General features: G+C 66.4%; 43 protein-coding genes. 11 read left to right on the top strand and 32 right to left on the bottom strand.

Features of this window, described 5'->3' with window-relative positions; genetic code table 11:
• Positions 1-43: 43 nt before the first annotated feature.
• The 10 genes from QP997_RS08230 to QP997_RS08275 form a co-directional block, all read right to left on the bottom strand.
• On the bottom strand, positions 44-1,267 hold the full coding sequence (locus QP997_RS08230; RefSeq protein ID WP_284846826.1) for a proline-rich domain-containing protein: 1,224 nt from the start codon (positions 1,265-1,267) through the stop codon (positions 44-46).
• A gap of 169 nt (positions 1,268-1,436) precedes the next feature.
• The gene (locus QP997_RS08235; RefSeq protein ID WP_284846855.1) at positions 1,437-2,180 is read right to left on the bottom strand and encodes an ATP-binding cassette domain-containing protein; all 744 of its coding nucleotides are present in this window, start codon (positions 2,178-2,180) and stop codon (positions 1,437-1,439) included.
• 155 nt (positions 2,181-2,335) lie between these two features.
• The gene (locus QP997_RS08240; protein ID WP_284846827.1) at positions 2,336-3,484 is read right to left on the bottom strand and encodes an ABC transporter permease; all 1,149 of its coding nucleotides are present in this window, start codon (positions 3,482-3,484) and stop codon (positions 2,336-2,338) included.
• Positions 3,485-4,459, bottom strand: coding sequence for a substrate-binding domain-containing protein (locus QP997_RS08245; RefSeq protein WP_210398553.1), 975 nt, complete (start codon positions 4,457-4,459; stop codon positions 3,485-3,487).
• Between the two features lie 206 nt (positions 4,460-4,665).
• A complete protein-coding gene (locus QP997_RS08250) occupies positions 4,666-6,039 on the bottom strand; it encodes an adenosine deaminase (protein WP_284846828.1) in 1,374 nt (457 codons plus the stop codon).
• Between the two features lie 92 nt (positions 6,040-6,131).
• Positions 6,132-7,217: an inner membrane protein YhjD gene (gene yhjD, locus QP997_RS08255; RefSeq protein ID WP_284846829.1), complete on the bottom strand. Its 1,086-nt coding sequence runs from the start codon at positions 7,215-7,217 to the stop codon at positions 6,132-6,134.
• Positions 7,218-7,364: 147 nt separating this feature from the next.
• Complete coding sequence (trpS, locus tag QP997_RS08260; protein WP_284846830.1) at positions 7,365-8,417, bottom strand: tryptophan--tRNA ligase; 1,053 nt, start codon at positions 8,415-8,417, stop codon at positions 7,365-7,367.
• A gap of 11 nt (positions 8,418-8,428) precedes the next feature.
• The gene (locus QP997_RS08265; protein WP_284846831.1) at positions 8,429-9,310 is read right to left on the bottom strand and encodes a trimeric intracellular cation channel family protein; all 882 of its coding nucleotides are present in this window, start codon (positions 9,308-9,310) and stop codon (positions 8,429-8,431) included.
• A gap of 17 nt (positions 9,311-9,327) precedes the next feature.
• Complete coding sequence (locus QP997_RS08270; RefSeq protein ID WP_284846832.1) at positions 9,328-10,362, bottom strand: exodeoxyribonuclease III; 1,035 nt, start codon at positions 10,360-10,362, stop codon at positions 9,328-9,330.
• Positions 10,363-10,416: 54 nt separating this feature from the next.
• A complete protein-coding gene (locus QP997_RS08275; RefSeq protein WP_070758389.1) occupies positions 10,417-11,625 on the bottom strand; it encodes an MFS transporter in 1,209 nt (402 codons plus the stop codon).
• Between the two features lie 232 nt (positions 11,626-11,857).
• On the opposite strand from QP997_RS08275, the gene QP997_RS08280 reads away from it, so the two are divergent.
• Entirely contained in the window at positions 11,858-14,095 is a 2,238-nt protein-coding gene (locus tag QP997_RS08280) for an NADP-dependent isocitrate dehydrogenase (protein WP_284846833.1), read from the top strand.
• Positions 14,096-14,273: 178 nt separating this feature from the next.
• Here QP997_RS08280 and QP997_RS08285 read toward each other — a convergent pair whose 3' ends face one another.
• Entirely contained in the window at positions 14,274-14,954 is a 681-nt protein-coding gene (locus tag QP997_RS08285; protein WP_284846834.1) for an MOSC domain-containing protein, read from the bottom strand.
• 505 nt (positions 14,955-15,459) lie between these two features.
• Between QP997_RS08285 and QP997_RS08290 the strand changes: the two genes are divergently transcribed.
• Together QP997_RS08290 and metX are read left to right on the top strand one after the other, a co-directional pair.
• The gene (locus QP997_RS08290; RefSeq protein ID WP_070758382.1) at positions 15,460-16,782 is read left to right on the top strand and encodes an O-acetylhomoserine/O-acetylserine sulfhydrylase; all 1,323 of its coding nucleotides are present in this window, start codon (positions 15,460-15,462) and stop codon (positions 16,780-16,782) included.
• A 15-nt stretch (positions 16,783-16,797) separates the two neighbouring features.
• Positions 16,798-17,964 carry a homoserine O-acetyltransferase MetX gene (gene metX / locus QP997_RS08295; RefSeq protein ID WP_284846835.1) on the top strand — a complete coding sequence of 389 codons (1,167 nt, stop codon included), beginning with the start codon at positions 16,798-16,800 and terminating at the stop codon, positions 17,962-17,964.
• Between the two features lie 110 nt (positions 17,965-18,074).
• On the opposite strand, the gene QP997_RS08300 is transcribed toward metX, so the two are convergent.
• The 3 genes from QP997_RS08300 to QP997_RS08310 form a co-directional block, all read right to left on the bottom strand.
• Positions 18,075-18,446 (bottom strand): DUF3017 domain-containing protein, encoded by a 372-nt coding sequence (locus QP997_RS08300; protein ID WP_284846836.1) that lies wholly within the window; start codon positions 18,444-18,446, stop codon positions 18,075-18,077.
• A gap of 28 nt (positions 18,447-18,474) precedes the next feature.
• Positions 18,475-19,338 carry a bifunctional methylenetetrahydrofolate dehydrogenase/methenyltetrahydrofolate cyclohydrolase gene (locus QP997_RS08305; RefSeq protein WP_141759423.1) on the bottom strand — a complete coding sequence of 288 codons (864 nt, stop codon included), beginning with the start codon at positions 19,336-19,338 and terminating at the stop codon, positions 18,475-18,477.
• A gap of 86 nt (positions 19,339-19,424) precedes the next feature.
• A complete protein-coding gene (locus QP997_RS08310) occupies positions 19,425-20,033 on the bottom strand; it encodes a tRNA (cytidine(34)-2'-O)-methyltransferase (RefSeq protein WP_284846837.1) in 609 nt (202 codons plus the stop codon).
• 120 nt (positions 20,034-20,153) lie between these two features.
• Between QP997_RS08310 and QP997_RS08315 the strand changes: the two genes are divergently transcribed.
• A complete protein-coding gene (locus tag QP997_RS08315; protein ID WP_284846838.1) occupies positions 20,154-21,494 on the top strand; it encodes a saccharopine dehydrogenase family protein in 1,341 nt (446 codons plus the stop codon).
• Positions 21,495-21,530: 36 nt separating this feature from the next.
• Here the strand turns inward: QP997_RS08315 and QP997_RS08320 are convergent, their stop codons facing one another.
• The 6 genes from QP997_RS08320 to QP997_RS08345 all read right to left on the bottom strand — a co-directional run bounded on the left by QP997_RS08320 (position 21,531) and on the right by QP997_RS08345 (position 30,513).
• A complete protein-coding gene (locus tag QP997_RS08320) occupies positions 21,531-22,214 on the bottom strand; it encodes a nucleoside/nucleotide kinase family protein (RefSeq protein ID WP_284846839.1) in 684 nt (227 codons plus the stop codon).
• A complete protein-coding gene (locus QP997_RS08325) occupies positions 22,207-22,992 on the bottom strand; it encodes an energy-coupling factor transporter transmembrane component T family protein (protein WP_070758374.1) in 786 nt (261 codons plus the stop codon). Before QP997_RS08325 ends, QP997_RS08320 begins: the two co-directional genes overlap by 8 nt.
• The gene (locus tag QP997_RS08330; RefSeq protein ID WP_284846840.1) at positions 22,989-24,689 is read right to left on the bottom strand and encodes an ABC transporter ATP-binding protein; all 1,701 of its coding nucleotides are present in this window, start codon (positions 24,687-24,689) and stop codon (positions 22,989-22,991) included. The genes QP997_RS08325 and QP997_RS08330 overlap by 4 nt, the downstream gene beginning before the upstream one ends.
• Positions 24,690-24,710: 21 nt before the next feature.
• Positions 24,711-25,370, bottom strand: a complete 660-nt coding sequence (locus tag QP997_RS08335; protein ID WP_070758370.1) for an ECF transporter S component — start codon at positions 25,368-25,370, stop codon at positions 24,711-24,713.
• A gap of 138 nt (positions 25,371-25,508) precedes the next feature.
• Positions 25,509-26,843, bottom strand: coding sequence for a CE1 family esterase (locus QP997_RS08340; protein WP_284846841.1), 1,335 nt, complete (start codon positions 26,841-26,843; stop codon positions 25,509-25,511).
• Positions 26,844-27,015: 172 nt separating this feature from the next.
• Positions 27,016-30,513 (bottom strand): error-prone DNA polymerase, encoded by a 3,498-nt coding sequence (locus QP997_RS08345; RefSeq protein WP_284846842.1) that lies wholly within the window; start codon positions 30,511-30,513, stop codon positions 27,016-27,018.
• A 256-nt stretch (positions 30,514-30,769) separates the two neighbouring features.
• Here QP997_RS08345 and QP997_RS08350 point away from each other — a divergent pair, with 256 nt between their 5' ends.
• The 3 genes from QP997_RS08350 (at position 30,770) to QP997_RS08360 (ending at position 33,573) form a co-directional block, all read left to right on the top strand.
• Entirely contained in the window at positions 30,770-31,639 is an 870-nt protein-coding gene (locus tag QP997_RS08350; protein WP_012359664.1) for a MetQ/NlpA family ABC transporter substrate-binding protein, read from the top strand.
• Positions 31,640-31,726: 87 nt separating this feature from the next.
• Complete coding sequence (locus tag QP997_RS08355; protein WP_284846843.1) at positions 31,727-32,818, top strand: methionine ABC transporter ATP-binding protein; 1,092 nt, start codon at positions 31,727-31,729, stop codon at positions 32,816-32,818.
• Positions 32,819-32,916: 98 nt separating this feature from the next.
• Positions 32,917-33,573 (top strand): methionine ABC transporter permease, encoded by a 657-nt coding sequence (locus QP997_RS08360; RefSeq protein ID WP_041628562.1) that lies wholly within the window; start codon positions 32,917-32,919, stop codon positions 33,571-33,573.
• A 234-nt stretch (positions 33,574-33,807) separates the two neighbouring features.
• On the opposite strand, the gene QP997_RS08365 is transcribed toward QP997_RS08360, so the two are convergent.
• The 6 genes from QP997_RS08365 to imuA' all read right to left on the bottom strand — a co-directional run bounded on the left by QP997_RS08365 (position 33,808) and on the right by imuA' (position 39,580).
• A complete protein-coding gene (locus QP997_RS08365) occupies positions 33,808-34,209 on the bottom strand; it encodes a branched-chain amino acid transporter permease (RefSeq protein ID WP_284846844.1) in 402 nt (133 codons plus the stop codon).
• Positions 34,206-34,889, bottom strand: a complete 684-nt coding sequence (locus QP997_RS08370; protein ID WP_284846856.1) for an AzlC family ABC transporter permease — start codon at positions 34,887-34,889, stop codon at positions 34,206-34,208. The genes QP997_RS08365 and QP997_RS08370 overlap by 4 nt, the downstream gene beginning before the upstream one ends.
• Before the next feature lie 64 nt (positions 34,890-34,953).
• Positions 34,954-36,117 carry a sucrase ferredoxin gene (locus QP997_RS08375; RefSeq protein ID WP_284846845.1) on the bottom strand — a complete coding sequence of 388 codons (1,164 nt, stop codon included), beginning with the start codon at positions 36,115-36,117 and terminating at the stop codon, positions 34,954-34,956.
• 122 nt (positions 36,118-36,239) lie between these two features.
• Positions 36,240-36,926, bottom strand: coding sequence for a hypothetical protein (locus QP997_RS08380; RefSeq protein WP_284846846.1), 687 nt, complete (start codon positions 36,924-36,926; stop codon positions 36,240-36,242).
• Positions 36,927-37,187: 261 nt separating this feature from the next.
• Positions 37,188-38,846, bottom strand: coding sequence for a Y-family DNA polymerase (locus tag QP997_RS08385; RefSeq protein WP_284846847.1), 1,659 nt, complete (start codon positions 38,844-38,846; stop codon positions 37,188-37,190).
• Positions 38,843-39,580: a DnaE2-dependent mutagenesis accessory factor ImuA' gene (gene imuA' / locus QP997_RS08390; RefSeq protein ID WP_350309549.1), complete on the bottom strand. Its 738-nt coding sequence runs from the start codon at positions 39,578-39,580 to the stop codon at positions 38,843-38,845. The genes QP997_RS08385 and imuA' overlap by 4 nt, the downstream gene beginning before the upstream one ends.
• A 371-nt stretch (positions 39,581-39,951) precedes the next feature.
• Between imuA' and QP997_RS08395 the strand changes: the two genes are divergently transcribed.
• The gene (locus QP997_RS08395) at positions 39,952-40,542 is read left to right on the top strand and encodes a hypothetical protein (RefSeq protein ID WP_284846849.1); all 591 of its coding nucleotides are present in this window, start codon (positions 39,952-39,954) and stop codon (positions 40,540-40,542) included.
• Between the two features lie 187 nt (positions 40,543-40,729).
• On the opposite strand, the gene guaA is transcribed toward QP997_RS08395, so the two are convergent.
• The 6 genes from guaA to guaB all read right to left on the bottom strand — a co-directional run bounded on the left by guaA (position 40,730) and on the right by guaB (position 48,452).
• Positions 40,730-42,301 (bottom strand): glutamine-hydrolyzing GMP synthase, encoded by a 1,572-nt coding sequence (gene guaA / locus QP997_RS08400; RefSeq protein WP_284846850.1) that lies wholly within the window; start codon positions 42,299-42,301, stop codon positions 40,730-40,732.
• 73 nt (positions 42,302-42,374) lie between these two features.
• Positions 42,375-43,199, bottom strand: coding sequence for an ABC transporter ATP-binding protein (locus QP997_RS08405; protein ID WP_012359653.1), 825 nt, complete (start codon positions 43,197-43,199; stop codon positions 42,375-42,377).
• Positions 43,196-44,302 (bottom strand): FecCD family ABC transporter permease, encoded by a 1,107-nt coding sequence (locus QP997_RS08410; RefSeq protein WP_148791933.1) that lies wholly within the window; start codon positions 44,300-44,302, stop codon positions 43,196-43,198. The genes QP997_RS08405 and QP997_RS08410 overlap by 4 nt, the downstream gene beginning before the upstream one ends.
• A 2-nt stretch (positions 44,303-44,304) precedes the next feature.
• The gene (locus QP997_RS08415) at positions 44,305-45,336 is read right to left on the bottom strand and encodes an ABC transporter substrate-binding protein (protein ID WP_284846851.1); all 1,032 of its coding nucleotides are present in this window, start codon (positions 45,334-45,336) and stop codon (positions 44,305-44,307) included.
• A gap of 228 nt (positions 45,337-45,564) precedes the next feature.
• A complete protein-coding gene (locus QP997_RS08420) occupies positions 45,565-46,743 on the bottom strand; it encodes a GuaB3 family IMP dehydrogenase-related protein (RefSeq protein ID WP_284846852.1) in 1,179 nt (392 codons plus the stop codon).
• A gap of 149 nt (positions 46,744-46,892) precedes the next feature.
• On the bottom strand, positions 46,893-48,452 hold the full coding sequence (guaB, locus tag QP997_RS08425) for an IMP dehydrogenase (RefSeq protein ID WP_284846853.1): 1,560 nt from the start codon (positions 48,450-48,452) through the stop codon (positions 46,893-46,895).
• A gap of 224 nt (positions 48,453-48,676) precedes the next feature.
• Here guaB and QP997_RS08430 point away from each other — a divergent pair, with 224 nt between their 5' ends.
• From QP997_RS08430 to QP997_RS08435, 3 genes are all read left to right on the top strand, one after another.
• The gene (locus tag QP997_RS08430; protein WP_502870446.1) at positions 48,677-49,081 is read left to right on the top strand and encodes a DUF5319 domain-containing protein; all 405 of its coding nucleotides are present in this window, start codon (positions 48,677-48,679) and stop codon (positions 49,079-49,081) included.
• A 1,001-nt stretch (positions 49,082-50,082) separates the two neighbouring features.
• Positions 50,083-50,442, top strand: a complete 360-nt coding sequence (locus QP997_RS09935) for a transposase (protein WP_502870447.1) — start codon at positions 50,083-50,085, stop codon at positions 50,440-50,442.
• 17 nt (positions 50,443-50,459) lie between these two features.
• The gene (locus QP997_RS08435; protein WP_502870448.1) at positions 50,460-51,302 is read left to right on the top strand and encodes an IS3 family transposase; all 843 of its coding nucleotides are present in this window, start codon (positions 50,460-50,462) and stop codon (positions 51,300-51,302) included.
• Positions 51,303-51,337 lie beyond the last annotated feature (35 nt).

Consider the following 51,337-nt stretch of genomic DNA (forward strand, 5'->3'; position numbering starts at 1 on the left):
CTTCGGTGACACCGTAGTCATTATCGATGAAACTCCTTCTAGATCAGAGCCTCACACACAAACTTCCTGACACCCTCCCACCGTACTGCTGACCCTGCCAGTTCCCCTGCGGCTGCGCAGGCTGCTGGGCAGCATTGGCCTGCTTGCTAGAGCGGTTCGCCACATCACCGAGGAACTTATTGCGCTGCGCGTCGATCTCCGCAGGCTTTTTCACGATCAACCACACACCCACGGCGAGCGTAAGAATGCTGAGAACAAAGGCGAGGTAGAAGCCGAAGCCAAAACCCCAATCTCCTAGATTCGTGTTTTCCATGATTGCCACGAATTCGTTGAATTCTTCACCAAACTCCCCCTTCAATTGCTTCTTGGCATAAAGCAAGAGGCCAACCCAAACAATCGCGTAAAGCACGCCCAAGGCGCCCGAAACAGTCGCCAGAATGCCGGCTACTTTAAGTTTGAAGTTACGGAACGCCAACACAGCCGCGGCAGCGACGAACGCAATGACAAATAGCTCCACGAAGAATGCCGACCAGCCGTTTTCACTCGAAGAACCCCCCGCCACGATGCCACTAAGTAGACCGGATCCTTCCGTCTTAACGAATCCAAAACCATTGATCCGCAATCTAAGTCGCTCAGAGTAGCCCAGGTCCAGGATGTCGGAATCGATGTCAAACTTAAGCCGGTACCAAGATAGAAGACCAGCGATCAGCTGCCCCACGGCAAGGATGCCCAGGATCCCGGCCATCAGTCGCGGCAGGGCCTTGCTCTGCAGGCTCGTGGCCGCTGCGTAGGCGCTCCGCCCCACAGCGGCACTGACCTTCTTTACCGCCCCCGTACCTGAATTACCTGGCTGCTGTGCCTGCCAGTTGCCCTGGGGCTGGCCCTGCCAGTTCTGTGGCGCCTGCTGCCCCTGCCAGTTCCCCTGCGCCTGGCCGTAACCCTGCTGCGGCTGGCCATAACCCTGCTGGGGCTGTGCTTGCCAGTTGCCCTGCTGGGGCTGTGCTTGCCAATTGCCCTGCTGGGGCTGTGCCTGCCAGTTGCCCTGTTGTGGCTGACCCTGCCACGCTCCCTGCTGTGGCTGAGCACCGTACTGCTGGCCCTGCCAATTCCCCTGCTGCGACTGCTGGGGCTGGCCATAGCCCTGCTGGGGCTGGCCCTGCCAGTTCTGCGGCGGCTGCTGTGGCTGCGCGGTACCGCCCTGGGATGCGGGCTGCCCGCCCTCCTCAGGTGTGTTGCTCTGGTGCCCGTTCGACTCCGGGTTCGTCATAGTGAATCCTCAACTCAATGAAAAATAGGTGAGACCTAGCTCATATTTTTTAATTCTCGGCTACACCTTAAAGCCCCGGTCGAGCGCATTCAATCGCCCCCCCTCAAGAATCGCCCCAGCCCCCGCTCTGGGATCCCCCGCATCCCCCCCTCGCAGCCAGCCCCCGCGGCTAACTACGCAGCTCGTGGCTCAGCGCGTCCAGCTCCCCACCGCCGGACATCTCCACCGTGAGCTCCTCCAGTGTGACGGCCTCCAAGTCAGCGTTCATCACCTGCTCGCCCATGTTCAGCATCATGAAGCGATCCCCCACCAGGTAGGCGTGGTGCGGGTTGTGGGTGATGAAGATGACCGCCACCCCGGACTCCCGGGCCTTCTTCACGAAGCGCAGCACCATGCCGGACTGCTTCACACCCAGCGCCGCGGTCGGCTCGTCCAGGATCAGCACGCGCGCGCCGAAGTAGATCGCCCGGGCGATCGCCACGACCTGCCGCTGGCCACCGGACAGCGTGCTGATCGGCACCTCCACGTCCGGCAGATCCACGCCCATCTTTCCCAGCTGCTCGGCGGTGATCTCGCGCATCTCGTCGGCCTTCAGCCGCCCCAGCGCGCCGGTGAGCTCCTGGCCCAGGAAGAAGTTCCGCCACACGGACATCTGCCCCACCACCGCGAGATCCTGATACACGGTGGCGATCCCCCGGTCGAGGGCGTCCTTCGGGTTGCGCAGCCGTGCGGGCTCCCCGTCGATCAGCATCTCGCCGCCGGTGGGCTGGTGCAGCCCGGAGAGCGCCTTAATCAGCGTGGACTTTCCAGCGCCGTTATCGCCCAGCACGCAGGTCACGGTGCCGGGGCGGATCTCCATGTCGATGCCCTTGAGAACCAGCCGCTCGCCGTAGGCCTTCTCGAGGCCGCGCATCTCGATGATCGGCGGGGTGGCGCCATCCTCGGCACCGGCACCGTCCTTATCAACGGCGCTGTCGGCAACAACGTCCTTATCGACGTCGACGTCGCCTGCCGCGCCCGTCCCGGTCGACGTCACCGTCGCCGCGTCCTTCCACTTGTTTTCGCGAGTCACTTGGCACCTCCCTGCACCCGAGAGAAGGAATTATTGGTCAGCACGGCCAGCAGCAGCATCGCGCCGAGGAAGAACTTGAACCAGTCGGGGTTCCATCCGGCGTAGACGATGCCCTGGTTGGTCATGCCGAAGATCAGCGCACCGATGGCCGTACCGATCGCCGTTCCCCGGCCACCCGTCAGCGAGCAGCCACCGATCACGGCGGCGATGATGTACAGGAACTCGTTACCCACGCCCTGCCCGGCCTGAATCGAGTCGAAGGCGAAGAGGTTGTGCATCCCCACGAACCACGCCGAGAAGGCCACGAACATGAACAGGGTGATTTTCACGCGCCGCACGGGAACACCCACGGCGCGGGCGGCGTCGGCGTCCCCACCGACGGCGAAAATCCAGTTACCGAAGCGGGTCTTGAACAGCAACCAGCTGGCCAGCGCCACGAACAGCAGCCACCAGATCACGGTGATCTGCACGTCCACGCCGAAGACCTCGAAGCTGGAGGCGAAGAACGCCTTGGCGGAGTTGTAGCCCTCCATATCCGAGATCGTTGGGGTGGCGACCTGCCCGGTGACCAGCTTCGTCACGGCGAGGTTGATGCCCTGCAGCATGAGGAACATCGCCAGGGTGATCAGGAAAGAGTGGATGCCGGTCTTGGTGACCAGGTAGCCATTGATCGCGCCGATGGACAGCGAAATGATCAGCGAGAGAAATACGCCCGTCCACGAGTTCAGCCACAGGTTGTAGTTCAGCATCGTGGCGGCGAGCGCGGCGGTGGTTACGGCCACGCCGGAAGAGAGGTCGAATTCGTCGCCGATCATCAGCAGCCCCACGCCAAGCGCGATGATGCCCAGCGTGGAGCTGGAGTACAGCACGGTGGCGAAGGCATCCGCGCTGCGGAAGGCCGGGGCGAGGATCATGAACAGCGCGAAGATGAGGATCGCACCGACCAGGGAGGTCAGCTCGGGGCGCTTGAGGGCCGCGAGGATCGCGTTCTCGCCGTCTTTGCCTGCGTTCGTGTCCGCGGCGCCGCCGGCTGCGGTGTCCGCTGTGTTCTCCTTGTCCGGGGACGACGTCAGGTTCGGCGCCGCCTCGTCGATCTTCTCCGCCGCTGCCGGGCCGGTGGCCTGCTCGGGTGTGGGGTCAGTCATTTAGCGCAGGCCCTCCTTCGCGGCGTCCTCGATCTTGTCCACGTTGCTGGCGTCCACGAAGGCCGGGCCGGTGAATACGGGCTGGCCACCACCTGGAATTGCACCGTTGCGCTTGGCGAGCCAGAGCGCATCGACCGCGAGGTAGCCCTGCAGGTAGGGCTGCTGGTCCACGGCCCACTGCACCGTGCCGTCCTTGATGGCGGTGACGAGCTCAGCGTCGGTGTCGAAGGTGACGATCTTGGCATCAGACCCGGCGGCACGGGCAGAGTTGACGGAGGCCAGGGCCACCGGGGCGACGAGGTTGAGAACCCAGTCAATGTTTCGGTCCTGGGCGAGCTTCGCCTGGACCGTGGAGGTCACGCTAGTCATATCCATGCCGTTGACATAGAGGGTCTCCAGCGTGCCGCCTCCCTTGGCCTGGAGGGCCTTCTTAGCTCCACCGCAGCGGGCTTCCTGGGAGGGATTGCCCTGCTCGTGGATCACGCAAAGCACCTTCTTCGCGCCATCCTTGGCCAGCCGCTCACCCGCGGCTTCACCCGCGACGTGCTCGTCCTGGCCGAAGAAGGCGGACACCCCGTAGCGCTCGTAGTGGCCCATGCCGGAGTTCAGCCCGACGGTGGGGATCCCCTGCTCGGTGGCGCGGCGGGCGATGGGCCCCAGCGCCTCGGCGGTGGGCATGGTCAGCGCGATGCCGTCGACCTGGGAGTCGATGGCGTTGCGCACGAGGTTGGCCTGGTCGGGCGCCTGCGGGGAGCTGGCGTAGCGCAGCTCGATGTTGTTCTTCTTCGCGGCGTCCTCCGCGCCGCGGCGGACCAGGTCCCAGAAGGTATCGCCGGGCGCGCCGTGGCTGATCATCGCGACGGTGTAGCGGGGCGTATCGACGCCGCCGGCCGCGCCACCCTCGCCGTTCGCGTTCTCGCGCGGGCGACCGCCGGTGGCGGAGCATGCCGCGACCGCGCCCATCGTCAGGGCCATGAGCGCCGCGAGGGCGCGTTTGAACGCGGTGTTGATTCGGGGATTATTTTTCTGCACGTTTCCCGATTTTTCGCAGGTCAGAGGCCTAAGTCAAACCGCAAGCCGGCCTTCTGAATCCTTCAAGACGTGCTGTACTGCAGCGATAGCGCGCCGATGCGCCCCGCCCCGCCCCGCGCGCGTGGGGCGCGGTCGGCGGGGTGTCGTGCTTACTCCTTCTCCGCGGAATCCTCGTCCACCGAGTCCCCGTCGCTACCGGGCTCGTCGTCGAGGCTCAGGCCGAGCTGTTCCAGCTCCGCCTTGAGGTTCTCCATGGACAGCTCCAGGTTGGCGTCCTCCCCAAGCGCCCCGGCCGCGCCATTGGGGCTGTGCAGCCCCTGCAGACCCGCGGAGATACCCTGCCCCGGCCCGCCAATGTGCTCGTGATCGTGGCCCGCGTGATCGTGCTCGTGATCATGAGCAGCACCCGCGCCAGCCACGGTGCTTAAGCCCAGCTCCTCCCCCAGCTTCGCGTAGGCCGGGTAGATCACGGTCTGCTCCAGCTCCGCGCGCAGCGGGGCATCACAGAAAGCGTGATCCAGCGCATTGGTGGTCAGCTCCAGCATCTGCCAGTACTCCAGATCGAAGACCTCCGCGAGGCGCTCGAACTCCTGAGTCATCGTCGTGCCGGAGACCAGGCGGTTATCGGTGTGCACCGTGCACACGAAACCCAGCTCGTAGAGCAGGTTGAAGGGGTGATCGGCGATTTCTTCGGCAACACCGGTCTGGGTGTTGGAGGTCGGGCAGATCTCCAGCGGGATGCCCCGGTCGCGCACGTGGCGGGCTACCGGCCCCATCTCGATACCGGAGAGGGTGGCGTTCAAGTCCTCGTAGATGCGCACGCCGTGACCCAGGCGGAGGGTGCCCTGAACCAGGGCGTCCTTGATGGACTCCACGCCCGCGGCCTCGCCGGCGTGGATGGTGAAGGGCACGAGGTTCTCGCGCAGCAGCTGGAAAGCCTCGGCGTGGTTGGCGGCCGGGAAGCCGTCCTCCGCGCCCGCGATGTCGAAGCCGACCACGTAGCCCTCGCCCGGGCTCGAGATCGGGTAGTTATCCACGGTCAGCTGCGCGATCTCGGTGGCGCGGTCGGCGTGCCGCATGGCGCACAGGATCAGGCGGGCGTGGATGCGCTTACCCTTCGCGGCGGCGGCGCGCTCGCCCTCCTTCGCGCCCTGCACGGTGGCCTCCACGACCTCCTGCAGGCTCAGCCCGTTGGCCTGGTGCTGCTCGGGGGCATAGCGCAGCTCGGCGTAGACCACGTTGTCCGCGGCCAGGTCCTCGACGGCCTCGCGGGTGACGCGCACCAGCGCTTCCTTCGTCTGCATGACGGCGGTGGTGTGGTCGAAGGTGGTCAGGTACGTCGGCAGGTCGCCCGAGTTCGCGGCGTCGTAGAACCACTTCTCGAGCTCCTCGGGATCCGTGGTGGGCAGCTCGTAGCCGATCTCGGCGGCCAGCTCCACGATCGTGGCTGGCCGGAGGCCGCCGTCCAGGTGGTCGTGGAGTTCGACCTTGGGCAGGGATGCAATGACGTCCGAATCAATCATGGGGCACAGCTTACTCGGCAGCTGTGCCCCATGGTGGTGGGCGGGAGGTCTAACCACCCCGCCATGTGAAGCTCGGTGAGGAAACCGGCGGCTTATTTGAAGATCGAGCGGATGGCCCCACCCAGGACCACACCCACGGCGGCTCCGACACCCACCAGCCCGGCGCGGCCGGCGTCGGTGGAGCCGGTGCGAACCTCCTGGCGTACGCGGATCACTGCGGCCGGCGGCACCGGCGGGGTCATCATGGCCAGGGACTCCGGCGTGGTGGCTGCCCACGCGGAGCAGTACAGGGTGATGCGCCAGATGAAGTAGAACAGCACCATCACACCGATGATCGGACCGAAGGCAGCGCCCGCCGGGTTGCTCAGCGCGTTGGAGAAGAACATTGTGGCGAACTGCTTGAAGACCTCGAACGCGACTGCGCCGATGATGGCCGCCTTGAAAGCGGACTTGCGCGGCACCTTCGCCCGCGGCAGGTAGACCATCAGCCAGAAGAAGACCAGCAGGTTGGCCAGCAGCGCAACGACCAGAGCCACGAGGAAGGTAATGAATCGGATGCCCGGGACCTCGTCGAGCCCCACCACACCAAGCAGCTTTTCGGTGAGCCCCGAGTTACCGATGGTGGTGACGGCGAAGGCCACGACCAGGGCGAGGAGCAGCCCCAGCAGGCCCAGCAGGTCGGAGAGCTTGCCCTTGATGAAATTCTCCGGGCTGTTATCGACCTTCCACATCTCGGAAGCACCAATGCGCAGGTGATTCATCCAGCTTAGGCCGGACCACAGGGCCAGCAGAAGACCGATGGAGAACACGGACTTACGCTGATCGATCGCGCCCTCGACGATGGTGCCCAGGGTGTCACCCATCTCGCCGCTGCCCATGGACGTCACCTGGTCCATGACCTTGTCCAACAGATCCTGGTTATTCGCCAGGATGATCGCGACTGTTGCCAGCACGAGCATGGTCAGCGGGAAGATGGACAGGACGGAGAAGTAGGTAATACCCGCGGCGAACTGGTTGCCGCCCTGCTCGCCGTAGCGCTCGTTCATCCGCATGATGTGGTCGAACCACGGCCACTTGTCGCGGAGCTTGACCAGCGCCCCTTCGTCGTCTTTGCGGCTGCGTTCCACGCCGTAGGCGTCGAGCTTGTCATAGTCGGGCGTCGTTGATGTTTTCGCCATCAGCGCGTCCATCCTTCCTTGGGCAGGCTTTCGGGGCTTCGGGTTTTCGATCCGGGGTTGGATCTTTTAATGGCACGCACCGGACGGCGGGTGGCCGGCCTGGGCACGTACCTCATTATGTCGTTTTAAGGTTCGCGGTGTGCCGGTTTAGGGCTTTGGCAGGAAACCGACGCGGTCGTAGACCTGCTCCACCGTCTTCGCAGCAATCTCGCGGGCGCGCTCCGCGCCCTTGGCCAGGACGCGCTCCAGCTCTGCGCGGTCGTCCATGTACTCGTTGTACTTCTCGCGCAGCGGGGAGCAGAAGGCCTCGAGCACCTCGGCGGTGTCCTTCTTCAGGTCGCCGTAGCCGGAGCCCGCTTCCTGGTACTGGGTGACGAGCTCGTCGATGCTCTTGTCACCGAGGGCGGACTGGATGACCAGGAGGTTAGACACACCCGGCTTGTTCTCGACGTCGTAGCGGATTTCGTTGTCGTTATCCGTCACCGCGCTGCGGATGCGCTTGGCGGAGACCTTCGGGTCGTCCAGCAGGTTCACGAGGCCACGCGGGTTGTCGGTGGACTTGCTCATCTTGGCGGTCGGATTCTGCAGGTCGTAAATCTTCGCCGCGCCCTGCGGGATCATGCCCTCCGGCACCACGAAGGTCTTCTTATAGCGGGAGTTGAAGCGCTCCGCGAGGTTGCGGGTCAGCTCCAGGTGCTGGCGCTGGTCCTCCCCCACTGGCACGAGGTGCGGGCGGTAGAGCAGGATGTCCGCGGCCATGAGCATTGGGTAGGCGTAGAGCCCGGAGGTGGTGTTCTCGTTGCCCTGCTTGCTGGCCTTGTCCTTGAACTGGGTCATGCGGCGAGCCTCGCCGTCACCAGTGATGCACATCAGCACCCACGCAAGCTGGCTGTGCTCCGGGACGTGCGACTGCACGAACAGGGTGGAGCGCTCCGGGTCGATGCCGAGCGCGAGCAGCTGCGCGGCACCGGCGAGGGTGCGGTTGCGCAGGTCCTTCGGGCTATATCCCGGCACGGTGATGGCGTGCTGATCCGGGATGAAGTAGAAGGCGTCGTAATCATCCTGCAGGGTAATGAACTGCTTGACCGCGCCGAGGTAATTGCCCAGGTGATAGGAGTCGCTGGTGGGCTGGAGGCCGGAGACGACGCGCTGCTTCTTCGCGCCGTTATCGCTGTGCTGTGGGTTTTCGCTGCTTGTCATGTCTTCTAATGCTACTCACCAGGTTTCGGCTGCGTGTCGCCGTCCCCCTGTCCGTGGCATTCGCAACCACATTCCTTGTTGACGTCGCTCTCGGTCGCCGCTTGTCCCCCGGCGCGTGGGTCCTCTCCCGTGGCGGTTGCCCCCGGGTTTTCGCCGTGGTGGCGGTGCCGCAGCCCGGCGATACCCTCGGTGATGCGCAGCTGGCGGGGGCCTGCGGGGCGCAGCTCCCGGGCCTTGTTCAGCAGGCGGTTGGACAGGCTGTGCTCCCGGTCCCGGGTGAACTCGCGCTCTTGGTACTCGAAGACGGGCAGGGACCAGTGGAAGAAGATGGCGCACAGCCGCAGTCCGAAGGTGAACGCGAGGACGATGATCGCGTTGACGTTGTCGTTCACCCCGGCGGCGTTGAGCGCCAGGTAGAGGATGGATCCGGAGACCGCGACGGAGGCGTAGAGGTCGCCCTGGAAGACCAGGGGGACGCGGTTGCTCATGATGTCGCGGAGCACGCCACCGAACACACCGGTGAGCACCGCCGCGACGATCGCGATGAGCGCCCCGTGCCCGGCCCCCAGGGCGATCTGGGTGCCGAGCACCGTGAACACAGAGAGCCCCACGGCGTCGAGGATGAGGAAGACCCAGTGGAAGTAAGTCATCATCACGGGGATGGCCACGGTGATGAACGCGGCGACGAGCACGAAGACCAGGTACATCGGGTTTTCCACCCATACCAGCGGGTAGTTCCCCAGCAGCACATCGCGGACGGAGCCGCCGCCGATGGCGGTCACGCACGCGATGATGGCCACGCCGAAGAGGTCCATGCGCTCGCGGCCGGCGGCCAGGGCGCCGGTCGCGCCTTCGGCGGTGATGCCGATGACGAAGAGGACGATCAGGAACATGCCGTCTCCCGGTGGGTTTAGCGGAACTCGAGGATCACGGGGCTGTGGTCGGACCAGCGCTGGTCGTAGGTGGGCGCCTTGTCCACCCGGGCAGCGGCGGCGTGCTCCAGCAGCCCACCGGTGACGGCGTGCAGGTCGATACGCCAGCCCGCGTTCGTGTCGAAGGCCTTGCCGCGGTAGCTCCACCAGGAGTACGGGCCGTCCTCCTCGGGGTGGAGGTGGCGCACGGCGTCGTGCCAGCCTGGCTGGGTGGCGGCGCCTGCCGCGATGCGGGCCTGCGCGAGCTCGCCGGGCTGGTAGTCCACGGCACCGAAGAAGTCCTCGGCCGCCCCGGCGGGGTTACCGACCCGGCCGGAGTCCTCCGCATCGCCCACCTGGGTTGCACCGTCCGGGTAGGTGCCGAGCACGTGGTCAAGGAAGGCGCGCTCGGCGGGCAGGAAGCCGGACTTGTTGCGGTTGGGCTTCCAGTTCTTCAGGTCCGCGCGGCGGTGGCAGATATTCCAGTCACCGCCGATGAGCATCTGCTGCCCGCCGGCCTCGGCGGCCGCGGCACGCTGGTGCATGAAGGGCGCGAAGGCATCCAGGAAGCGGAACTTCTCGTCCTGCTTCTCGGTGCCACTGGCACCACTGGGCAGGTAGAGGGAAGCCACGGTGATCGGCTGGGTTGTACCCCCGACCTCGGCGTCCACGGTGGCCTCGATGTAGCGGCCGGAATCATCGAATTCGCGGGCGGCGTCCTCGGCGCCGGGGTGCTCCGGGTTGGCCTCGTGACCGAAGCCGATCTGCACGTCCCGCAGCGGCAGGCGCGAAAGGATCGCCACCCCGGCCCGGCCCTTGGCTGCGGCGGGGGCCTGGGCGAGGTGCCAGCCGTCCTCCAGGGCGGGGGCGATCGCCTTGGCGGTCTGCGCCTCGTCGGCGCGGACCTCCTGCATCAGGACCACATCCGCCGGGTGGCTGGCCAACCACGGGAGGATGCCCTGGTTGTTCTCGTGGCGCACCTTCGCGGCGGCCCTGATTCCGTTGACGTTAACCGTAGCGACTGTAAAACCCATGCCCACCAATATAGGCCGTGCCCCGGACACACCAGCAGCCGCATAAGCCGCGGGCTAGGAGGCGGCGAGCTGGCGACGTCGTAGCAGGAAGGCGAGCAGCCAGACCACCGCACCGGTGGCAGCCAGGGCCGCACCCGCGAGGGCTGGGGCAGCATAGCCGAAGCCAGCGCCGATGACCGCGCCACCGATCGCGGCACCGGCGGCGTTGGCCATGTTTAGCGCGGAGTGGTTGAGGGCGGCGGCGAGGTTCTGGGCGTCCCGGGCGACGTCCATCAGGCGGGTCTGCAGGCTCGGGACCAGGCAGGAGCCCAGGAATCCGATGAGGCCGAAGTTGGCGATGCCTGTGATGGCGTTGGTGGAGGTGAAGTAGAACGCGCCCAGCACCACGATCAGAGCGATGAGGCTGCCGGCGATGGTGTACTCCAGGTTCCGGTCAGCCAGCACGCCGCCGAACCAGGTTCCGAAAACCATGCCGATGCCGTAGACCATCAAGGGAATCCAGATGAGGGTTTCGCTGAAGCCTGCACGCTCGGTCAGCGTCCAGGAAATATAGGTATAGACCGCAAACATGCCGCCGAAGCCGACCGTGCCGATCGCCAGGGTGAGCAGTACCTGGGGGTTGATCAGAGCGCCGAGCTCGGTGATCGGGTTGCTCTTCGGCATGAGGGTCATGTGCGGCAGCGAGATATACAGCGCCACGAAGGTCACCAGGCCGATCACTGCGACGAGCAGGAAGGCGAAGTTCCATCCGAAGTGGGTGCCCAGCCACTGCGCGGCGGGCACACCTGCGACGGTGGCCACCGAGAGTCCCAGCCCGGAGAAGGCCACCGCCTTGCCGCGCTGCCCCGGCGGGGCCATCGAGGCGGCGATGAGCGCGGTGACGGAAAAGTAGGCACCGTGTGGCAGGCCGGCGATGAAGCGGCTGATCAGCAGCATGTTATAGCTGCTGGCCAGCACGGTCAGCCCGTTACCGATCGTGAAGGCGATCATGAGCACCAGTGCCAGGCGACGGCGCGGCACGGTGCTGGTCAGCGTGGTGATGAGCGGGGCACCCACCACCACGCCGAGGGCGTAGGCGGAGATGACGTGCCCGGCCGTGGCCTCCGAGATCTGGAAATCCTCGGCGATGAGATTCAGCAGCCCCATCGCCACGAACTCGGTGGTACCGATGCCGAAGCCACCGAGCGCGATGGCCAGCATGGTGATGATTCTCCTGCGGCTGCCCATGGTGGTTTGTGTTGGCACGGGGCGGCGATTCGGCATGGTTGGCACGGGGCACGCTTCCTGAAATTCTTTGGCTGGGCCGGATGAATACGAAGTAACGAAAAAGAATCAATATTTTTAATAACTTTTTTCGCCTTTCGCAAGCGAAGTTGCGACAGTACCCGTATGATTCACGATTTTTCTACTTCACGTAAGCTGGGTAGCACGATAAAAATCGAGTGACTTTTAACGGTTCACCGAAAACGATGTGAAAGCAGGGAGATACCGCCTTATGGCCAAGATCATTTACACCCGTACCGACGAGGCCCCACTTCTGGCCACGTATTCGCTGAAGCCGATCGTGGAAGCTTTTGCATCGACTTGCGGCGTGGACGTGGAAACGCGTGACATCTCGCTGGCAGGTCGTATCCTGGCCGCTTTCAACGATAAGCTCCCGAAGGAGCAGCAGGTCAACGACGCTCTCAAGGAGCTCGGCGAGCTGACCCAGTCCCCTGAGGCCAATATCCTCAAGCTGCCGAACATCTCCGCATCCGTCCCGCAGATGCGCGCAGCCATCGGCGAGCTGCAGAAGGCCGGCTACGACCTGCCGGACTTCCCTCTCGAGGTCAACACCGAGGAGGAGAAGGACGCCTACGCCCGCTACAGCTCCGTCATGGGCTCCGCCGTGAACCCGGTGCTGCGCGAGGGCAACTCCGACCGCCGTGCGCCGAAGGCCGTGAAGAACTACGTGCGCACCCACCCGCACACCATGGGTGAGTGGACCGCCGAGTCCAAGACCAACGTGGCAACCATGGAGGCCAACGACTTCCGCCACAACGAGCAGTCCGTCATCATGCCGGCTGAGGATGACCTGCGCATCCAGCTGGTGAAGGCCAACGGCGAGACCACTGTGCTGCGCGAGTCCCTGCCGGTGCAGAAGAACGAGATCGTGGACTCCACCGTCCTGCGCGCCGCCGCGCTCGACGAGTTCCTGCGCGCCCAGGTCGCCCGCGCGAAGGCTGAGGGCGTGCTGTTCTCCGTGCACCTGAAGGCCACGATGATGAAGGTTTCCGACCCGGTCATCTTCGGCCACGCCGTGCGCGCTTACTTCTCCGACGTCTACGAGCAGTACGGCGAGGAGCTGCTGGCCGCCGGCCTCGACGGTGAGGACGGCCTGGCCGCCATCCTCGACGGCCTGTCCGAGCTGGACAACGGTGAGGAGATCCGCGCCGCATTCGACAAGGGCCTCGAGGACGGCCCGGATCTCGCGATGGTCAACTCCCACCGCGGAATCACCAACCTCCACGTCCCGTCCGACGTCATCGTCGACGCTTCCATGCCAGCCATGATCCGTGACTCCGGCAAGATGTGGAACAAGGACGACGCCCGTCAGGACACCCTGGCCGTACTGCCGGACTCCTCCTACGCAGGCGTGTACCAGGTCGTCATCGACGACTGCCGCAAGAACGGCGCATTCGACCCGACCACGATGGGCACCGTCCCGAACGTCGGCCTGATGGCGCAGAAGGCTGAGGAGTACGGCTCCCACGACAAGACCTTCAAGATCGAGGCGGACGGCAAGGTCCAGGTCCTCAACAAGGCCGGCGACGTGCTCATGGAGCACGAGGTCTCCGAGGGCGACCTGTGGCGCGCCTGCCAGGCCAAGGACATCCCGGTTCAGGACTGGGTGAAGCTGGCCGTCGAGCGTGCCCGCAAGACCGGCGACCCGGCTATCTTCTGGCTGGACCCGGAGCGCGCCCACGACCGCAACATGGCAACCCAGGTCGAGAAGTACCTGAAGGACCACGACACCGAGGGTCTGGATATCCGCATCCTCTCCCCGGTCGAGGCCTGCCAGCTCTCCGTGGACCGCATCCGCGAGGGCAAGAACACCATCTCCGTCACCGGTAACGTGCTGCGTGACTACCTGACCGACCTGTTCCCGATCTTGGAGCTGGGCACCTCCGCGAAGATGCTCTCCATCGTTCCGCTGATCGCGGGCGGTGGCCTCTTCGAGACCGGTGCTGGCGGTTCCGCGCCGAAGCACGTCGAGCAGCTGACCGAGGAGAACCACCTGCGTTGGGACTCCCTGGGCGAGTTCCTGGCGCTGGCCGAGTCCCTGCGCAAGCTGGCCGACACGGATAACAACCCGCGCACCCCGGTGCTGGGCGACGCGCTGGACGTTGCTACCGAGCGGATCCTGGAGGAGGGCAAGTCCCCGCAGCGCGAGGTCAACACCCTCGACAACCGCGGTTCCCACTTCTACCTGGCAATGTTCTGGGCTCGCGCCCTGGCCGACCAGAAGGACGACACCGACCTGGCTGAGCTCTTCGCCCCGGTCGCCGACGCGCTGGAGGCAGCCGAGGACGAGGTCATCAAGGAACTCAACGACATTCAGGGCAAGGCCGTGGAGCTGGGTGGCCACTACCACCTGGACGAGGAGAAGGCGAACGCCGTGATGCGTCCGGTCGCTGCATTCAACAAGATCATCGACGATCTTGCTGCAGCAGATAACTCCCTGGAGGGCTAGTACCCCTCCCCCGTTGGGCCTGCTGCAGGCCCGCCCCGGGGTCAGCGGAGGGATATAGCCGACTGGGCCTAGCGCGCTAGAGATAGCGCCGCTAGGCCCAGTTTTTCTTTTCTACCGGCCAGGAGCCCCTGCCCCGGCCTTGCGGCCTCCGTCCAGCGGAGACCAAGCTGCTCATATCTCAGTTCAGCAGGCGACCCAGCTGCTCATGATGGTGCCCGGGGAGCACCCCGGCGTCGAAAACCTTGCGGGCGGCTTCCTTATCACCCAGCTTGGCGGCGAAGGCCTCCCCCATCGTGACACCATGCTCCGGCACCGGTCCGAAGCGAATCTCGTCCAGCGGGCGGATGCGCCCGGCGGTAATCACGCGGAAGTAGGCGCCGCAGTCGCCATGCTGTGCGAAGCGCTTGACCCAGCCCTTCTCATCGAGCCAGGCGGCGAAGGTCGCGCACGGGGTGCGCGGCACGCTTACCTCGAGCTCAGCGCTACCCATGGACACGCGCTGGCCGATGTAGACCTCCGACCACTTCACCCCGGCGGTGGTGATGTTCTCCCCGAAGCTGCCGTAGACGAGCTCACGGCCGAGCTCCCCTTCCCAGAAGTCCAGCTCCTCGCGGGCGAAGGCGTAGACGGCCTTATCTGCTCCGCCGTGGTGCTTATCGTCTCCGATCGTATCCCCAACGACGCCGCTGCCGTCGCCGTAGTTCGGGCCCGGCGCGAGCACGTCGATGTGCGCCTGCGGCAGCTTTTCAATGCCGGTGTGCTCGTAGGTTCCGGCGGGGTTGGGTTGTGGGCGACCAACTGCCACCTGGAGCACGCTCGGCTCTGCGTCAATCAGGAATGCAGCGTCTGTATTCGCCATGGTGCAGGTCCTTTCTGGCGCCTTGTGGGCCCGTGTTGTGCTCGTTGCGCTGGGATTCTTTCTTTATCCCGTGCACCACCCCACCCTAGTGACTCAACTGCGGTTGCAGGTGCGACCCGCAATTTTTCCACCAAAAGTGTTGAAGCCCAGACCGCCTACCTCCCATCCGATGCGGTGCAAAACAGCGCTTCGTGCGCTGCTGCCACCCACCGCATGAACCCATACCGAGCGGTACTTAAACCTGACCCCGAGAGGCTAAAAACATGCACTCATCACCTCTCAAAACACCCAAAAATAGACCAAGTGGTATAATTTTTTAAACGCCTCTGACCTGCGCATTTAACGCTGATTACCACCGAAAATAGACAGAGCGGTTTACTTTTTTCAACGCGGACTATAAAGTGAGTCACCACACAGCGATCGAGCGGCACAATCCACCCGGATCCCACCCGGATCGCCACGATTCACAACACAGCCTCAACCACACGAAAGAGACAGGAAAACCATGCCAAAGTACGACAACTCCAACGCGGCAGAGTGGGGCTTTGCCACCCAGCAGATCCACGCCGGCCAGACCCTGGACCCGACCGGTTCCCGTAACCTGCCGATCCACATGACCACCAGCTACGTCTTCGACAACGCCGAGCACGCCAAGCAGCGCTTCGCCCTCGAAGATCCGGGCCCGATCTACTCCCGCCTGACCAACCCAACGGTCGAGGTCCTCGAGAACCGCCTCGCCACCCTCGAGGGTGGTGTCCACGCCGTCGCCTTCGCTTCCGGCATGGCTGCCATCACCGCCGCGCTGATCAACGTCGCGAACTCCGGTGACCACATCGTCGCCTCCCCGCGCCTCTACGGTGGCACCGAGACCCTCCTGCTCGTCACCCTGCCGCGCCTGGGCATCACCACCACCTTCGTCGAGAACCCGGATGACCCGCAGTCCTGGCAGGACGCCGTTCAGGACAACACCGTCGCCTTCTTCGGCGAGACCTTCGCCAACCCGCAGGCGGATGTCCTGGACATCCCGGAGATCAGCAAGGTTGCCCACGAGAACAAGGTCCCGCTGATCGTCGACAACACGCTGGCCACCGCAGCGCTGGTCAAGCCGCTGGAGCTCGGCGCCGACGTCTCCGTCTCCTCCCTGACGAAGTTCTACACCGGCAACGGCTCCGCCATCGGCGGCATCCTCGTCGACGGCGGCAAGTTCGACTGGACCCAGGAGCGCAACGGTAAGCCGGTCTTCCCGAGCTTCGTCACCCCGGACCCGGCCTACCACGGCCTGAAGTACGCCGACCTCGGCGAGCCAGCCTTCGGCCTGAAGGCTCGTGCGGGTCTGCTGCGCGACACCGGCGCCACCCTCTCCGCGTTCAACGCCTGGCTGGCCGTCCAGGGTCTCGACACCCTGAACCTGCGCGTCAAGCAGCACAACGAGAACGCCAAGCAGGTCGCCGAGTTCCTGGACAAGCACCCGAAGGTCGCCAGCGTCGCCTACGCCGGCCTGGAGTCCAGCCCGTGGAACAAGGTCAAGGAGAAGCTGGGCCTGGAGTACACTGGCTCCGTTCTGGCCTTCGACCTGGCCACCGGCGACGCCGACCCGCGCGAGGCCGCCTGGAAGTTCATCGACTCCCTGAAGCTGCACTCCGACCTCGCTAACGTCGGTGACGTACGCTCCCTGGTCGTCCACCCGGCCACCACCACGCACTCGCAGTCCACCGAGGAGAACCTGCGCAACGCGGGCATCTCCCAGGCAACGGTTCGCCTGTCCGTCGGTATCGAGGACGTCCGCGACATCATCGCCGACCTCGAGCAGGGCTTCGAGCAGATTTAACTCACGAGGTTTTCTATGCGCTCCGACTTGCTGCCCGCCTCCGGTTCCTACGCCGATATTCCCATCGGCGAGGTGCTCACTGAGGCGGGCGCAAGCATTCCCGAAGCCTCACTGCGGCTGTACGCCTTCTACGACGCAGCCGAGCAGGCGGCGGTATCCACGCCGCCGGAGGAGCGCCCCATCGTGCTGATCGAGCACGCCCTCACCGGCGACGGCAACGCCACCGACTGGTGGGCCGACATGGTCGGCGTGGGCAAGGCGATCGACACTTCCACGTACCTAGTGCTCTGCGCCAACGCGCTGGGTGGGTGCGCGGGCTCCACCGGCCCCGGTTCCCTGCACCCTGAGGGTGGCTTCTGGGGCTCCCGATTCCCGGGGCTATCCATCCGCGACCTCGTGCAGGCCGAAAAACAGCTGCTCGACGTGCTGGAGATCCCCCGGGTCCACGTGGTCGTCGGCGCCTCCATGGGCGGGGCGCGCACCCTCGAGTGGTCGCTGCTCTACCCGGAGATGATGGACGCCGTCCTCCTCATCGCCGTCTCCGCCCGCGCCTCCGCCTGGCAGATCGGCATCCAGTCCGCCCAGATCCGTGTGATCGAGGCCGACCCGCTGTGGCACGGCGGGGACTACTACGAGGCCGGCATGGGGCCAGTCTGGGGCCTGGGCGAGGCCCGCCGCATCGCGCACCTGACCTACCGCGGCGAGCTGGAGGTCGACGAGCGCTTCGGCGCCGAGCCGCAGCGGGGCGAAAACCCGCTGGGTAAGTACCGCTCCCCCAATCAGCGCTTCTCGGTCGAGGGCTACCTGGACCGGCAGGCGATGAAGCTGCGCAACCGCTTCGACGCCGGCTCCTACGTCACCCTGACGGATGCCCTGAACCGCCACGACGTCGGCCGGGATCGCGGCGGCATGAACGCCGCCCTGGGTAACTCCACGGTCCCCACGATGGTCTGCGGCATCGACACGGACATCCTCTACCCCTATCACCAGCAGGAGCACCTCTCCCGCAACCTGGGAGCCTTCCTGGGGCTGTCCCAGATCACCTCCCCCACCGGCCACGATGGTTTCCTCATCGAGGCCCGCCAGATGGGCAATGTTCTTGAGAAGTTCCTCACGGCCGCCGAGGAGCTGGCCGAGAATCCGGAGCAGCGCGCGGAGATCCTGCAGCACCACAACCGCTAGGAACCGCTAAGGGCGGCCACCGAACAACCGCCACCCAACCCCCCCACGCCCAGCGTCGCGGGATACCCAGCTCCGCGCGACCCTCGCGCAGGGACTTGGTCCGGATGCCCCTAGCTGCCCAGCGTGTCCACGCTGATCGCCAGGTACATCATCAACAACCCCACACCCCCGGCGAAGAGGCAATCGAATTTTCGGCTGCGGACCGCGAAAATCCCCAGCACGTCGGAGTCCACGACCCACCGGATCGTGGCCAAGAACACCAGGCTTGCCCCCATCGCCGTGGTGCCGCGGCGCCAACGATCCGCCGCGATGAAGAACACCCCCACCGCCAGAAGCAGCAAAAACACCCCGATGAGCGCCCGCTGCGCGATCACCGGCAGCGGGGAGGCGGGCACGTCCCGGTCGTGCGGGTTGGCCAGCAGCTGTCGGCGATAAGCGCCAATCTGCGCGGCCTCCGCCCGCTCGTTCGGGGTGTCCGGCATCGTGCCCAGCTCCTCCAGCTCTAATCCCCTAGTTCTCGCCCTGCTCCGCGAGGAGCTCGGCGCGCTCCACGACGTTGTGGACCAGGAAGGCGCGGGTCAGCGGGCCCACGCCACCCGGGTTCGGCGAGATCGCGCCCGCGACCTCCCAGACGTCCGGGTGCACGTCCCCGGCGAGCTTGCCGTCCAGGCGGGAGACACCGACGTCGAGGATCGCCGCCCCCGGCTTGACCATGTCCTTGGTCAGCATGTGCGGCTTACCTGCAGCGGCGACGATGATGTCCGCGTTGATGGTCTCCGCCTTCAGGTCCTTCGTGCCGGTGTGGCACAGGGTGACGGTGGCGTTCTCGCTGCGGCGGGTCAGCATCAGGCCGATCGGGCGGCCAACAGTCACGCCACGGCCGATGACGACGACCTTCGCGCCGTTCAGCTCGACGTCGTAGCGGCGCAGCAGGCTGATTGCACCATTCGGGGTGCACGGCAGCGGGGCGGGCTCGTTGAGCACCAGCTTGCCGAGGTTCACCGGGTGCAGGCCGTCAGCGTCCTTGGCCGGGTCGATGCGCTCCAGCACCGCGTTTTCGTCGAGGTGCTTCGGCAGCGGCAGCTGCACGATGTAGCCGGTGCACTCCGGGTCCGCGTTGAGCTCGTCGATGACGGCGTTGAGCTCCTCCTGGGTCACGTCCGCCGGCAGGTCCTTGCGGATGGACTTCACGCCGATCTGCTCGCAGTCCTTGTGCTTCATCCGCACGTAGGAGTGGCTCGCCGGGTCGTCACCGACCAGGACCGTTGCCAGGCCCGGGGTGATCCCCTTGTCCCGCAGAGCGTCGACTCGTTGCTTCAGGTCCGCGAAGATCTCGTCGCGGTATTTCTTTCCATCCAGGGTAATCGCAGCCATGCCCGCCATTATTCCACAGGCCTAGCGCTACCCCACCGGCGTGCGCCCCCATTCCCCCACTTCAGGGCGAAGACCCCGAACGCAGGTCACTGCCCGCCCGGGAAGCCCAGCTGCCGCCAGGCCTCGTACGCCGCCACCGCCGCCGCGTTCGAGAGGTTCATGCTGCGACGGGCCGGCAGCATCGGGATCCGCAGCTGCGCGGTGATCCGGGGGTCCGCCAGGGTCTCCTCGTCCAGGCCGGTGGGTTCGGGGCCGAAGAGGAGGACGTCACCGCGGCGGAAGTCCACGTCCGTAAACCAGGTCTCCGCGTGCGTCGTGAAAGCGAAGACCCTCGCCCGGGGCGAGGCGCCATCCGCTGCCTGCTTCCGGCTCAGCTCTGCCTGCTTCCGACTCAACCCAGTCAAGTGCGCGGCCGCGGCCTCGAAATCCTCGTGGAGCTGCACCTCCGCCAAGTCGTGATAATCCAGACCGGCGCGGCGGACGTGCTTCTCCTCGAAGTTGAAACCCAGCGGGCCCGCCAGGTGCAGTGCCGCCCCGGTGCCCGCGCACATGCGGATCGCATTGCCCGTGTTCGGCGGGATCTGCGGCTGGTCGAACAGGATATGGAAGGGCGGATCGGCGGCCGGCCGGGGTGGCGTCGTTAAAGAAGAAGACCGACCTGCGGCGGAAGCGGGAGTGGAAGGCTGCGAAGACACGCCACTCACCTTAACCGCGCCCGCGGGCGCTGACGGCACCGGAACACGGTAAGAATGGAGGGGAAGAACCCCGACGATCGGGCACGAAGCCCATCAGACGATGAAAGAGGTCGATCAGACATGGCTGATGCACCGAAGGACGCCACACCGCAAGGCAAGAAGACCCCGACCGGCGGAAAGCAGCGCCCGGTGGACATCACCCTGTTCGGCGCGACCGGATTCGTCGGCAAGATCCTCGCGGGCTGGCTGGCGGAGCACGCGCCGAAGGACGTCACCATCGCGCTGGCCGGCCGCAACCGCGAGAAGCTGGTCTTCCTCAAGCAGCAGCTGCTGACCATCCACCAGGGCGTGATGGACTGGCAGATCGTGGAGGCCGATGCCTTCGACGAGGACGCCATGACCGAGCTGGCGAAAAACACCCGCGTGGTGATCTCCACGGTGGGCCCGTTCGTGCGTTACGGCGAGGACCTCGTGCGCGCCTGCGCGGAGGCCGGCACACACTACGTGGACTCCACCGGCGAGGTGCTGTTCATGCGGAAGATGATCGACAAGTACGACGACGTGGCGAAGGCCAACGGGGCGCGCATCATCCACGCCTGTGGCTTCGATTCCGTGCCCTCCGATATCGGCATGCTGCTGATCAACGAGGCCGCGGCCAAGGATGGCAAGAAGCTGGCCGAGGTGACGAACCTGGTCAGCATGCGCGGGGCCATGTCCGGCGGCACCGTAGAGTCCGCACGCGAGCAGTTCCAGGCCGCACAGCGCGACCCGGAGCAGAGGCGTGTGCTGGCCGACCCGTACTCCCTGAGTCCGGATCGCGAGGCGGAGCCGGAGCTGGGCGAGCAGCCGGATTATGGCGTGCTGCAGACCGAGACCGTCGGCGCCCCGGAGGGCTGGGCCGGGCCTTTCCTCATGGCCTCGGTGAACACCCGCGTGGTGCGCCGCTCCAATGCGCTGAGCGGCTTCAAGTACGGCAAGTCCCTGCGCTACCGCGAGTTCCAGTCCACCGGGCCGGGCCTGAAGGGCCGCGCGCAGGCCTACGCGATGGGTGGGGTGCAGCAGACGATGCTGACCGCGATGAAGGCGCCGAAGCTGCGGGACTTCATCTCCCAGTGGGCACCCGAGCCGGGCGAGGGTCCGACGAGCAAGGCGCAGGAGAATGGCTACTTCCGGTGCGTGTTCCACGGCTTCGTGAAGCCGAATCCGGCGCCGAACGTGGAGCCGGATTACATCGCCACCCTGTACTCCCAGGGGGATCCGGGCTACCGCTCGACCTCCCGGATGCTGGGCACCGCGGCGCTCACGCTGCTCAAGGATGAGGCGGAGCTGCCGGGCACTGAAGGTGGCGTGCTGACCCCGGCGACGGGCCTGGGCATGGTGTACGTCCGTCGCCTCCGCGAGTCCGGGATGCGCCTGGACGTGGCGCGGGGTGGGCTCTACCGCACCTCCACGCCGCAGTAACCGGCGAGTACGGCGCTGTGTCGGGCGGGCGGTGTTTTAGGCCTCCGACCGGGTGGAGCCGTTGGCGACGACGAGGTCCGGGGCGGGGCGCCGGGCGATGTGGGCGTGCTCTTGGGCGGCCCACATGTCCCACCAGGGGGCGTAGTAGGGGTCGCGGTGCAGCGCGCGCTGCTTGCGCAGCTGGGTGGGGGCCTCCAGCACCAGGGTCCGGTGCGGGATGCCGCGGCGGCGCAGCACGGCCAAGGCCTCGGGGCTGAGGGCACCGACGCCCTCGACAATTAGTGGGCGGCCGGGGTCCAGGGGCTGCCACTGCGCGGGGGTGTTCTTCTCCCAGTCCCAGCGGCGAAAGCCCGGGCAATTGGGCTGCAGCACCTCGGCGGCGAGCATGCGGGCTGCGGCGAAGAGCCCACCCCAGCCGGGGTAGAAATCCTCCAGGTGCACCAGCTGGGGCGTGGTGTTGGGATCCGGGGGTGTGCTCGGGGATGCGCCGGGCTGGTGGCTGGACGCACCGAGTGTGGTCATGAGGTGTTCTGCGAAGTGGGTCTTGCCGGAGCCGCTGCGACCGTCGATGAGGATCACCCACCGCGGGTCGCGCCTCACACGGCGGTGGGGTGTTTTAGCGGGCTCGATCTGTTTATGTCCGCAGCCTCGCTGGCCGGCGACCCAGGCGGTGAGCTCGCGGGTGGCTTCTGCGGTCGATAGCCACGGCGCGCTAGCCATTCTGCACGCCCAGCAGCACGAAGTGGCCGGTCCACACGGCGATCCCCAAGGAAAGCAGGCTCAGTGCCAAGGAGCCCACAACCACGGCCCAGTCCCAGCCGCCGAAATGAGCCTGCCGAGCCCAGGTGCGCTCGATGGGCTGGCCCTCGGCGTTATGGGTGGCTCCAAACCCACGGGCCTCCATCGCGGTGGCCAGCTTGGCGCCACGACGCAGTGCCAGCACCAGCAGGCTGAAGGACTGCTGCAGCGCACGCTTCAGCTTGCCCTCGTCCCCCAGGCCGCGGGCGCGGCGGGCACGCTCCACGGCCGTCCAGTCCTCTCGGAATAGCGTGACCAGGCGCACGCCCGCCACCGCACCGATGACGAAGCGGGTGGGCAGTTTCCACAGCTGTGCCAGCCCGTCGCCGAGGCGGGTGGGGTCCATGTCCGCGGTGAGCACCACGGCGGGCACGCCCACCGCCAGCACGCGAATCATCACCGCGATGGCCAGCTGCACCGAGTTCTCGGTGATGTGGATGAAGCCCCATTCGAAGTAGCTCTGCCCGCTGGCCCGCCCGTAGAAGAGCATGCTCACACCCGTCAGCGGGGCGAGGAGCAGCAGCGGCCAAGCCCGGCGGAACAGCCGGGCAGGCCCGACCCCGCACAGGGGTGCGACGACCAGCAGGGTCAGCGCGAAGGACACGCTGGCGCTGACAATATCGATGCTGATCAGCAACGGGGTGGTCAGTAGGGCGAGCGCGAGCAGCCGGGTGGATGGGTCGATGCGTTCCAGGATCATGCCCGCACCTCCAGGCCGGGGCCCTGGGGAAGGTGCCAGTGGTGTTGGCCGAGCGCGGCGAAGTAGTCCGCGTCGTGGGTGATGGACAGCAGCCCCATGCCGCTGTCCGCCAGCTGTTGCAGCAACCCGACCAGGGCGGTGAACGTGTTGAGGTCCTGGCCGAAGGTCGGTTCGTCCAGGATCAGCAGGCGCGGCTCAGTGGCCAGCACCGCGGCCACGGAGAGCCGGCGTTTCTCCCCACCCGAGAGGGTGAAGGGGTTGGCGGCCGCGAGGTGACTCAGCCCGAGGGTGCCCAGCAGCTCGTCTGCGCGGCGCTCGGCTGCGGCGGCGTCCATCCCGGCGGCCTTGGGGCCGAGCAGCAACTCGTCGCGGACGGTGCGGGCGGCCAGCTGGTGCTCGGGGCTTTGAAAGACGTATCCGATGCGGCGGACCAGGTCCTTCGAGCGCCAGCTGCGGGGGTCCGGGGTTTCCCGGCGCCTGTGCTTAGCGGGCTGGAGCCCACTGGCGTCCAGCTCCCCGCCCGCCGCGGGAACCAGGCCCGCGAGGGTGAGCGCCAAGGTGGATTTTCCGGTGCCGTTGCCGCCGGTCAGGCAGGTGGACCCCGGCTCCAGGGCAGCGGTGATGCCGGTGCGGATGGTGTGCTGGCCCCAGCCGATGGCCAGGTCGCGGGTGCGCAACAGTGGCTTCCCGCTCGCGTGGGCGTCCCCGTCTGCGTGCAGGGACGCAGCGTCGATGGTTGTTTCAGCGTCGATCGGGTGGGCAACGGTGCCTCGGTTGCCAGCATGGTTCTGGTGATCAGCATGGCCCTGGTTGCCAGTTGAACCGGGCGCGGCCTTCAACGCGCCCAGCTCGGGCGGCGGGGTGCCCATGCGGCGCAGCGCGGGCGAGATGCCCGGCACCCAGATACCAGCCTCGGCGAGCCGCTCGGCATGGGTCTCCAAAATCTGCTCGGCCGGGCCGTCGGCGAGCACTCCCCCGGCCTGCCGACCACCGCTGGCCTGCTCCGCCTCGCCGCTGGGGTTGGTCTCCCCGAGCACGAGGATGCGGTCGACGTGCCCGGCCCAGGTGGCTGCGCGGTGCTCGACGACGATCAGTGTGGCGCCGGTGTCCTCACAGGCCCGGATGACGGCGTCGCGCACCTCGGCCACGCCCTCCGGGTCGAGGTTGGCGGTGGGCTCGTCCAGCACAATCACCCTGGGGCGCATGGCCAGCACCCCGGCCAGCGCGAGCCGTTGCTTCTGCCCGCCGGAGAGCCGGTGGGTGGACCGGTCGAGGTCCAGCTCCCCCAACCCGACGGTGCGCAGAGCCTCCGTGGCGCGCTGCCACATCTCTTCCCGCGGGATGCCGAGGTTCTCGCAGCCGAAGACCACGTCGTCGCCCACCCGGGCGGCGATGACCTGCGAGTCCGGGTCCTGCAGCACCATGCCGACCAGTCCGCGCGCCTGGGCGGGGTCCTTGCCGTCCACGCGGATGGCACCGCGCTGCTCGCCGTCCTCGGCATCCCCCAGCACCCCGGCGATGCCCGCGAGCAGGGTGGATTTGCCCGCGCCAGAGGCCCCGAGCAACAGGACGCGCTCCCCGGGTTCCAGGCGTGCGGTGATGTTCGCGATGGCCGGGTTCTTCCGGCCGGCGTGGCGCCAGCCGAAGTCGGTGATCTCCACGACCGCCCCGCCCGGCGGCCGCCCGTGGCTCGTCATGGCTTTCTCCCCTTGAGCGACCTAAACCAGTTGTTGGCGTTGCCTGCCCGCCGGGAAGCGGTCGAGCGCCCCGGTGGCAGCCAAACCGCGGACGAGCAGCCAGCCCACCAGGCCCGCCAGCACGATGCCGGAGAGAATCATGGTGGACAGGTAGGTGGCGTTGAAGGCCAGGGACTTCGCGTAGTTTCCGCTGGTCGCCAGCTCCAGGATGAATTCGAAGATGGCGGCCACAGCACCGGCGGCCATGGCCACGCCCAGCCCGGCGCGGCGGTAGGCGAAGATCGCGAAGACCAGTTCCGCGCCCAGCCCCTGGGCCAGGCCGGAGTACACGGTCTCGATGCCCCAGTGGTTACCCAGCAGCGCGGAAACGACGGCGGCGAGCACCTCGACGAAGAGTGCCGCGCCCGGCTTGCGGATGATCAGCCCGCCCAGCACGCCGCCGAGCAGCCAGATGCCGACCGCGAGCCCGCCAAGCCCCGGGGTGGCGGCGTCGAACACGCCGTAGGCCGCGCCCCCGATGCCGTTCCAGACCCAGAAGATCAGGCCGCAGGCCACGCCGAGCACGGCGGCGACGATGATGTCCACGACGCGCCAGGACTTGCTGTGCTGGGGTGCCTGCTGCTCGCCTGAGAAGCCGTGGGTTTCGCTGGTCTGTGATGGTTTTTCGGGCGTGATGCTCACGCTTATCCTCCCTATCGCCGGCATGATCCGGATCAGGTTCATCGGTCGGCACCACGGTGCTGGCGCCCTCTCAGCCCGGACGTTCTCCCGGACTCCCGCGTTGGTCGGGTCTAACCCTAGCAGCCGCCCCGGAGGGCCCTATTTCCGGTGGCGGGTGAAGAAACTCAAGATCTCCGCCCCGGCATTGACCGCACGGGTGGGGTTCGCTTCCTGCTGGCCCCCGTCGTTACGCACCCCGGCAATCCCGGACTCACCGGGCCGGGCGGCTTCGCCCTCGCCGGGCCAGGTGTGCCCCATCCCCTTCACCGCGATGTGCATGACGTTCTTATCCGCCGCGCAGTTGCGCCACTGGTAGCGGCGGACAATGGGGGTGACGTTGCGGACCGCGGGAGCCCCGAAGCAGGAGGCACGGTGTGCATAGGCGGAGGTGAAGCTCATCGCCCCGAGGTACGGGGTGCCGTAGCGGGAGCCGCCCTCGTAGTGGATGCGGCTGTCGTCCTCCCCGTGAATTTCGAGGAAGGACGTCGCCCTGCTGCCGTGGAACTGTGGGTGTTCTTTGCCACGCTGTGCCCGTGTTGCACAGCCCTGCCAGGTGCCCTTGTAATAGGCCCCTGCGACCGAGGCGAAGGCGGTGAATTCCTGGGGCATCTCGCAGGCAAGCTTTGCGACGAAGCCGCCGCCGTTGCTCATTCCCGCGGCGTAGATGCGCAGGTCGTCGACCTGGTAGGTGGCGGCAATGCGGTTGATAAGGTCCCGGACCAGGGCCAGGTCTTGCTTCCCGGTGGCCGTGGCATAAGGTGCGCCCGCCCAGGCCTTGTCGACGCCGTCGGGGTAGGCGACGATGGCGCCGTCCCGGGCGAGGTCGCCGAAGCGGGCCATGGCTGCGCCGGACTGCCCATAGCCGTGGAAGGCGAGGATCAGTGGCTTGGGCCGGGTGGTCTGGGACTGGCGGGGCAGGGCGTCAGCGGGCACATGCAACACTGCCTGGCGGTTCAGTCCGCCCGATGTCAGCTGGACTTGGCCATTGTGCCCGGGGCGTGGGGCACCCCGCAGCGGGGCGGAGTGTTGGGTATTGCGCAGCACGGGCGCGGGGCTGGTGCTCGTGGCTGGGTCCGTGGCAGCACCCTGGCTGGCTTCTCCCCCGCGGTGATCGCGAGCGCTGGGTTCGCCCGCGCCGGACTGATTTTCTTTGGTGTTACCAGCCCCCGGGGTGCGGTCGTTGCTGGTCCCCGCCGTCCGGCTCGAGCGTTCCGGGATGGCCACGGCGGATTCGTGTTCGGTGCGTTCGCTGACCAGGCTGTGTCGGCTTTTTCGGGTGAGGTAGTCGACGCTCCAGCCGGTGTTTTTCTGCAGCCACACCCCGGCCCCGGCCGCGAGCCCAATGGCCACGGCTGCCAGCGCGAGGGCGATGATTCGCCGCAGCATATAGCGCCGCTGGCTGGTGGGGCGCCCGGAAGGGCTAGGGGTGGTCATTCCCCCGATCTTGAAGGGTGGGCGCGCTGATTGTCAATCGGTGAATCGCATAAGTGTTATTCCCCACGTTGTGATCGCCCCCGCCTCCCCCGGCCACAGGCACTTCCTCACCGTCGCAGCCACCCACCTGGGTCGTGACCACGGCCGACCCGGTAGCCGGCTCCGGGGCACTTCAGCGGAAATCCCGCGACGGGCTACCCAGCGCCGCGGCACCACCCAGCTCCGGTTCCACGGCCTCCAGCAGGTCGGCGGTAACACTGGCCGCACCCTCCGCGTTATGCACGATCCCCCGGACCACCACGATGCGCGCTGTCATCGCCACCTGCCGCTGTTTCTTCCATAAGCCCTGGGTGAGCATCACGTTCGCGATGCCGGTCTCATCCTCCACCCCAAGGAAGACGACCCCACCCGCAGTGGCCGGGCGCTGCCGGTGCGTGATCACCCCGGCCACCCGGATCCGCGAACCATCCGGCACGTGCAGCAGATCCACGGCGGGCACCACCGCCGCCCCACCCCGGCGTTGCCCGCGACGCACCCCGGCGCGCACCGGCAGGTCGTGCCACTGGGAAAGCTGGCCCCGCAGCAGCTCAACGGGGTGCCCGTCCGGGGTCACCGACGTGGCCGCGAGATCCGCGGCAGCCAGCTCGAAGGCGCTCATGCCAGGCAGCGCGGGAACTGAGGGCGCGGACGTCCCCGGCAGCATGCCCTCCCGCTCCGTGGCCGCCAGCCCCGCGGCCCACACCGCCTGCCGTCGATCCAGCCCGAGGCTCTCCAGGGCACCGGCCCGCGCCAGGGCCGCCACCTGCGCCACGCTGAGCCCGGCTTCCCGGGAGAGGTCACTGACCTGCCGGTACTCTCCTTTCTCTTCCCGCGTGGCGACGATCCGCTCGGCCGTGTCCTCGCTGATCCCCGCGATGGATGCCAGCCCCAGCCGGATCGCGCCGAGGGGCTCCGCGGTGCCCCGCCCCAGCCCGTGCACCCCGCGGGCGCGGTTGACGTCGTCAAAAGAAGAGGAAGAAGACGCGGATGAAGACGCAGCAGAACCTGCCGAGAGATCCATATCCGCCTGCACCCCGGAAGCGTTGACGCACACCGGGAGGATGCGCACCCCGTGGCGGCGGGCGTCCGCGATCAGCGACTGCGGCGAGTAGAATCCCATCGGCTGGGCGCGCAGCAGCGCCACGCAGAACTCCGCCGGATAGTGGTATTTAAACCACGCGGAGTAGTAGACGAGCGCAGCGAAGGACTGCGAGTGGGACTCCGGGAAGCCATAGGCCGCAAACGCCGTGATCTTCTCCCACAACCGGTCCGCGACCTCCCCGGCGATCCCGTTGGTGCGCTCCAGCCCCTCATAGAAGCGCTCCTTGAGCCGCGCCATCCGCTCCGGGGAGCGCTTGGAGCCCATCGCGCGGCGCAGCGTATCGGCCTCCGCGGCAGTGAACCCGGCGGCATCCACCACGACCTGCATCAGCTGTTCCTGGAACAGCGGGATGCCGAGGGTCTTGCCGAGCGCGGGCTCCAGGCACGGGTGGTCGAAGGTCACCGGTTCCAGGCCGTTGCGCCGCCGGATGAACGGGTGGACCGATCCGCCCTGGATGGGGCCGGGGCGGATCAGCGCGACCTGCACCACCAGGTCGTAGAAGCGCCGGGGGCGCAGGCGGGGCAGGGTGTTCATCTGGGCGCGGGACTCCACCTGGAATACGCCCACCGCGTCGGCGCGGCTGAGCATCTCGTAGACAGCTTCCTCGGTCGGGGCCAGGCGCCACAGCTCGATGTGGCGTCCGCGGTGGGTGGCCACCTGGTCAATGGCGTGATGCAGGGCTTCGAGCATGCCCAGGCCTAGTAGGTCGAATTTCACCAGTCCGACGGCCGCGCAGTCGTCCTTATCCCACTGCACCACGGAGCGGTTCTCCATGCGCGCCCACTCGGTGGGTACGACGTCCGCGATGGGGCGGTCGCAGATGACCATGCCGCCGGAGTGGATACCCAGGTGGCGGGGCTGGCCGATCAGCTGTTCAGCAAGCTGCCGCACCCGCTCGGGCGCCTCGGCGGTACCTCGGGTCCAGGCATCCACCTGGCCTGCCGGGTAGCCGTGCGCGCGGGCGGCATCCCGCAGCGCCCCCTTGCGCCGGTAGGTGATGACGTTCGCGACCTGGGCGGCGTTATCCCGCCCGTAGCGGCGGTAGACGTACTGGATGACCTCCTCGCGACGTCCGGATTCGATGTCGAGGTCGATGTCCGGCGGCCCTTCGCGTTCCGGGGAGAGGAAGCGTTCGAAGAGCAGGCCGGCGGCGACGGCGTCGACGGAGGTGATGCCGAGTGCGAAGCAGACGGCGGAGTTCGCCGCCGAGCCGCGCCCCTGGCAGAGGATGTTGTTGCTGTGGCAGTGGTCGACGATGTCGTGGACGATGAGGAAGTAGCCGGGGAAGCCCAGTTTTTCGATGACGTCGAGCTCCCGGTCGATGACCTCCCAGGCCTTCTGCGCCGCTGCGGTGGAGCCGCGCCACCCGTAGCGGTGGGTGCCGTTTCTTTCCACGAGCTCGCGGAGCCAGGACATCTCGCTGTGGCCTTCCGGCACGGGGAAGTGCGGTAGTTCCGGGGCGACGAGGTTGAGGGTGAAGGCGCATTCTTCGGCGACGTCCACGCTGGTTGCGGTGGCTTCCGCGAGCCAGGCGCAGTCCCCGGCGAGCTGTCGCAGTTCCGCCCCGGAGCGCAGCCAGGATCCGCCCACGGGGTGGGTAACGGGTTCGGCGCGGGCGACGTCCCAGCGCCGCCGTAGGGCGGCTTTGGCCCCAGCCAGGCGGGCCTGGCTGGGGGTCGCGCAGGTGGGCTGCGAGGAGAGGATCTCGCGCAGCCCGTGGGTGGTGGCGAAGGTGTGCAGGGCCTCGTTGTGGTCCACGTCGGCCGGGTCCATGCTCAGCTGCAGCTGCACGAGGCAGTGTTGCGCACCGAAGGCGTCGAGCAGTTCAGCAGCCCGGCCGGGGGTGGCGAGTTGGGCGGCGTCGATGAGGACGCGCCAGTGCCCGCCGGCTGCTTCGGCGAGCTCGTCGAGGCTGGGGTATTCGACCGCGTCCTTATCCCGGTGGGTCATCCGGGCGGTGGTGATGCTGCGGCTAAGCCGCCGGTAGCCCTCCTGGCCGCGGCAGAGCACCGCCAGGCCGGGGGCCTGAGCCCCGTCGAGGCTGAGCTCCGCCCCGAAGACGGTCTTGAGCTCGCCCTCTGCCTCTGCGGCGGCGGTGGCGAAGCGCGCAGCACCGTACATGCCGTCCCGGTCGAGGCAGGCCAGCGCGGTGATGCCGAGTGCGATGGCCTGCTCCACCAGTTCCTCGGGTTCGCTGGCGCCGTGGAGGAAGTGATAGCTGCTGGCGGCGCGCAGCTCCGCGAACTCCACGTGCGCTGCGGCTGCGCGCGCCCTACCCCCAGGTTCCCCCGCCGCGGTTCGCGCCCCGCGGATCCCATCAGGCTGCTTCCCGCGCCTGAGGTCAAGCCGCTCCGCGGACTGGGCCTCGCCGGGGTAATCGCCACGTCGGCCACCGCCCTGCTCGCCACGCCCCACCTCGTTCCGAGATCGGGCTTCAACGCTCTCACCTGTGGTTTTCCCCGAAAGAATACGCTCGATCCGCGACCAACTGAGGGCCTTGGGGTTGTTGAATCCGCGCGTATACGTCACGGAAAGAACCCTACCCTAAGTCGAACACCCATTCGATATAGCGCAGCGTTCACCCCTGCCTACCGCCCCAGTACCGCCATTCCCTCAAGGCAGAAATCGACGACACCACGTGCATAAATGACAAGAAAATAGACCAAGTTGTCCATGCTGCCCTACGGTGCTAAATTTGCCTTCAACAAACAGTGACCCGCCAAACAAAAAACACCCGTGCCAACGACGGCGCACGGCGGACACCCCCAGATCTAGGAGGATCACCATGACTCTTCGACGCAAGGCCCTGGCCGCGACGATCGCCCTGACCACCAGCTTCAGCCTCGTGGCCTGCTCCGGCGGCAACGACGACGACACCATCGTCATCGGCACCACCGACTCCGAGCAGAAGCAGTGGCAGGTCTTCAAGCAGGAGCTGGATAACGCCGGCCTGAAGACCGAGATCAAGTCCTTCAACGACTACTCCATCCCGAACCGTGCGCTGACCGACGGCGAGATCGACGTCAACAACTTCCAGCACATGATGTTCCTGGCCGAGTACAACAACGGCAACAACACCGACCTCGCACCGGTCGGCGCCACCGAGATCCTGCCGCTGGGCCTGTACTACAAGGACCACTCCGACCTGAAGGACGTCGAGAAGGCTGGCGAAGTCGCCATCCCGAACGACTCCACCAACCAGGGCCGCGCCATCAACGTCCTCGTCCAGGCTGGCCTGGTCACCCTGAAGAAGGAAGGTCTGCTGACCCCGACCCCGGCTGACATCGACACCGACAAGTCCAAGATCAAGGTCACCCCGGTCGACGCAGCCCAGACCGCTACCTCCTGGCTCGACGGCACCCCGGCCATCGTCAACAACTCCTTCCTGGACCGCGCGGACATCGACCCGAAGACCGCCATCTTCCAGGACGACCCGGAGAAGGAGGAGGCACAGCCGTACATCAACGGCTTCGTGACCACCAAGGACCGCAAGGACGAAGAGGACCTGAAGAAGCTCGTCGAGATCTGGCACTCCAAGCCGGTCCAGGACGCCATCGACGAGCAGACCAAGGGCACCTCCGTCGCCGTGACCATGTCCGGCGATGAGCTGCAGAAGGTGCTGGACACCACCCAGCAGAAGCTCAAGGAGCAGTAAAACCCAACCCCCAAAAAGGCGTGTCTCGCATGGCCGGCCCACCAGCCCGCCAGCCGAGGCACGCCTTTTAAACCGGAAGGCACCCCAATGGCCCAAGGCACATCCGCCGCCCCCGACACGGCCGGCCCCGCAACCCCGCGGGGCGACCGCACGGGAACGGGAATCGAATTTCGCAACGTCCACAAGGTCTTCAAGCAGGGACGCAAGTCCATCACCGCTCTGGAGGACGTGAACATCACCATCCAGCCGGGCTCCATCGTGGGCATCATCGGCTACTCCGGCGCGGGCAAGTCCACGCTGGTGCGCCAGATCAACGGGCTGGACAAGCCGACCAGCGGCGAGATCCTGCTCGATGGGCAGGACATCGTCCCACTGAAGGAATCGGAGATGCGCAAGCTGCGCTCCGATATCGGCATGATCTTCCAGCAGTTCAACCTGTTCTCCTCCCGCACCGTGGCGGGCAACATCGCCTACCCTCTGAAGCTGCAGGGCATGCCGAAGGCCGAGCGCGAGGCGCGCGTCGCCGAGCTGCTGGAGTTCGTGGGGCTGGCTGATAAGGGCCGCAGCTACCCGGAGCAGCTCTCCGGCGGCCAGAAGCAACGCGTGGGCATCGCCCGCGCCCTGGCGACGAACCCGAGCCTGCTGCTCGCCGACGAGGCAACCAGCGCGCTGGACCCCTCCACCACCCGCGACGTGCTCGCGCTGCTGCGCCGCGTCAACGAGGAGCTGGGCATCACCATCGTGGTGATCACCCACGAGATGGAAGTCGTCCGCTCCATCGCCGACCAGGTGGTCGTCATGTCCAACGCCCGCGTGGTGGAGCAGGGCTCGGTCTACGAGGTCTTCTCCAACCCGCAGACGGAGGTCGCGAAGAACTTCGTGGCCACCTCCCTGCGCAACACCCCGGACAACGTGGAGGCGGACGCCCTGCAGGCCGGCGATGGCCGCCTGTTCACCATCACGATGAACCAGGGTGTGGGCTTCTTCGACGCCGTCTCCGAGCTCTCGGCTACGGATGTGAGCGTGAACATCGTCCACGGCGGGGTCACCACCCTGCAGAACCACTCCTTCGGCCGCCTGACCGTGCGCGTGACCGCTCAGGACGCCGCCGGTGAGGCAGCGATCGAGAAGTTCTACGCCGACCTGTCCCAGCGAACCGATATTGAGGAGATCCGATGAGCGCGCTGACTACTTTCCCGACCGCCGCGGGCTCCACCGCCACCGCAGCCGCTACCGCCCCTGCCACCGCGTCCCCGGACACCCTCGTGCTCGCCGCGATGGACTGGGACCGGTTGGGCGGCACCTTCACCCAGGCGATCTACGACACCCTCACGATGGTGCTGGCCACCCTCGTCATCGGTGGCCTGCTGGGCCTGGTGTTCGGCATGCTGCTGTACACCACCCGCCCGGGTGGGGTGCTGTCGAATAAGCCCATCTACTGGGTGATCAACTTCCTGGTGAACTTCGTTCGTCCGATCCCGTTCATCATTTTGCTCACCGCCATCGGCCCGTTGAGCGATGCCCTGGTGGGTAGCCGTATCGGCCTGAAGGCCGCGGTGTTGGGCATGGTGATCGCCGCGACCTTCGGCGCGGCCCGCATCGTGGAGCAGAACCTGGTCACCATCGACCCGGGCGTGATCGAAGCGGCGAAATCCATGGGTGCCTCGCCGCTGCGGATCATCTTCACGGTGATCATCCCGGAGGCCCTGGGGCCGTTGATCCTGGGCTTTACGTTCATGTTCATCGCGATCGTGGATATGTCCGCGATGGCTGGCTACATCGGCGCTGGCGGTTTGGGTGACTTCGCGATTGTCTACGGTTACCGCGCCTTCAACGACGAGGTCACGTGGATCACCGTGCTGGTCATCATCGTTATCGTCCAGGCTGCTCAGCTGTTCGGTAACTGGCTGGCCAAGAAGGTTATGCGCCGCTAGAAGCTCACCCTTCTCCGGGGTTTTGTGCCCCTCTTTTGAGGACGTCGCCCCCTTGCACTTCGGTGCGGGGGCGGCGTTCTTTTTTCTGTCTAAAGCGGGGCTGGGCCTGGACCGAGTGAGCCTGGAGCGAATGGGCTTTGGCCGAGCGGGGGGTGAGCGCGAGGACCGGTGTGCGCTGCCGCGGGGGCGGGCGACGGTGACGAACAGGTTCGGCGGTGGGCGCGGCGTCGTCGTCTAGAAGACGAGGTTGACGAGCAGCACGTAGAACACCGTCCCCAGCAGGATGGACTGGGTGGCGGAGCGGCGCCACAGATGCCAGGCCGTGGTGAAAGCCACCGCGATGAGCAGGGAGGCCAGGCCGCCGGGGGCGTCCATCCGGTCGGCGGCGGTGTAGATCACGAGGATGCTCATTACGCCCACGGGCATGCCCATGCCGAGCCATGCGACGAGCTTGGATTCCCGGAAGGAGCGCAGGGCCGCGAAGGGCAGGCCGCGCAGGGCGACGGTGACGATGCAGAGCGGGAGCAGCACGCCGATGGTGGTGCCGAGGCTCACGCCCGCGGGCAGGCCATAGCTGCTGGTGGCCTCGGCGGCGTGGACAGCCTCGGCGGCCAGAACTGTGGGCTGGGGGCTCATACTTCCTGCCTTTCGTCCCCGGTGCGCCAGCGCAGCTGGAGGGCGCGGTCCAGACCTGGGAGGTAGAAACGGGCGAGCAGCACGGCGAAGTAGAGCAGCATCGCGATCATCAGCATGTTGCCCGGGGAGACCAGCAGCGCCACCGCGGCGGTCACCACGGCCGTGAGGACCAGGGAGACGTCCCTGGTGGCGAGGAAGGACTCGATCAGCAGCACGACGAACAGCGCGGTGAGCGCGAATTCCATGCCCTCGAGTTTCCAGGGGATGGCGTCGCCGAAGAGGGCGCCGAGGACTCCCCCACCGACCCACGCGCACTGCAGGACGATCTGGATGGCGATGACCTGGCGGCCGGTGAAACGCTGATTGGGGTTGGCGCTGACGATCGCATAGGTCTCGTCCGTCAGCGCGTAGATGCCGTAAGCGCGGGCGAGCCTGCTGCGGATGACGTGCAGCGGGTAGTTCAGGGCGTAGAAGACGTGCCGGAAGTTCACCAGCAGCCCGTAGAGCGCGGCCGAGAGCGGCCCCACTCCCCCGGTGACGAGGCTGAGCGCCAGGAATTCCATGGAGCCGGCGTAGATCACCAGGGAGAAGATCGGCGCCCAGAACCACGCGAAGCCCATCTGGGTCAGCAGGATGCCGAAGGCCAGGCCGAGCGGAACCATGCCGAGGCCCACCGGCATGGCCAGCCCAATGGCGTGGCGGATGCTCCCCTGGTCGGGCCCCCTCTGCTCGGGACGCCGCGAGCTACCCAAGGATCTCCTCGCAGCCGACCGCGATCCAGGACTTCGCGCGCTTGGGTTTATCCCCGCAGGAGGACACGACCATGACGCTGTCCCGGCGCTCCATGCGGACCCGGAAGCGCAGCCCGGAGGCGGTGTCTTCCACGACGCGGACGGCGACGTCGGCGGCGGACTGCGTGGTCTCCACGTCGCTGTTCTGCGGGGTTTCTTCCCAGGACGTCAGCGCTGCGAGGCCGACGGACAGACCGCGGTCGTCGAGCTCATGGGCCACGCGGAGTTCGGCGGCCTGGCTGGCGGGATCCAGGCAGCCGCGGCCACGGTTGCCCTGCAGCCAGAGCTCCCCGCGCTGGGCGTGCTCCACCATGCTGCGCGCCCCACCCTCGGCCATGCGGCCGAAGGAGTAGTTGGCGGGCAGCAGGAGCATGGAGGGCGCGAAGCGGTGCCCCTTGGTGTGGGAGGATTCCCAGATGATCGGGTCGATGGGGTCCATCGAGGAATGATCGTCGAATTCGGTGTGCTTCGGGTCGACTGGCCCGGCTCCCACTCCGGCGGCATCGGCGTGATTCTGGGTGAGCGCGGGGTTCGCGGCGGGCTGGCTCCCCGGCATGCCTTCGTCCCCGGCTGCGCCGGGCTCGTCGAAGCGCTTGCTTAGCGCGGCGGCTAGCGGGCGGCCGCGGACGGCGCAGCAGCGGTCACGGCGCCCGTGGGTGCAGACCAGAAGGATGGGGTGGTCGACGCGGCGAGCACCCGGGGTGTTGCCCGGGGTGCTCAGATCGAGGTCCAGGAGGGTCTCCACGCTGGGCAGGTCCATCCTCTCGAGGACGGGTTCGGTGCCGGTGGCCCAGGCGATGTAGAGCACCCGGGTGTTGTTCTGGCGGCGGTCCTGGCCTTCCCGGCCGGGGCGGCGGATGAACTGGAGTTCGGCCCCGTTGTCCTTGAGGAAGGTTTTGATCTTCGCGTTCAGTTCGGCGCCGAAGGCGGTGCCGTCGAGGATGTCGTGCCCCCAGCCGGTGTAGAACTCCAGGCAGAGGACGATTTTTCCGGGTTTTGCGGTGCCAGCGAGCTGCTCTCCGGTGAAGGTGGAGCAAATGGTGGGGGCGTCGTCGAGCTGTTCGGTGGTGAACTCGTGTGGCGAGACTCCCGCGAGTGGATTTCTGCTGGTAGCCATAACTGACAAGGTACCAAACGGAAGGCCTTAGGCAGACCTAAGCGGCCGGATCGGTTGATCGCGGCCGCTTCGGGGTTTACGGGCTCACGCCCGTGGGGCGGGCGGAAGGCCCGCGGGTGCTCTTAGGAGCTGAGGGAGACGCTGCCGGATGGCTTGGAAGCGCCCTTCTTCACGGTGATCTTCGGGCCGTTGTCGAAGACCTTGTGGTTGTTGATGGCTGCGCCGACCTTTGCGCCACCGCCGGTGGCGAAGGTGCCCTCCTCCGAGCCGGCCTTCCAGGTGAAATCGACGACGAGGGACTTGTGGGTGCTGACGGTGCTGTCCCCCTTGAAGAGCAGGCCTTCCTTCAGGCCGACGTTGACCTGCTTGACGCCGTCGTTGGTGGTCACGCCGTACTGGCTCTGGTCGAGCTGCTTGACACTGCCGCCGAGGATGCCGTTCTCGAAGGTCTCGACCTTAACCAGCTGGAAGCTCTCCGGCATGCGCTCGATGAGGTCGCTGACCTTGGTCTCGCCCTTCACACCCTGGATCTTGATGCGGGTCTTGACGGTCGCGCCTGGACGCACGGTCTCAGCACCGGTGACGAGCTGCTTGTAGACGTCCACGTTCCAGGCCGGACCGCCGACGTTACCGAGCTTGTACTCCTTGCCCTGAGCTTGCTCCAGGTCCTTCGGGGCGGAGGAGCCGAGGCTGCTCAGGCTGCCCAGCGGGCTTGCGCCTGCGGCGGTGACGCCGCCCATGGCGACGGCCGTCGCTGCGGTGAGGGCAATGGTGGCCTTGCCGATTGCGTTGATCTTCTTGGTCGCCATTTCTTTGGACCCTTTCATTCTGACCCGCGCCGGCGCGCTGGCCTTTGTGTCTTTGAGGACTGGGAACTGGGTGCGCTAGGCGGTCCCGCCTGTCGCTTGCCGGGGTATCTCGTTCTCTGGAATGACCCCGGTTCGCCCCAGTGTCTGGCAGCTTACTATTTTCTTAGCTCCAGTACATTCCTTTGAAAAACTATTTCCGTTTTATTTTCCGCCGCCACCCCCTCGCCCCACTTTCCAGCGTTAACGCAACTCAGTCGACTCTCAGTAAGTCGCCTCGATTCGCCACTTCTGCCCCTTGCATACCAGCAGGTAGGCACCCTCATCAGTGGCGATCTGTAGGCGCGCGTAGCGCTTTCCTTCGGCCCACCACTGCTCGTCCACGGGCCAGGGGCCAGCCCACCCCCGGATGGATAGTGTTCGGTTACCCCACCGCAGCCGTTGGGGCGAGTCGCTCATCAAACCCCGGCCGGTCACGTGCACGGGCTGTGCGCGTTCGCCGAGCACTGCGATCGCCGCGGCCGGGTGCCCCGCGCTGGGGTTAGCGATTTCCCCCACGGTCGCGGGCAGCGGCGCGGGCAGCTCACCCCGCCATTGGGTCGTGGGCAGCGCGGCAATCTCCTCGGGCGCTTCCTCGCCGTAGGGCAGCGTGAGCACGCGTCCGCCGATAGCGCGCCCACCCCGGTGGACGACCTGCTGCACGGCGGCCATGCCGATAAGGGCCTGTGCGCGCCCAGCGGCGGCGCGGGCTGCGCGCAGCCCCTCGTCCGCCCCGCCCCAGAGTGGTTCGGCGATAGTACCCGCGGGCACCGTCTCGACCGGGAGCAGCTCGATGGCAACCACGCCGGCGGCGGAATCCTCAAAGCCCTCCTGCTCCGGCTCGCCAACCTTGGCGCGCAGCCGGGTGATCCAGCCGTCGAGTTGCCAGCGGACGCGCTGGGCGGTGTCCTCTTCCGTCAGGGGCTCGCGGCAGCGCCAGGCGCGCTCCACCACGGTGGGGCCGGTGTACTCCGCAGGTGGGTTGAGGTGAACCCTTACGGTCAGCCGGAGGCAGGCCTCCCCGCGCCGGAAGAGCTCCCCGTGCAACCGGGCGGCTGCCTGGCGGGCAACGAAGGCCGCGGTTTCGGTACTCCGAATGGGTTCCTCCACCTGATGCAGCACCTCGACGGGCTGGGTGGGGCGCTGCGGGGAGACCTCCCGACCAGGTTCACCGCACGCCACGCGGTGCCAGTACACAGCTTCGGCACCGAAGCGCCCCGCTACGTGCTTCCGGCCCAACGCCGCGAAGTCCCGCAGGCTGCGCACCCCCAGCTCCTGCAGGGTGCTGACCAGCTCAGCGGGGGCGCTCAGCACAGCTTCCACCGCCAAAAACCCGATGGGCAGGGTGGGCACGAAACTGGAGTTCCTGCCGGGCGGGACATGCACCCCGCGACGAGCCGCCCACACGGCGGGCATCAGGTCGTCGGCGGTACCGGCCAGGCACTCCACCCCCAGCCGGGCCGCGGAGTCCAGTAAGAGCTCGACGGCCGCAGCCTCCCCGCCGTAGTAATTCGCCAGCGGGCGGGTGGGCAGCGCGACGAGGCCGGGACGTAGTGTTTCCACTCCGGCAGCCACGTCCATCAGGGCGGCCACGATGTCCTCGTGGATCGTGGCCTCCTGCACCGGGTCGGCGGGCGCGTGCCGAAGCTCCGGGCAGGTCGCGAGCGCGTGACGCTGTTTCATCCCCTGGCGCACCCCCTGCGCCCGGGCAGCGGCATTGCAGGCCTGGACGCGATAGTCCGCGATCGTGGCAGCAGGCCGCAGCATATCCCAGCCGCGGGCAAGCCCCACGGCGTAGACCGGGAAATCCGGGAACCACAGGACAGTCACGCGCTCGGCCGCGGCAGCGCCCGCCTCGGCACTGTTCTTCCCCTGGCCAGTCACAGCGCCACCTCGATCCGACCCCGATCGACCTGGCCACCAGCACCATCGCGGCGGCCCGTCAGTTCCGCCGTGATGCGCTGCGGCGGCTGCCCCTTGCCCCAGACGCGCCCGGCCACGCTGATAGAGCGGATACGCCCGCTCCCCCGCCCCAGTCCGTGGACGCCAGCCACCTGCACGTCGAGGTTCAGCCGCGCACCCGGCCAGGGCGCACCACAGCTGAGCAGCGCGCAGCTGCTCTTGCGCAGCCGCGCCTCTACGGGGCGAGCGAAGGTGGGCGTGACCCGCTGGACGGGTACGTAGACCACCAGATCCACCCCCTCCGCCAGGGTCGAGAGCACCGCCCCGACGTGCGGCGCGGGATCCGGCACGATGATCAGCCGGGAGAGTTCCCCGCCCGCCGCAGCGACGGCCGCCAGGGCAAGGTTCGGATACCCCACCACCGCAGCACACCCGCCGTTCGCGGTGACATGCGCAAGAATATCGACGACCGCGGCGGGGCAATCCGCCATCGCGGTCACCGCCCCACGCGCCAGTCCACCGCCAGCAAGCTGGCCCGCGAGCCACTCGGGCATGCCGAGCGCCCGCGCCCGCCCCACCGCCGCAGGCTCGGGCGCAACCGCGCGCAGCGGCGCCACTGCCCGGGCAGGCTCTACCTCCCGCTCCGCACGTTGCGGCTGCGCCACCACCTGAACCTCAGCCACACTCTGCACCTCAGCCACGCTCCGAGGTTCCACCGTGCTCTGAGAATCCGCCGCCCGCCGAGTCGTGGCCGCAGCTCGCGCCGCCGCGCGCTCGCTTTTGAGCTTTTCGATCGCATGAACAACATTGCTCTCATCGATCAGCATGGGCACGGTGCTCCCTCCTCTACATCGACACCATCAGCTCGAGAAACATGCAGGCCAGCCGGCTCCCGCCGGGATTTAAGGTTGAGTCCACAGCTCCGGCCAGGCCGACCGGATTGACGTCCTAAAAAATAGAAAACACACCAGACAAGTCGAACAGGTGTTCTAATTCAGGGATTCTAGACCCACCTGGCGCGGTTCACCAACGCCCTGCTCACCGCCGAAAAAGACCGCACGCCCGCGAGGAACTAGACTCGTCACATATGAGCAAAAAGAACCAGCCCCGCAAGAACGTCCAGCGCCCCACCCCGCAGCGCTCCTCGCGCGCTCAGCAGGACAGCCCAGCGCAGAACCGCGCAGCGCGGCAGAATAGCGCACCACGGGACAGCGCATCCCAGGACCGCGCAGCGCGGAACAAGCAGGGCAGCGCCCCCAGCGAGGCGACCATCCTCGTCCGCGCCCCCGAGGGCGTGCGTGCCGCCGCGTCTCTCCTGCTCGGGCTCGGTGTGGCGGCGATGGTCATGCCGCTGGCGACGACCTGGCAGGTCATGGTGCTGGTCATCGCCATCGGGGCGGGCTTTCTCGTAACCTTCAGCCACCCCTACCGCAAGAAGGTGCGCGCGGCCGTGGAGTCGACGGGACGGAAGTACAAGACCTCCGTCGCGCAGATCATGCCGCTATTCCCCCTCTGGCTCGCGCTGATGATCCTGCCCGCCTTCCAGATCCACTCCTGGATCGCGGCACTGATCGTGCTCGCGCTGGCCGGGGCCTATGCGTGGGTCTCGTTCCCCAGCATCGACGGCACCCGCTATCTCGCCGAACCTGGGACCGGGCAGGTTCGGGACGACGCTTAAGCCCCACGTTCTGAGCCAGGTACACGGCCCCGCTCAACGCCAGTGCCCCTGCCCCACAGTGCGGACTACCCGCTGATCCTGGCTAGCCCACGCCCCACCCCCACGAACGCGAAAGCGCGCCGCACCTCATCGTGCGACGCGCTTTCTACTTGGGGTACACCCCGCTGGGCGCCTCAAGCTGCTGGGATTACTCCCATTCGATGGTTCCCGGCGGCTTGCTGGTGATGTCCAGCACCACGCGGTTAACCTCCGCCACCTCGTTGGTGATGCGGGTGGAGACCTTCTCCAGCACGTCATAAGGGATGCGAGACCAATCGGCGGTCATGGCGTCCTCACTGGAGACCGGGCGCAGCACGATCGGGTGACCGTAAGTACGGCCGTCGCCCTGCACACCCACGGAGCGCACGTCCGCGAGCAGGACGACCGGGCACTGCCAGATCTCGCCGTCCAGGCCAGCGGCGCTGAGCTCCTCGCGGGCGATCTTGTCCGCCGCGCGCAGCGTCTCCAGTCGCTCCTCGTTGACCGCGCCGATGATGCGGATGCCCAGGCCCGGGCCCGGGAACGGCTGACGGGCGACGATAATCTCCGGCAGGCCGAGCTCGCGGCCCACCGCGCGGACCTCGTCCTTAAACAGCTGGCGCAACGGCTCGACCAGCTTGAACTCGACGTCATCCGGCAGGCCACCGACGTTGTGGTGGCTCTTGATGTTCGCGGTGCCGGAGCCGCCGCCGGACTCGACGACGTCCGGGTACAGGGTGCCCTGGACCAGGAAGTCCACGGTGGAGCCCTCCGGGGAGTCGGCCAGCACGCCAGCGACGGCGCGCTCGAAGGAGCGGATGAACTCCGCACCGATGGCCTTGCGCTTGGCCTCCGGGTCGGTCACGCCGTCCAGGCGCTTGAGGAAGGCCTCGCGCTCATCCACGGTGACCAGCTTCGCGCCGGTCGCGGCGACGAAGTCGTTCTCCACCTGCTCGCGCTCCCCTGCGCGCAGCAGACCGTGGTCCACGAACACACAGGTCAGGCGGTCGCCGATGGCGCGCTGCACGATCGCAGCGGCCACGGCGGAGTCCACGCCACCGGACAGGCCACAGATGGCGCGGCCGTCCTCACCGATCTGCTCCCGAACCTGCTCGATGAGCTCCTCGGCGATGTTGGAGGCGGTCCAGTTCTGCTCCAGGCCCGCGACCTCCGTGAGGAAGCGCTCCAGCACCTCCTGGCCGTGCGGGCTGTGCATGACCTCCGGGTGGTACTGCACACCGGCCATGCGGCGATCCAGGCACTCGAAGGCGGCAACCGGCGCGCCGGCGGACTTCGCGGTGACCGTGAAGCCCTCCGGAGCCTGCGAGACCGCGTCGCCGTGGCTCATCCAAGCCTTGTGCGAGCCCAGGCCCGCGTGCATCACGCCGCCGTCATCGAGGAGCTCAACCTCGGTGCGGCCGTACTCGCGCTGCCCCGTCTCGGAGACGGTGCCGCCGAGCGCGTGCGTCATGGCCTGGAAGCCGTAGCAAATGCCAAACACCGGCACGCCCAGCTCCAGCAGCTCCGGCTGTAGAGCCGGTGCGCCATCGGCGTAGACCGAGCTCGGACCACCCGACAGCACGATGGCCGCGGGGTTCTTGGCCTTGATTTCTTCAATGGTGGCGGTGTGCGGAACGACCTCGGAGTAGACCCGAGCCTCACGCACGCGGCGCGCGATCAACTGTGCGTACTGCGCGCCGAAATCCACCACGAGGACTGGCTGATGATTTTGGTGATTCACGCTGCTCATCCTATCGCATATATGGCTAGTCCCCCACGGGGTGGGTAACACCCGTGGGGGACTTCGCACCGCCTTAGTGCGCGAGGTCTTCCTTCGGCTCGTGATGGTGCTTCCAGTTCGGCACCGCACTATTCACCGCAAGGTCCAGGTGGCCGCCCACCGTGGTGATCTCGGCGTCGATCCCGAACACGCTCATCAGCCGCTCCGGGGTGAAGACCTCGTGCGGGGTGCCGGACTTCACGAGCGCGCCGTCCTCCAACAGCACAATCTGGTCGCAGTAGCGGGAGGCCAGCCCCAGGTCATGCATCGCGACGATCACGCACACATTGTGATCGGCCGCGAGGTGGCGCAACTGCTCCATGAGGCGGAACTGGTGGTGGATATCCAGGTGGTTCGTCGGCTCGTCCAGCACCAGCACCTTCGCGCTCTGCGAGATAGCGCGGGCCAGCTGGACGCGCTGCTGCTCACCGCCAGACAGGGTGTTCCACGTGCGATCCATCAGATGGGCGACGTCCGCGTGCTCCACCGCATGCGAGATGGCGTCGTGGTCCTCGTCTGTCTGCCGGGCGAACGGCCCCTTGGAGGCCATCCGGGACAGCTCGACGACCTGCCGGACCAGCAGCTCGGAGTTCGCGTTACCGTGTTGGGCGACGAACGCGACCTGCTTGACCTTCTCGCGTCGGCTGTAGCTACGCAGCGGGGCGCCGTCGATCATGACCTCGCCGTCGAAGTCCACGACGTCGGCGACGGACTTCAGCAAGGTGGACTTACCGGCACCGTTCGGCCCCACCAGCGCGGTGACCGTCCCCGCCTCGAAGGAGGCGTCCACGTTGGCCACCGTCGGGGTGGACTTGCGGTGGTAGGTGATGGAGACGTTCTGGATTTCGACGATACTCATACTCGCTGCCCCCGATTCAGGATGAAGAAGAACAGTGGCACGCCCAGCAGTGCGGTGAACACACCGACCGGGACCTCCTGCGGCTGGAACACGCTGCGGGCCAGCGCGTCGGTGAACACCAGCAGGATCGCACCGACCAAGGCAGACAGCGGGATGAGGCGCGCGTGAGCAGAACCCACGATCATGCGCACCGCGTGGGGCACGAGCAGACCGATGAAGCCGATCGCGCCGACGGCGGAGACCGTCGCTGCCGTCATGAGGGCGACCAGGATCAGCACAGCGGCACGCACCCCGACGACGGGCACGCCCATCGACTTCGCGGTCTCGTCACCGAAGCTCATGGCGTCCAAGTAACGGGACATCATCCAGATCAGCAGGCTGGTGATGACCACGGTGATCAGCACGATCCACATCGTGTTGGCGCGGGAGGCGCCCATCGCACCCAGCAGCCAGAAGGTGATGCCGCGGACGGATTCCGCGTCGCCGCGGGCAACCAGGATGAGGCTGGTGATGGCCGAGAAGAACTGGCCGACCAGCACACCGGTGAGCACCACGCGGGTGGAGACGAACCCCGAGCCACGCAGCAGAAGCATCAGTAGTCCGAAGCTCAGGAGGGCACCGATGGCCGCGCCGCCGGTCAGGCCCAGCGCGAAGCTGACGGGCATGAGCAGCAGAGCCACGACCGCGCCGGTGGACGCGCCGTAGGAGACACCCAGCAGGTACGGCTCCGCGAGATCGTTGCGGGTGATCGCCTGCAGCGAGGCACCCGCGACCGCGAGGCCCGCGCCGACGAAGATCCCCATGACGATGCGCGGAATACGCAGGTCAAAGAGGATGGATTGACGGATCAGGCTGGGAGCGGGGCGGCTATCGCTGGCGAAGATGCCGAGCTTGTGGGTGATCGAGCCCCAGACCTCGTCGCGAGTCAGGGTGGCCGCGCCCATGAACAGGGCCATGTAGCACACCAGGGCCAGCAGGATCAGCCCGACGACCCACGCCACCCAGGTGGGCACGCGGCGCGCGGGTGCGAGCTTCGTGCCCTCCAGGGGGGATGCCTTCGCGCCCTTTCCGGGCTCGCGGCGAGTGTCAGTGCTCGATGCCATACCTAGTTCTTCCAGTTCTTCACGTACTCAGCGACGTCCTCGAGCGGCTCGTAGGACTGGACGGAGCCAGACAGGCCGATGCCCTTCACGATGACGTAACGCTTCTCCTTCACGGCCTTGAGGTTACGGGTTGCTGGGTCCTTCTCCAGCATCTCGATCTTCTCCTCGGCCTTGTCTCCCGGTGCGCCGCGGCCCGGCAGGTCAGCGAGGACGATGAAGTCCGGGTCCTTGTCGGCCAGAGCCTCCCAGCTGAGCTCCGGCCATGCCTCGTTAGCGTCCTCGAAGACGTTCTTCACGCCGGTGAGGTCGAAGATGTCTTGTGCGATGGAGAGCTTGCCGCCGATGTACGGCGCGCCGTCGAAGATGGAGTACAGCAGGGCGCCGGAGAGGTCCTTCGGTGCGTCCTTGACGCTCTCCTTGGCTGCGTCGACGTGCTCCTTGTGCTTCTTCTCGAGCTCGGCGGCCTTGTCCTCGGCGCCGAAGAGCTGGCCGAGCTGCTGGTAGTCCTTCAGCAGGAGGTCGAAGCCGTTCTTGCCCTCGTTGCCGTCCTTGTCACGGCACTCGACGTTGGAGTACCACGTCGCAACGCCCAGCTTCTTCCACTCCTCGCGGGCGCCGGCACCATCATCGGTGTAGACGGACTCGAACGGGGAGACGATGGCGTCCGGGTCCACCGTGCGGATCTGTTCGGCGGTGGCGATCTCCGGGGAGACCTCCGTGGACTTCTTCATCTCATCCTCGTAGCCCTCCAGCGGGGCGTCCTTCTGGTGGGAGTAGCCGGCGAGCTTGTCGCCGAGGCCGAAGGCGAGGACGTTGTCCGTGGTGCCCTGCTCGACGGACATGATGCGCTCGGCTGGCTTATCCAGCTGCATCGTGAAGCCACAGTTGCTGAACTCGAAGCCCTCCCCCGAGGCGTTGTTCTGGGAGTCCTGTGCCCCGTTTTCGCCGGCATCCGAGCACGCCCCGAGGACGAGAGCTCCGGAAGCCAGAATGCTCATGAGACCAGCGGTGCGGAGCTTGTGTGCGCGCTTCATATATTCCTCCAAAAGAAGTTGAATCAATCGCCCGTTGCAATAAGGCAGACAGCTCTCAACTTACCGAGCGAATATTTGATTGTCATGTTGGAAATGAAGAAAGCGGTCGAACTCACAAACAGGAGTTCGACCGCTTTATTCTTCTGAGTTTTCCGGCGCCGCGCAGCGCCATTAATCAGGCATTGATTCGCGCTGAGTTAAGCATTGCTGCGCGCTCTTTTCGTGGCTCTAGCGGACCACGATATCCACCTTCTGGAAGGCCTTAACCTCGGTGTAACCGCACTTCGCCATGGAGCGGCGCAGGCCACCCACCAGGTTCTCGTGACCCAGCGGGTCCGGGGTCGGGCCGAAGAGCAGCTGGTTCAGCGGCACGGAAGTCGGCGGCAGCAGCGCATCCACCGTGCCACGTGGCAGCTTCGGGTGTGCTGCGCTGGAGGGCCAGAACCAGTTCGGGGCGCCGGCCTCCTCCGCGGCAGCCAGGGGCGCGCCGAGGGCAACGGCATCCGCGCCGCAGGCGATGGCCTTGGCGATATCGCCGGAGCAGGAGAGCTCGGAGTCCGCGATGACGTGCACGTAGCGGCCACCGGTCTCGTCCAGGTAGTCGCGACGGGCAGCGGCGGCGTCGGCGATGGCGGTGGCCATCGGGACGTCGATACCCAGGGCCTGGCTGTTGGTGACCGGGCCTGCGCCCACGATCACGCCGGCCGCGCCGGTGCGCATCAGGTGCATGGCGGTGGTGTAGTCCACCACTCCCCCGGCGATGACCGGAACGTCCAGGGAACCGATGAACTCCTTGAGGTTCAGCGGCTCGCCGTCGGTATCCACGTGCTCCGCGGAGATCAGGGTGCCTTGAATGACCAGCAGGTCGAGCCCGCCGGCGATCAGCGTTGGGGCGAGCTCACGGGCGCGCTGCGGGGAGACGCGCACGCCGAAGCGCACGCCAGAGTCGCGCACCTGCTGCAGGCGCTCCTGGAGCAGGTCCAGGTCCAGCGGCTGCTGGTGCAGGCGCTGGAGCACCTGGTTCGCGGCGAACTCCGGGGTCTCCAGCGCCTCGGCCGCGACGTCCTCGTCCGCGCCCTCGTTGAAGGAACCGAAGTAACCGCGCTCGGCTGCGGAAACGATCTCGCCGAAGGCGGCGTCGAGATCCTTCGCACGGCCCCACAGGCCCTCCGCATTGATGACGGGCAACCCGCCGGCCTTGCCGAACTCGATGGCGAACTCCGGGCTGACCACGGCGTCGGTCGGGTGCGTCATGATCGGGAAGTCGAACTCATAGGCATCGATGCGCCAGGAGGTGTCCACGTCCCGGGAGGAACGCGTGCGCCGCGAAGGCACGATGTCGATCTGGTTGAGTCCGAAGACCTGGCGTGCGGAGCGACCGCGGCCGATGTCCTTGTATTCCTGCATGTTGGTCCTTATTTCGTGGGCCAGCGGGGTGCGCTGCGGTGGTGTGGGCGGCGCACCCCGCTGGTCAGGGGTGGGAGGCTTATCTCTAGAACGAGGCTAACCGGTAGCGGCCGGCTCCGGCGGTGTGCGCGAAGCCGGCCGATGGGGTTTTAGCGGTTCGGGTCGTAGTTCGGTGCGGTGGCGATGCCCTGCACGTCGTGCGGGTGGGACTCGCGCAGGCCAGCGGAGGTGATGCGCACGAAGCGAGCGTTGTTCAGCTCCTCGATCGTGGCGGCACCCGTGTAGCCCATGGCGGCGCGCAGGCCACCGACCTGCTGGTGGAGGATCTGGTCCAGGTGCCCGCGGAACGGCACGCGCCCCTCGATGCCCTCCGGCACCAGCTTCTCCTCAGACTTCACATCGGCCTGGAAGTAGCGGTCCTTGGAGTAGGAACGCTTCTCGCCGGTCAGGCCACGGCCCTGCATCGCGCCCAGGGAACCCATGCCGCGGTAGCGCTTGTACTGCTTGCCACCAACGGTGACGACCTCGCCCGGGGTCTCGGCGCAACCCGCCAGCATGGAGCCCAGCATCACGGTGGATGCGCCAGCTGCCAGGGCCTTGGCGATGTCACCGGAGTACTGCATGCCACCGTCCGCGATGATCGGGACGCCAGCGGCGCGGGCTGGGACGGCTGCTTCCATGATCGCGGTGATCTGTGGGGCACCGACACCAGCGACGACGCGGGTGGTGCAGATGGAGCCCGGGCCGATACCGACCTTGATGCCGTCGGCGCCGGCGTCGATCATCGCCTGCGCGGCCTCACGGGTCGCGAGGTTGCCGCCGATGACGTCCACGCGGTCGCCGAACTCCTTCTTCACGCGGGAGACCATGTCCAGCACGCCGCGGTTGTGGGCGTGCGCGGTGTCGACAACGAGGGCGTCCACCCCAGCGTCGACGAGGGCGGTGGCGCGCTTCCAGGCGTCCTCACCGGTACCGATACCAGCGGCGACGAGGAGGCGGCCCGAGGAATCCTTCGCAGCGTTCGGGTACTGCTCGCGCTTCGCGAAGTCCTTGACAGTGATCAGGCCGGTCAGCTTGCCCGCACCATCGACGATCGGCAGCTTCTCGACCTTGTTCTCCGACAGCAGGCGCAGCGCGGCGTCGGCGGAGACACCCTGCTCGGCAACGACGAGCGGCATCGGCGTCATGACCTCGCGGACGGGGCGGTTGATGTCGCGCTCGAAGCGCATATCGCGGTTGGTGATGATGCCCAGCAGGGTCTGGTCGGCATCGACGACCGGCAGGCCGGAGATGCGGAAACGACCGCAGATCTCGTCGACTTCCTCGATCGTCATATCTGGGCTCGCGGTGACCGGGTTGGTGACCATGCCGGCCTCGGAGCGCTTCACGATCTCGACCTGCTCGGCCTGTGCCTCCACGGAGAGGTTGCGGTGCAGCACACCAATGCCGCCCTGGCGAGCCATGGCGATGGCCATGCGGCCCTCGGTGACGGTATCCATCGCTGCGGATGCGATTGGGACGTTCAGCTTGATGTTGCGCGAGAACTGAGTCGCGGTGTCCACGGCGGAAGGAATGACCTCGGACGCATCCGGGATCAAGAGGACGTCGTCGAAAGTGAGCCCGGTGAGAGCGACCTTGTTCGGATCGTCGCCCCCGGTCTCCACGCGCTGGGCTGCCTGAGAGTTGTTAGTGGACTGTGGGTTTGCCATAAGGCCTGATCCTTCCATCGCATTGTCAGCGCACGATCCGCACTGGCGAAGGTCTTCCGCTTTCCCCGCGAGACACGCACCTGCCTGCGGGTTGTGCCGGAATCGCTAGCGCAGCTTCGGTTACGAGCTTTTATTAGCCCTTACTTTAGCGCTAAACGTCTGGAATGTGTTTTCCGGGTTGGCTTGCGGGTACGGTGGGTTTCGTGAGCTTTAGTAACTATCAGATGCCGCCGGATCCCTTCGCGGACGATCCGAACGATCCGGCGTCCCTTTTGGGGCCCGTCGAGGGCGATGATGTCATGGAGCCGATCGACGCGGCTGAGGAGGCCGCGCTGCGTGAAGACCTCGCGAACGTGCGGGTTTTCCGGGAGCTGCTGGAGCCGCACGGTGTGCGGGGCGTGGCGATGCTCTGCGAGGACTGCGATGAGCAGCACTACTACGACTGGGGGATCATCGAGTCGAATATCCTCTCGATGCTGAACCACCAGCACCTGCCGGTGCACGAGCCTTCGGCTTCGCCATCCCCGCAGGATTACGTGACCTGGGATTACTGCCTGGGTTATGCGGACGCGATGGATTTCGCCAACGAGCAGCTGCGCGCCCGCTTCCCCTGGACCGGGCGCCTGTAGCTTTTAAAGCCCCAGGCATGGCCAGCCCCCGTTTTGGGCTGTGCTGTGCCACAATTCGCACGTTTCCTGACACACCACGGCCCAAAACCGGATGTACCCCTCGGAGCCCGACACACCACGGCCCAAAACCTGGCTCCGCTCAGGGGTCCTCACCGAGGTCCGACCTACACTCCCAGTTTTGGGCTGTGCCGTGCCACATTTCACGCGTTTCCTGGCCCGCCACGGCCCAAAACCCCGCAAGTGTCCGGGATCTACCGCTCCCCCCTCCACTGGTCCCCAACCCCCGTCCTCTTTATGTTTTGCAGAGTTTAATGCCGGTTTTCCATGATTTTCCGACATCAAACTCTGCAAAACGTCCCGCAAGGCCTGGAAAACCGGAGAGCCGACCCCCACAACCCAGTTTTGGGCTGTGCCGTGCCACAATTCGCACGTTTCCTGACACACCACGGCCCAAAACCGGATGTACCCCTCGGAGCCCGACACACCACGGCCCAAAACCGGGTGCGCCCCTTGGGCTGCTGCCCCAAGCGCCGCGCGGCTGTAGGGGCCGCTGACCCCAGCCCGGGCGCTCTTTATGTTTTGCAGAGTTTAATGCCGGTTTTTCACGATTTTCCGGCATCAAACTCTGCAAAACTTCCCGCAAGGCCTGGCGCAAGATCTGGAAAACCGGAGAACCGACCCCCCACAACCCCGTTTTGGGCTGTGCCGTGTCACATTTCACGCGTTTCCTGACACGCCACGGCCCAAAACCGGGTGCGCTCCGCACCGGCGGAAGCAATACCCAAAGCGAAACCCCCGGGACAGTTCACGATGAACTGAACTGCTCCCCATTAGTTGGACTGAGAAATCAGTTACCGACTAGTGGGGAGCAGTTTCCATTGAGAGCACGAAGTTCGCTGAGCGAGCATCAGCGCGAGCAGTTGGTTGAACTATTTGAGCAAGGCATGGGCTATACAGCCGCTGCCAAGGCTCTTGGTGTCTCCAAAGACGCCGTCCGTACGTTGTACCGTCGGTTTCAACTGCATGGCAGGCTATGTCTTGTGGAGAAACCGACTAAGCAGCAGTACTCGTTCGACATCAAAAAGGAAGTTGTCCAACGCTACCTTGCCGGCGAGACAAGAATGGATCTTGCCCGCGAGTTTGGCCTGTCGTCAGACCAGCTCGTCAAAGATTGGACCAGGAAATGGCGCAGAAGCGGCGATGACGCGTTGACACCGAAACCGAAGGGCAGACCCAAAGGCTCGGTCGCACCGAAGCAGCTTACAGAAGAAGACAAGCTGCGCCGTCAGATCGCGCGGTTGGAAGCGGAAAACGCTTATCTAAAAAAATTGCGGGACTTGAGGAACCAGGGACACGCCTGAAAGTCCAGGCGATTGTCATCCTCAAGTCGCAGCACCGCTTGGGATACCTGCTAGAGGCAGCAGGTATCCCACGATCGACGTTCTTCTACCACCAGAAACGCCTCAACAAGCCGGATAAGCACGCAGCACTCAAAGCCGCGATCCGGGAGTGCTTCGAACGGAACAAGCATCGCTACGGCTATAGGCGAGTGCTACTTGACCTGCGGAACCAAGGCTGGGTGGTCAACCACAAGCTCGTGTACAAACTGATGCACCAGATGGGTCTTCGAGCCAAGGTTCGCCAACGTAGGCCCTATGTTTCCTACGCTGGGACGATCAGCCACATCGCTGACAATAAACTTGACCGCAAGTTCACCCCGGATAAGCCAAACACCGTCTTTGTCAGCGACGTCACCGAGTTCAGGGTCCAAGGCCGCAAGGTCTACCTGTCACCGGTGATGGACTTGTTCGACCGCTCGATCGTTGCCCACACTGTGGCTACATCGCCGTCGACAGCGTTGACCACCGATTCTTTGTCCAAGGCGATCACAGCGTGTGCACCTGAACCCGGGTGGATGATGCATACCGATCAAGGTTTCCAGTACCAGCATGCCTCGTGGCGTGACCTGATCGGCGACAACGGTGGTGTTCAGTCGATGTCGCGTAAAGCCAACTGTTACGACAACGCTGTCATGGAGAACTTCTTCGGGCACTTGAAAACCGAGATGTACCACGGTGAAGTCTTCGACACGGTCGCAGAGTTCAACCAAGCGATCGACGAGTACATCGGGTGGTACAACACCGAACGCGTCCAACAACGACTCAAGGGCCTGACCCCGATGCAATATCGGAATCAGACCCTTGAACCCCTCACCGCCTAGAATTAAACCAGTCCAACTTTCGGGGGCTAGTTCAG

Origin of the sequence: Corynebacterium sp. MSK039, from assembly GCF_030232315.1 — a bacterium.
GTDB lineage: Bacteria > Actinomycetota > Actinomycetes > Mycobacteriales > Mycobacteriaceae > Corynebacterium.

Coding starts and splice junctions, on each gene's coding strand:
- QP997_RS08230 (WP_284846826.1), bottom strand. CDS start 1,267: ATGACGAACCCGGAGTCGAACGGGCACCAGAGCAACACACCTGAGGAG.
- QP997_RS08235 (WP_284846855.1), bottom strand. CDS start 2,180: ATGCGCGGCCTCGAGAAGGCCTACGGCGAGCGGCTGGTTCTCAAGGGC.
- QP997_RS08240 (WP_284846827.1), bottom strand. CDS start 3,484: ATGACTGACCCCACACCCGAGCAGGCCACCGGCCCGGCAGCGGCGGAG.
- QP997_RS08245 (WP_210398553.1), bottom strand. CDS start 4,459: ATGGCCCTGACGATGGGCGCGGTCGCGGCATGCTCCGCCACCGGCGGT.
- QP997_RS08250 (WP_284846828.1), bottom strand. CDS start 6,039: ATGATTGATTCGGACGTCATTGCATCCCTGCCCAAGGTCGAACTCCAC.
- yhjD (WP_284846829.1), bottom strand. CDS start 7,217: ATGGCGAAAACATCAACGACGCCCGACTATGACAAGCTCGACGCCTAC.
- trpS (WP_284846830.1), bottom strand. CDS start 8,417: ATGACAAGCAGCGAAAACCCACAGCACAGCGATAACGGCGCGAAGAAG.
- QP997_RS08265 (WP_284846831.1), bottom strand. CDS start 9,310: ATGTTCCTGATCGTCCTCTTCGTCATCGGCATCACCGCCGAAGGCGCG.
- QP997_RS08270 (WP_284846832.1), bottom strand. CDS start 10,362: ATGGGTTTTACAGTCGCTACGGTTAACGTCAACGGAATCAGGGCCGCC.
- QP997_RS08275 (WP_070758389.1), bottom strand. CDS start 11,625: ATGCCGAATCGCCGCCCCGTGCCAACACAAACCACCATGGGCAGCCGC.
- QP997_RS08280 (WP_284846833.1), top strand. CDS start 11,858: ATGGCCAAGATCATTTACACCCGTACCGACGAGGCCCCACTTCTGGCC.
- QP997_RS08285 (WP_284846834.1), bottom strand. CDS start 14,954: ATGGCGAATACAGACGCTGCATTCCTGATTGACGCAGAGCCGAGCGTG.
- QP997_RS08290 (WP_070758382.1), top strand. CDS start 15,460: ATGCCAAAGTACGACAACTCCAACGCGGCAGAGTGGGGCTTTGCCACC.
- metX (WP_284846835.1), top strand. CDS start 16,798: ATGCGCTCCGACTTGCTGCCCGCCTCCGGTTCCTACGCCGATATTCCC.
- QP997_RS08300 (WP_284846836.1), bottom strand. CDS start 18,446: ATGCCGGACACCCCGAACGAGCGGGCGGAGGCCGCGCAGATTGGCGCT.
- QP997_RS08305 (WP_141759423.1), bottom strand. CDS start 19,338: ATGGCTGCGATTACCCTGGATGGAAAGAAATACCGCGACGAGATCTTC.
- QP997_RS08315 (WP_284846838.1), top strand. CDS start 20,154: ATGGCTGATGCACCGAAGGACGCCACACCGCAAGGCAAGAAGACCCCG.
- QP997_RS08320 (WP_284846839.1), bottom strand. CDS start 22,214: ATGGCTAGCGCGCCGTGGCTATCGACCGCAGAAGCCACCCGCGAGCTC.
- QP997_RS08325 (WP_070758374.1), bottom strand. CDS start 22,992: ATGATCCTGGAACGCATCGACCCATCCACCCGGCTGCTCGCGCTCGCC.
- QP997_RS08330 (WP_284846840.1), bottom strand. CDS start 24,689: ATGACGAGCCACGGGCGGCCGCCGGGCGGGGCGGTCGTGGAGATCACC.
- QP997_RS08340 (WP_284846841.1), bottom strand. CDS start 26,843: ATGACCACCCCTAGCCCTTCCGGGCGCCCCACCAGCCAGCGGCGCTAT.
- QP997_RS08350 (WP_012359664.1), top strand. CDS start 30,770: ATGACTCTTCGACGCAAGGCCCTGGCCGCGACGATCGCCCTGACCACC.
- QP997_RS08355 (WP_284846843.1), top strand. CDS start 31,727: ATGGCCCAAGGCACATCCGCCGCCCCCGACACGGCCGGCCCCGCAACC.
- QP997_RS08360 (WP_041628562.1), top strand. CDS start 32,917: ATGGACTGGGACCGGTTGGGCGGCACCTTCACCCAGGCGATCTACGAC.
- QP997_RS08365 (WP_284846844.1), bottom strand. CDS start 34,209: ATGAGCCCCCAGCCCACAGTTCTGGCCGCCGAGGCTGTCCACGCCGCC.
- QP997_RS08370 (WP_284846856.1), bottom strand. CDS start 34,889: ATGCCGGTGGGCCTCGGCATGGTTCCGCTCGGCCTGGCCTTCGGCATC.
- QP997_RS08375 (WP_284846845.1), bottom strand. CDS start 36,117: ATGGCTACCAGCAGAAATCCACTCGCGGGAGTCTCGCCACACGAGTTC.
- QP997_RS08380 (WP_284846846.1), bottom strand. CDS start 36,926: ATGGCGACCAAGAAGATCAACGCAATCGGCAAGGCCACCATTGCCCTC.
- QP997_RS08395 (WP_284846849.1), top strand. CDS start 39,952: ATGAGCAAAAAGAACCAGCCCCGCAAGAACGTCCAGCGCCCCACCCCG.
- QP997_RS08405 (WP_012359653.1), bottom strand. CDS start 43,199: ATGAGTATCGTCGAAATCCAGAACGTCTCCATCACCTACCACCGCAAG.
- QP997_RS08410 (WP_148791933.1), bottom strand. CDS start 44,302: ATGGCATCGAGCACTGACACTCGCCGCGAGCCCGGAAAGGGCGCGAAG.
- QP997_RS08415 (WP_284846851.1), bottom strand. CDS start 45,336: ATGAAGCGCGCACACAAGCTCCGCACCGCTGGTCTCATGAGCATTCTG.
- QP997_RS08420 (WP_284846852.1), bottom strand. CDS start 46,743: ATGCAGGAATACAAGGACATCGGCCGCGGTCGCTCCGCACGCCAGGTC.
- guaB (WP_284846853.1), bottom strand. CDS start 48,452: ATGGCAAACCCACAGTCCACTAACAACTCTCAGGCAGCCCAGCGCGTG.
- QP997_RS08430 (WP_502870446.1), top strand. CDS start 48,677: ATGCCGCCGGATCCCTTCGCGGACGATCCGAACGATCCGGCGTCCCTT.